The sequence below is a fragment of the Shewanella sp. AC91-MNA-CIBAN-0169 genome (genome assembly GCF_040310165.1).
Classification (GTDB): Bacteria; Pseudomonadota; Gammaproteobacteria; order Enterobacterales; family Shewanellaceae; genus Shewanella.
Genome location: NZ_JBEOPM010000009.1, coordinates 115,343 through 165,011, shown reverse-complemented (window position 1 = coordinate 165,011; position 49,669 = coordinate 115,343). Strand labels below are relative to the sequence as shown.

Annotated in this window: 41 protein-coding genes (1 of these 41 only partly in view); 31 read left to right on the top strand and 10 right to left on the bottom strand. The window is 41.2% G+C overall.

The genetic code is table 11. The annotated features are described in order from the left end of the window. The first annotated feature begins 975 nt into the window (after positions 1–975). Positions 976–3,120: a putative bifunctional diguanylate cyclase/phosphodiesterase gene (locus AAEY98_RS10205; protein ID WP_351016743.1), complete on the top strand. Its 2,145-nt coding sequence runs from the start codon at positions 976–978 to the stop codon at positions 3,118–3,120. Between the two features lie 199 nt (positions 3,121–3,319). Here the strand turns inward: AAEY98_RS10205 and yidZ are convergent, their stop codons facing one another. Together yidZ and AAEY98_RS10195 are read right to left on the bottom strand one after the other, a co-directional pair. Further along, complete coding sequence (gene yidZ, locus AAEY98_RS10200) at positions 3,320–4,294, bottom strand: HTH-type transcriptional regulator YidZ (RefSeq protein WP_351016740.1); 975 nt, start codon at positions 4,292–4,294, stop codon at positions 3,320–3,322. Continuing rightward, positions 4,269–5,531, bottom strand: coding sequence for an MFS transporter (locus AAEY98_RS10195; protein WP_351016738.1), 1,263 nt, complete (start codon positions 5,529–5,531; stop codon positions 4,269–4,271). The genes yidZ and AAEY98_RS10195 overlap by 26 nt, the downstream gene beginning before the upstream one ends. A gap of 518 nt (positions 5,532–6,049) precedes the next feature. Between AAEY98_RS10195 and AAEY98_RS10190 the strand changes: the two genes are divergently transcribed. After that, the gene (locus tag AAEY98_RS10190; protein WP_351001179.1) at positions 6,050–7,681 is read left to right on the top strand and encodes a methyl-accepting chemotaxis protein; all 1,632 of its coding nucleotides are present in this window, start codon (positions 6,050–6,052) and stop codon (positions 7,679–7,681) included. Between the two features lie 180 nt (positions 7,682–7,861). Here the strand turns inward: AAEY98_RS10190 and AAEY98_RS10185 are convergent, their stop codons facing one another. Beyond that, positions 7,862–9,328, bottom strand: coding sequence for a DASS family sodium-coupled anion symporter (locus AAEY98_RS10185; RefSeq protein WP_335691319.1), 1,467 nt, complete (start codon positions 9,326–9,328; stop codon positions 7,862–7,864). 400 nt (positions 9,329–9,728) lie between these two features. Between AAEY98_RS10185 and AAEY98_RS10180 the strand changes: the two genes are divergently transcribed. Then, on the top strand, positions 9,729–10,067 hold the full coding sequence (locus AAEY98_RS10180; RefSeq protein ID WP_351016734.1) for a hypothetical protein: 339 nt from the start codon (positions 9,729–9,731) through the stop codon (positions 10,065–10,067). Between the two features lie 186 nt (positions 10,068–10,253). On the opposite strand, the gene AAEY98_RS10175 is transcribed toward AAEY98_RS10180, so the two are convergent. After that, on the bottom strand, positions 10,254–11,165 hold the full coding sequence (locus tag AAEY98_RS10175) for a LysR substrate-binding domain-containing protein (protein WP_351016732.1): 912 nt from the start codon (positions 11,163–11,165) through the stop codon (positions 10,254–10,256). A 106-nt stretch (positions 11,166–11,271) separates the two neighbouring features. On the opposite strand from AAEY98_RS10175, the gene AAEY98_RS10170 reads away from it, so the two are divergent. From AAEY98_RS10170 to AAEY98_RS10140, 7 genes are all read left to right on the top strand, one after another. Continuing rightward, positions 11,272–11,709: a CidA/LrgA family protein gene (locus AAEY98_RS10170; RefSeq protein ID WP_162023516.1), complete on the top strand. Its 438-nt coding sequence runs from the start codon at positions 11,272–11,274 to the stop codon at positions 11,707–11,709. A gap of 24 nt (positions 11,710–11,733) precedes the next feature. Then, entirely contained in the window at positions 11,734–12,423 is a 690-nt protein-coding gene (locus AAEY98_RS10165) for an LrgB family protein (RefSeq protein WP_101086616.1), read from the top strand. A 725-nt stretch (positions 12,424–13,148) separates the two neighbouring features. After that, entirely contained in the window at positions 13,149–14,444 is a 1,296-nt protein-coding gene (locus AAEY98_RS10160; RefSeq protein ID WP_351016729.1) for a carbohydrate porin, read from the top strand. 497 nt (positions 14,445–14,941) lie between these two features. After that, positions 14,942–17,533 carry a phosphoenolpyruvate--protein phosphotransferase gene (gene ptsP / locus AAEY98_RS10155; RefSeq protein ID WP_351016726.1) on the top strand — a complete coding sequence of 864 codons (2,592 nt, stop codon included), beginning with the start codon at positions 14,942–14,944 and terminating at the stop codon, positions 17,531–17,533. A 37-nt stretch (positions 17,534–17,570) separates the two neighbouring features. Continuing rightward, the gene (gene ptsG, locus AAEY98_RS10150) at positions 17,571–19,322 is read left to right on the top strand and encodes a PTS glucose transporter subunit IIBC (protein WP_162023514.1); all 1,752 of its coding nucleotides are present in this window, start codon (positions 17,571–17,573) and stop codon (positions 19,320–19,322) included. Between the two features lie 569 nt (positions 19,323–19,891). Beyond that, the gene (locus AAEY98_RS10145) at positions 19,892–20,938 is read left to right on the top strand and encodes an oxidoreductase (protein WP_162023513.1); all 1,047 of its coding nucleotides are present in this window, start codon (positions 19,892–19,894) and stop codon (positions 20,936–20,938) included. Positions 20,939–21,801: 863 nt separating this feature from the next. Next, complete coding sequence (locus tag AAEY98_RS10140) at positions 21,802–22,509, top strand: hypothetical protein (RefSeq protein ID WP_101086620.1); 708 nt, start codon at positions 21,802–21,804, stop codon at positions 22,507–22,509. Between the two features lie 83 nt (positions 22,510–22,592). On the opposite strand, the gene AAEY98_RS10135 is transcribed toward AAEY98_RS10140, so the two are convergent. Both AAEY98_RS10135 and AAEY98_RS10130 read right to left on the bottom strand, forming a co-directional pair. Then, a complete protein-coding gene (locus AAEY98_RS10135) occupies positions 22,593–22,979 on the bottom strand; it encodes a DUF3301 domain-containing protein (protein ID WP_101086621.1) in 387 nt (128 codons plus the stop codon). Further along, on the bottom strand, positions 22,976–23,989 hold the full coding sequence (locus tag AAEY98_RS10130; protein WP_351016723.1) for a DUF3549 family protein: 1,014 nt from the start codon (positions 23,987–23,989) through the stop codon (positions 22,976–22,978). The genes AAEY98_RS10135 and AAEY98_RS10130 overlap by 4 nt, the downstream gene beginning before the upstream one ends. A gap of 48 nt (positions 23,990–24,037) precedes the next feature. Here AAEY98_RS10130 and AAEY98_RS10125 point away from each other — a divergent pair, with 48 nt between their 5' ends. Both AAEY98_RS10125 and truC read left to right on the top strand, forming a co-directional pair. Next, positions 24,038–24,400, top strand: a complete 363-nt coding sequence (locus tag AAEY98_RS10125) for a YqcC family protein (protein WP_101086623.1) — start codon at positions 24,038–24,040, stop codon at positions 24,398–24,400. 160 nt (positions 24,401–24,560) lie between these two features. After that, on the top strand, positions 24,561–25,367 hold the full coding sequence (truC, locus tag AAEY98_RS10120) for a tRNA pseudouridine(65) synthase TruC (RefSeq protein ID WP_182744735.1): 807 nt from the start codon (positions 24,561–24,563) through the stop codon (positions 25,365–25,367). Here truC and AAEY98_RS10115 read toward each other — a convergent pair. Beyond that, complete coding sequence (locus AAEY98_RS10115; RefSeq protein ID WP_351016720.1) at positions 25,364–25,525, bottom strand: hypothetical protein; 162 nt, start codon at positions 25,523–25,525, stop codon at positions 25,364–25,366. The genes truC and AAEY98_RS10115 overlap by 4 nt on opposite strands. 168 nt (positions 25,526–25,693) lie before the next feature. Here AAEY98_RS10115 and AAEY98_RS10110 point away from each other — a divergent pair, with 168 nt between their 5' ends. The 4 genes from AAEY98_RS10110 (at position 25,694) to AAEY98_RS10095 (ending at position 30,728) form a co-directional block, all read left to right on the top strand. Next, complete coding sequence (locus AAEY98_RS10110) at positions 25,694–26,158, top strand: flavodoxin (protein ID WP_351016717.1); 465 nt, start codon at positions 25,694–25,696, stop codon at positions 26,156–26,158. Continuing rightward, positions 26,110–27,588 (top strand): PTS transporter subunit EIIC, encoded by a 1,479-nt coding sequence (locus AAEY98_RS10105; RefSeq protein WP_351016714.1) that lies wholly within the window; start codon positions 26,110–26,112, stop codon positions 27,586–27,588. Before AAEY98_RS10110 ends, AAEY98_RS10105 begins: the two co-directional genes overlap by 49 nt. Before the next feature lie 179 nt (positions 27,589–27,767). Continuing rightward, a complete protein-coding gene (gene purU, locus AAEY98_RS10100) occupies positions 27,768–28,640 on the top strand; it encodes a formyltetrahydrofolate deformylase (protein ID WP_174839644.1) in 873 nt (290 codons plus the stop codon). Between the two features lie 174 nt (positions 28,641–28,814). Then, a complete protein-coding gene (locus AAEY98_RS10095; RefSeq protein WP_351016711.1) occupies positions 28,815–30,728 on the top strand; it encodes an HD domain-containing phosphohydrolase in 1,914 nt (637 codons plus the stop codon). Between the two features lie 125 nt (positions 30,729–30,853). On the opposite strand, the gene dapD is transcribed toward AAEY98_RS10095, so the two are convergent. From dapD to map, 3 genes are read right to left on the bottom strand one after another with little or no spacing between them, the layout of a single operon-like run. Continuing rightward, positions 30,854–31,678 carry a 2,3,4,5-tetrahydropyridine-2,6-dicarboxylate N-succinyltransferase gene (gene dapD / locus AAEY98_RS10090; RefSeq protein ID WP_101086629.1) on the bottom strand — a complete coding sequence of 275 codons (825 nt, stop codon included), beginning with the start codon at positions 31,676–31,678 and terminating at the stop codon, positions 30,854–30,856. 49 nt (positions 31,679–31,727) lie between these two features. Next, positions 31,728–34,301 (bottom strand): bifunctional uridylyltransferase/uridylyl-removing protein GlnD, encoded by a 2,574-nt coding sequence (gene glnD / locus AAEY98_RS10085; protein WP_351016708.1) that lies wholly within the window; start codon positions 34,299–34,301, stop codon positions 31,728–31,730. Positions 34,302–34,325: 24 nt separating this feature from the next. Then, on the bottom strand, positions 34,326–35,123 hold the full coding sequence (gene map, locus AAEY98_RS10080) for a type I methionyl aminopeptidase (RefSeq protein ID WP_101086631.1): 798 nt from the start codon (positions 35,121–35,123) through the stop codon (positions 34,326–34,328). A 352-nt stretch (positions 35,124–35,475) separates the two neighbouring features. On the opposite strand from map, the gene rpsB reads away from it, so the two are divergent. From rpsB to rnhB, 15 genes are all read left to right on the top strand, one after another. Next, positions 35,476–36,204 (top strand): 30S ribosomal protein S2, encoded by a 729-nt coding sequence (gene rpsB, locus AAEY98_RS10075; protein ID WP_011636744.1) that lies wholly within the window; start codon positions 35,476–35,478, stop codon positions 36,202–36,204. Positions 36,205–36,321: 117 nt separating this feature from the next. Then, positions 36,322–37,173 carry a translation elongation factor Ts gene (gene tsf, locus AAEY98_RS10070; RefSeq protein ID WP_162023508.1) on the top strand — a complete coding sequence of 284 codons (852 nt, stop codon included), beginning with the start codon at positions 36,322–36,324 and terminating at the stop codon, positions 37,171–37,173. A gap of 68 nt (positions 37,174–37,241) precedes the next feature. After that, on the top strand, positions 37,242–37,979 hold the full coding sequence (pyrH, locus tag AAEY98_RS10065; protein WP_011636746.1) for a UMP kinase: 738 nt from the start codon (positions 37,242–37,244) through the stop codon (positions 37,977–37,979). 134 nt (positions 37,980–38,113) lie between these two features. After that, positions 38,114–38,656, top strand: coding sequence for a ribosome recycling factor (gene frr, locus AAEY98_RS10060; protein WP_101087203.1), 543 nt, complete (start codon positions 38,114–38,116; stop codon positions 38,654–38,656). Between the two features lie 81 nt (positions 38,657–38,737). Beyond that, a complete protein-coding gene (gene uppS, locus AAEY98_RS10055; protein WP_011636748.1) occupies positions 38,738–39,562 on the top strand; it encodes a polyprenyl diphosphate synthase in 825 nt (274 codons plus the stop codon). 19 nt (positions 39,563–39,581) lie between these two features. Further along, positions 39,582–40,439, top strand: a complete 858-nt coding sequence (locus AAEY98_RS10050) for a phosphatidate cytidylyltransferase (protein WP_351016705.1) — start codon at positions 39,582–39,584, stop codon at positions 40,437–40,439. A gap of 5 nt (positions 40,440–40,444) precedes the next feature. Beyond that, on the top strand, positions 40,445–41,635 hold the full coding sequence (gene ispC / locus AAEY98_RS10045; protein WP_192115299.1) for a 1-deoxy-D-xylulose-5-phosphate reductoisomerase: 1,191 nt from the start codon (positions 40,445–40,447) through the stop codon (positions 41,633–41,635). A gap of 12 nt (positions 41,636–41,647) precedes the next feature. Further along, on the top strand, positions 41,648–43,018 hold the full coding sequence (gene rseP, locus AAEY98_RS10040) for a sigma E protease regulator RseP (protein WP_351016702.1): 1,371 nt from the start codon (positions 41,648–41,650) through the stop codon (positions 43,016–43,018). A 31-nt stretch (positions 43,019–43,049) separates the two neighbouring features. Continuing rightward, the gene (gene bamA, locus AAEY98_RS10035) at positions 43,050–45,533 is read left to right on the top strand and encodes an outer membrane protein assembly factor BamA (RefSeq protein ID WP_351016699.1); all 2,484 of its coding nucleotides are present in this window, start codon (positions 43,050–43,052) and stop codon (positions 45,531–45,533) included. 65 nt (positions 45,534–45,598) lie between these two features. Beyond that, positions 45,599–46,096 carry an OmpH/Skp family outer membrane protein gene (locus AAEY98_RS10030; protein WP_011636753.1) on the top strand — a complete coding sequence of 166 codons (498 nt, stop codon included), beginning with the start codon at positions 45,599–45,601 and terminating at the stop codon, positions 46,094–46,096. Between the two features lie 5 nt (positions 46,097–46,101). Beyond that, positions 46,102–47,127 (top strand): UDP-3-O-(3-hydroxymyristoyl)glucosamine N-acyltransferase, encoded by a 1,026-nt coding sequence (gene lpxD, locus AAEY98_RS10025; protein ID WP_162023506.1) that lies wholly within the window; start codon positions 46,102–46,104, stop codon positions 47,125–47,127. A 31-nt stretch (positions 47,128–47,158) separates the two neighbouring features. Then, positions 47,159–47,620 carry a 3-hydroxyacyl-ACP dehydratase FabZ gene (gene fabZ, locus AAEY98_RS10020; RefSeq protein WP_011636755.1) on the top strand — a complete coding sequence of 154 codons (462 nt, stop codon included), beginning with the start codon at positions 47,159–47,161 and terminating at the stop codon, positions 47,618–47,620. Further along, positions 47,617–48,387 carry an acyl-ACP--UDP-N-acetylglucosamine O-acyltransferase gene (gene lpxA, locus AAEY98_RS10015; RefSeq protein WP_101086637.1) on the top strand — a complete coding sequence of 257 codons (771 nt, stop codon included), beginning with the start codon at positions 47,617–47,619 and terminating at the stop codon, positions 48,385–48,387. The genes fabZ and lpxA overlap by 4 nt, the downstream gene beginning before the upstream one ends. A gap of 9 nt (positions 48,388–48,396) precedes the next feature. Then, positions 48,397–49,545 carry a lipid-A-disaccharide synthase gene (gene lpxB / locus AAEY98_RS10010; RefSeq protein ID WP_101086638.1) on the top strand — a complete coding sequence of 383 codons (1,149 nt, stop codon included), beginning with the start codon at positions 48,397–48,399 and terminating at the stop codon, positions 49,543–49,545. 20 nt (positions 49,546–49,565) lie between these two features. Continuing rightward, on the top strand, positions 49,566–49,669 hold the 5' portion of the coding sequence (gene rnhB / locus AAEY98_RS10005; RefSeq protein ID WP_162023505.1) for a ribonuclease HII. 535 nt of this gene lie beyond the right edge of the window; only the first 104 of its 639 coding nucleotides appear in the window; the start codon lies at positions 49,566–49,568; the stop codon falls past the right edge of the window.

Here is a 49,669-nt window from a genome sequence, read left to right as displayed (position 1 = left end):
GGGTTCCTCTTTATTAAAAGCAAGCTATCCCTCTTCTAGATTCAAGACCAAATGCCAAACCGACAAATATAAGGCCTTTTTATTTGGGCGTAAGATAGGGCTCTGAACCCCGGGTTCCTCTTTATTAAAAGCAAGCTATCCCTCTTCTAGATTCAAGACCAAATGCCAAACCGACAAATATAAGGCCTATGTATTGGGGCGCAAGATAGGATTTTGAGCCCCCAAGGCTCCTCTTTATTAAAAGCAAGCTATCCCTCCTCAAGATTTAAGACCAAATGCCAAACCGACAAATATAAGGCTTATTTATTGGGGCGCAAGATAGGATTTTGAGCCCAAAGGCTCCTCTTTATGAAAAGCAAGCTATCCATCCTCATTAACAATTTTGAGCTTTACCTGCATTAAGTGAATATTGTGAGCATTGATACCGGAAACGACGACAAGGCACCACAAATTGTCAGCGCAGGCTGTGCGCTTAAGTATCCCCTCCAAAAAACACAACACATCCTCATATTTGATTGCTATCAAGTTTCTCAGCTGTGTTGAATTCCGTAGGCGACCGATAAGTCACTAATTCAAAACTAGTTTTTTTATGTGTCGATTGAGGTTGATGAATTGAGTACATCGAGCAGAGCTGTCGCCAAAGCAATGGAAATGAGCTATGTTACTTGTTCAGATGATGGGTGGCACAGTTTTTTCTACCGTTTAGGTCTTGGATATAGTGTAAAAAATTGAAGCTCTAATCTCATTTTGTTTTTCGTTTTATTAATATTTTTTTCGCTCATTAACTAAGTGATTTGCTTTGATACTTAATCAAGCTTACCTTATATTAAAGAATATCTGTTCGTTAAAACTGTTTTAGTATTGAAGTTAAAAAACAGTAATAAGTAGACTTTTGTGATTGATTAAAAGGCAAAAAGTTCTTATTTACAAAAGCTGATTAATCCATAACTTTTTATCCCAAACAGTATAAAGGCCATGCACAAGAATACGATAAGCCAAGAGGTTAATGAGTTAGTTTTAGATGCGACTAATGTTGGCGTCTGGGATTGGCGTGTTGAAAATGATGGTCTTGTTTGTAATGAACGTTGGGCTGAGATTATAGGGTATACCTTATCGGAGTTAATGCCTGTTGATTACCAAACTTGGCTAGATGTATTGCACCCAGATGATTTGCCTAGGGCAATTAAAAATTATGACTATCATTGTCAAGGCCAAAGCGAACTTTGTGAGTTAGAAGTTCGTATGAAACACAAAAGCGGTCATTATGTTTGGGTATTGTCTACAGGCAAAGCTATTGCATGGGATGTTGAAGGCAAGCCGACACGAATGATTGGCATGCACCAAGAAATAACCTTTCGTAAGCGGCAGGAAGAACTACTTGCAACCACAACCGAGTTATTGAGAGAATCTCAAGAGATAGGCAAGCTAGGTGGCTGGCAACTCAACTTGCATAACGGTGACTTGATTTGGACAGATGAAACTTACAGAATTTATGAAACAACTCCGCAAGAATATATTCCTACCGTTGAAATGGGGGTAAGTTATTTATTACCCGATTCCAAAAAATTATTCCAAGAAGCGCTTGATGCTGCGATTCAACTTGGCGAAGAGTACGACTTAGAGCTTGAAACTTATACCACCAAAGGACGAAAGATTGACGTTAGAACGACTTGTCATATCACGTATGTCGATGGTGTTGCTGAAAAATTAAGTGGTATATTTCAAGATATTACCGACGAGAAAAATAATCAACGCAAACTTGAAAAAAGTAATCAGGTATTAAAAGAAGTAAATGAGAAGTTAAAGTTTGCAGCCAACTATGATCCACTAACACATTTGCCAAACAGAAATTTGTTAGCTGATCGAATGCAGCAAGCGCTTATCAAAGCGCAGCGTAATAGCAAACAAATAGCTATAGCCTTCCTAGACTTGGATGGCTTTAAAGAGGTAAATGATGCTTACGGTCATGATATAGGAGATGAGTTTCTTTGCCTTGTTGCAAATAGGTTTAAAACTGCAATACGAGAGGATGATACTCTTGCCAGGTTTGGTGGCGATGAGTTTGTTTTGATTCTTGATGATTTAGACTGTCATCATCAAGCAACAGAAATATTACAGCGAATACTTTCTTCAATTACAGAAATATTTATTATTGAAAATAAGCGCCTTTCTATAACTGTGAGTATTGGCGTGACATTTTTCCCACAGGATAATAGTTACCCAGACATACTTATTCGTCATGCTGATCAGGCTATGTATCGGGCTAAAGAGCAGGGAAAGAATTGCATTCATGAATTTGACTTTGAAAATGATGTAGCGATAAAACTCCAGTATCGAGAGTTAGAATACATAAGCAATGGATTTAATAACAATGAGTTTTTGTTATTCTACCAACCCAAAATTAATATGGAAACTAATGATATTATAGGTTTAGAGGCCCTTATTCGTTGGCAACATCCGACAGAAGGTCTTTTGTCACCCTTTCGCTTTTTGCCCTACATTGAAGAAGAGCCTCTAGCAATTGAGTTAGGTAAATGGGTAATTGACCAGGCAATAAAGCAGCATAATGAATGGCGACGCTTAGGAATAGTTATACCTATCAGTGTCAATGTCAGTCCATTACAACTTCAGCATGAAGATTTCATTAAACAATTAAATGAAATCTTATTTCTCAACACGAGTTTTCAAGCGGGTCAGCTTGAATTTGAAATTTTAGAATCCAGTATTATTAAAGATACTCAGCACATCGCTGAGGTTATTAGTCAATGTAAACAGTTAGGGATACGTTTTTCGTTAGATGATTTTGGTACGGGGTATTCATCTTTAAGCTATTTGAGAAAGTTAAAGACTGATGTTATAAAAATAGATCAATCTTTTGTCATTGACATGTTAGATGATATGGATGATCAAGCCATTGTAAAAAGTGTCATTGAATTATCGAAGACCTTCGGTCGTTCTGTGATAGCAGAGGGGGTTGAAACCCAAGAGCATGGTCGGCAATTACTTAAAATGGGATGTCAATTAGCACAAGGTTTCGGTATAGCAAGGCCAATGCCAGCAAGCTCAATCCCTGAGTGGATTAATTTATGGAATACGTCTCCTCCTTGGATTTGTAAATGAGGGTTATGAGTTAGTCTTTAGTGTGTGTAGATCTTTGTGTGAAAGCATATGAAAGCTATTTTTCAACAACTGTAACCGTTATCAGCGCTTATAAAGCAGTAGGTTATCGATCTCATGTGTTCACCTAAAGTCATGTACGAGATAATAATATCACCTCTATTTAGGTGGCCAAAATAACTATGTCACTTGTATCTCTACACTAACGCAAGTAGGTATTATTAAGGTCTCGATATAAGGCTTTTATCGCATATCTTAACCATTTTATTTTTGGATTTTGATTGTTTCGTTTATGCCAAATCATGGTGAAGGGAATCATCAATTTATCTTGTAATGCTTTATCTACCGGAATAGGTAAACACACTAAATCTGTGTGTATATTACGACAGTAGTGCTGACAATATTGTGGTGCAGTGGTAATCATGTTGTGACCAGACTGAGCTGTCATAAACAAAGATTGTTCGAACGTGGCCATGGTTAATTCAATATTACGGCTTAAGCCCATTTCTATTAATACTTCATCTAATGCCCAGGTTTCAGACTTTTCCCATGTGATGTTAATTTGTGGATATTTTACAAAAGTATCAATATTCCAATCTTCTTTTAAGGCTGGGTGATCTTTATGTAAATACACTAAGGGGAGGTCGGTAAATAATACTTCGTAATTGATAAAGTAAGGTAAAAGTTTAATCGATTCTTTTGATCTTGGGTGGCTCTCTCGGCCAGTAAAACCAATGTCAACTTCTCCTCGAATAATAGCTTCAATTGAATCATAGTCCCAGTTATGAACTTTGACTTTAGCGTCTGGATACTGCTGAAATATTTGCTGTGTAAGCTGATTAAACATCGTCAGCAGCAATGGCGATTCCATCGCAAGATTAAAGCGCACACCGTTAGGGATCTCATCGCCGCGTTTGGCGAGTATTTGACTGCTGACTTGTAACCAGTCAGCAAGCTCTTGTTCCATACTGATGGCGAGTGACGTTGGGCTAAATCCATGAGGTGTTTTTATAAACAAAGGGTCGTCAAACCATTCTCGTAACTTGCTGAGAGATTTGCTCACCGTTGACGGCGTCACGTTCAGTTTTTTTGCTGTTTTAGTGACGCTTAATTCTTGTAGTAACAATTGCAGAGTGATCAGCAAGTTTAGATCAAGGCGTGCTAATGATTTCTTCATTGGAAATACTCGGCAGTGGTGAGGGAATGAATACTATTAAAACAGCGCTGATAACGCCACCCATTAACAATATTAATATCAGCATATTCAATGCACTTATACCAAGCAAGCCTAATAGCCAAATATACAAAGCTGAACTGCAAATTTGAGCCACTCCGAGCATAGAACTGGCGACACCCGCTCGATAACGATAGGGGCTAAGCGCTTGGCTCATTACCACACCAAACCCAATTGAAAATCCTGCACAGATAAGACTAAGACCAAATAGACTGATAAATTGGCTATCGGCACTGAGTTGAGTCTGCCCGAGGATGATTGCGGCAGACACAAATAATAATTGAGATACCAGCATCAAGCTACGTTGCTTGATATATGTCAACGCCAATGGCATAGCAAATGAGGTGAGCATACTAACAAGTGCCGTTAATGCCATCGCAATTGAATACTCGCCGCGACTAAAGCCCATGATATTCATGATCAACATTGGCGATACATTTACAAACGTAAGAATTGCTGTAACGGCAATGGCACTAATGAGTAGTCGGCTTAAAAAGAATCGTTGGTAAAAGGATTCTGCCGCAGTTGTGGATTGGGTTGTTGATTGAGTTGTTGATTGAGTGAAGGGGTGGGCTATCGATGGATCAGTTGTTTCGACTGTTGTTACATTAGCTCGTGATGATTGGCGTGTAGTATTGGTTTCTTTTAAAACAAATACTGACATTAAACACACCACTCCACCCATGGCTGCCATAGTAATAAACAGACTTGGCCATGGAAGGCTAAGCATGATCAAATGACCAATCACCGGGGCGATAACGGGCATGATGCAGGTAATTCCATTGACCATAGATAATACTTTTGCTCTGCGTTTATCGTCCAGCTTGTCACGTAAAATAGCAAACGCGACCACGTAACAACTGCCAGCGCCAATACCTTGAATAAAGCGGACGATTAAAAAAGATTGGCTGTTTTCTACTGTACTGCCCATGAACGAAGCTAATGTAAAAATAATAGCGCCAGTAATTGCTATGGGTCGTCTGCCGATAACGTCTGATAATTTACCGGCAAATACCATCGTTGTGGCCATACCCGCTAAATACACAGAAAAAGCGATATGGAGTTGTGACTCACTTGCACCTAAGTCTTTGGCGATTTGTGGTAAACCAACTAAATAAAGGTCAATTGCAGTGGGATAAAGCAGAACCAGCGCGAAGCTACACAGTATAAATCTAGTCATAAAACCCTCACTTAATGTTGCAAGGATAATAGATTGAAAGGTTTGTAGGTACGAGTTGCCATTTTGACAACAGGTATTTCTATTTACGACATCTCATTGATTAATTTGAATCTACTCACGTTGATTACATCAGCAGAAATGTCTTGATAAAAATGAGCTGCAGAGCATCGCTAAGCGTATTGAGTTCGCAGACTTCAGAGCTTTATTCAATCGAGCTCGCGGTTTTTATACGCTCACTCTTTAGATTAGGCCGTAAAAAAGGTTTGCTGAAATTATTGAAACGATGCTCCGGTCTTTATTCATCATGGAGTCAGAAAACTGTTGAGCATCAACTATACTATTACCATTAATGATTGAAGTTGATTTTTAGTTATCACCTTAAAAATCAAAGTGTCAATTGTCGAAAGCCGTTGTCTTTAGCGCTTGTTATTCATGTTTTTAATTTTACTGACTCAATTTTACGCTTCAAATTTTACCGAAAAGTACCAATACACTTAATTACACAAAAGGTCTTAACAATGAGAATAATAAGCCGTCTTTACTTTGGCTTTGCAAGTTTACTGGTCATTATGGTTGGTATAACCTTGTTTGGTTTACTCAAAATAAGTATCGCAGACAATAATTTAACCAAATTGTCAGAGCAGACAGCAGTTGAACAGCGCCAAGCGATTAATTTCAGAGGCAGTGTGCATGATCGAGCCATTTCAATTCGAGATGCCGTATTAGTCAATAATGCTTCACTGTCACAACAGCATCAAAATGATATTAATCGTCTTAAACAGTTTTATCTCACAGCTGCAAAAACACTTAATACTATGTATGCCAACGTGCAGCACAGCAATAAAGAGTTAAGCTTACTGCAAGCGATTAAAGACATTGAAGTGACCACGCTAGCGGCTACTGAAACCTTGTTGCAGATGGTTAATTCGAGCCGTAATGATGCTGCGACAGAGCACCTATTAGTGGTAGTTTCACCTTTATATAGCGAATGGCTAAAAAGAATTAATAAGTTAATTGATTATCAAGAAGCGCAGATTCAACAACAAGTTTCAGCAGCGCGTGAGCAAACAACCAGTTTTCAGTCGGTGATGCTCGTTGTAACCGCCATTGCACTATTTATTGGGTGTATGGTGGCGTTAACTTCTGTTAAGCGCTTAAAAAATATTATTGGCGGCGAGCCGGAATATGCAGCCAGTGTGATCCAACAAATCGCTTCAGGTGATCTCACGGTAAAATTAACCGTTAATTCTTCTCAGAGTATATTAAGTGCAGTGCAGGATTTAACCGTTAACCTGACCGACATAACCCAAAATTCCATGTTGGCCGCAAATAAGTTACTTGCGGCGTCTAAAGATTTATACCAAACGGCAAAGCAAAACGAACACCTCATTAATAATCAAAAATTAGCGACCGATAATGGTGCTGCAGCGATCACCCAGATGTCGAGTACCGTTTCAGAAGTCGCAAACCATACCAGCGAAGCTGCGCTACTATCACAAACGGCCACAAATGAGTTTAATGCAGGTCAGATTGAAGTGACTAAAACACAGACTGATATTGATGCGTTAGCCGTTAAAGTAAGTGAAGCGGCACAGATCATTGATTTACTGTCACAAGACAGTAAAGAAATTGGATCTGTGTTAGATGTGATTCAAGGTATTGCTGAACAAACTAATTTGTTGGCCTTAAATGCGGCCATTGAAGCTGCACGTGCAGGTGAACAAGGCCGAGGTTTTGCCGTTGTTGCTGATGAAGTGCGTAATCTTGCTCAGCGTACACAAGAATCAACAAGACAAATCCAAGCTGTAATTGAAAGCATGCGCGCCAGTTCTGTTAAAGCTGTGACTGTTATGAACGAAGGTCAAGAGCAGGCCAATAGTAGTGTTCAACAAGCTAAAAACGCTGGAGAATCATTACAGGCTATCAATATATCGGTAATTAAAATAAGCGATATGAATATCCAAATTGCCACAGCAGCAGAGCAGCAGTCTGTGGTTGCTGCGGATATAAATCAAAACTTTATTCAAATTACTCATTCAGCATTATTGGCTCAGCAAGAAGCCGGTAAAATTACCGCGGCCAGTTATCAACTTGAAGAGCTTGCTAAAAGCTTAGAGTTAAATGTAAAGCAGTTTAAGACCGAAATATAGTTATTCGTTCTGTGAAAGGGTTACAGATTAACGCTGACAAATCACTCATGTTATTTGTCAGCGTTAATTTAATCAATGTTGAGCTTAATTAACTTTAGGCTTAATCAATTTTAGGTTTAATCAACTTTTGGCTTTATCAATATGGCTTAAGCACAGGCTGATTTTATTTCTATCTCAACCTTACCAATAACCAAGTACTTTCCACCACAGTCCGCCGACAACACCCCAAATGGTTAAATTGACAACACTCATAATAAAGCCCATTACCCACCAGTCTTCCATTGATACGTAACCGGAGCCAAAGATAATCGGTGAGGTGCCAGTGGCATAATGCGTGAGCGACATCATTAAAGATGATGCGCCTGCAAGGAGTAAACCTAGGTATAAAGGTGGGGCACCTAATGCGATGCCAGCGGCGAAGAATGCTGCAAACATGGCGGTAATGTGCGCAGTGGTGCTGGCAAAAAAGTAGTGTGCATAAAAGTAAACCACCACCAATATGATCACTGAAATCATCCAGCTGACACCAATTTGGGCGATATTGGTTTCAACCACACCAGAAAACCAATCGACTAATCCCAGCTTATTTAAGAACGTTGCCATCATGACTAATGCTGAAAACCACACCACGGTATCCCAAGCGGCTTTTTCTTTAAGCACATCTTCCCAACTCAGTACCCCGCTAATTAACAAAATGGATAAGCCTAAAAATGCGACTGCAGTGGTATCAACCGCAAAATCCGCCCCTAATATCATGGCAGGTACTCCTGCCCATAAGATCAGTAATAGCGAGAACACACTCACCATGATTTTTTCAGCAAAAGTCATAGGGCCCATCTCAGCCAACTTTGACTTAGCATAAGCTGTTGCGTCTGGCGTGCGCTTTATTTCTGGGGGATAAACCGCATAGATAACCAGTGGCATTAGCGCAATACAAAGCAAACCTGGCAATAATGCTGCCAGTGCCCATGTGCCCCAAGTAATACTGATATCTGCACCTGTGGCATCAGCAATCAATTTGACTATTAATGGGTTAGGTGCAGTCGCGGTAATGAACATTGCCGAGGTAATGGGGTTGGTATGATAATTCACTAAGGCAAGATAATGGCCTATTTTGCGTGATGTTCCTTCTTCTGGAGACGAGCCCAAACTCGCTGCAATTGACTTCATTATAGGGTGAATAATTCCGCCGCCTCGTGCCGTATTACTGGGTGTGACAGGTGCAATGACCAGCTCTGATAACGCTAACGCATAGCCAATACCAATGGTTTTTCGCCCAAACAAAGCAATAAAGTAATAGCCAATACGGTTCCCTAAACCTGTTTTAGCTAATCCGCGTGAGATGATAATCGCAATACCAATTAACCAAATCAGTGAGTTTGAAAATCCACTTAAGGCATCCTTAATGGCATCAGCTGGCTTGTCATTGGTTACGCCTGTTAATGCAACGAGTGTAATGGCTAATATGGCAATAGCCCCAATAGGCATCGCTTTACCAATAATTGCGACAATAGTACCAATAAACAAAGCCAATAAATGCCAGGCATTGGCCGACACACCTTCCGGTGAGGGGACGATGAACCAAAGAAATATAATTATCGCAATTGAAATCAGACCTGGAACAATTCGGATGTCGGTAGTTTTCATTGCAGTATCCTTAGGTTTGAGAATACACCTTTAGCAATGACAATAAATGTCGTTATCATTTGGTCAATTGTTAAAGCGGATCGGAGCAGTAACTCGATACTAAGTCTTTGTGATATTTAAATTTGTGAAGTTATTCTCATTGTTGATATGTGTCATATTTAGTTTTCTATTCAATTGTTTATTGACTCGCTGGCTGTGTTGATTGACGTGACTAATTGGCTAGAAAAACAATATATGATTACACCGATAATGCTATTTTTATCGAATTTGGCGATTGGAGGGCTTTTTAACCTCATTTACATTGGTATATACAAAACTGCTGGTTATTCATAATTTCTGCGTAGTTGCTACACATTTCATTGTTAAGCTTTATCTTATATTTACGCCTATGAGATATGACATGAATTCTTCACCTTTAAGTTTGCTTACTCTTGCCATCACCTTAGCATTAACCTTGGGGTTAACTGGCTGTGGCGGTTCTGAAGACAGCACCGATGTAACAGATGCAACCAGTTCAACCGATACTTCAACTGATACTGACACTGATACGGGAACAGAAGATTTAGGCAGTGGCATTTTACATACTGCGTACTATGAGTTTGATGATAACAACGTCAATGTGTTGCTCAGTGGCACGAACGTTGTTATTGAAACCAATGGTATGCCTAACCATACATTGCCTTATTGGTCTGCTAGTAATGAGCTGCATGTTGAACCTACTGTTACTTCTTACGCATAAATGCCCCCTGGCTACATTGATGACTTTGTGGGGACCTATACGTTAACGGTAGATAACAGCCCATCTAAAGCAACATCAACCTCTGCTACCGGCTTAGGTGCAATTGTATCTAAATTATTTTGACTCTTCGGTTGATAAAATCTTGGCTAGTTGCTTTCGATAAACATTATGCGTAACGCTGCTGCTTTACTCGTTTTTAGGTTTATTTTCTAGCTGACTTAAATGCTGCTTAATAAGCTTTATCATTGCTTGAGCCGCAAATGATAGATGTTTCTGTTTACGCCAAAACAATGATAACTCCCAGCGTAAATCTTCACTGGCTAAGGGGACATTCACAACCGCTTCGACCCGGTATCGTTCAGCAATAATTTTTGGCAGTATCATTACTCCAGAGCCTGCCGCGACTAGTGCAATGCCAAAATCAGCATGACTGACTCGAGTGATATTTTGGGGTTTAAATCCCGCTTTGGCACAAGCTTCAAGCACTAGCTCATATAAGGCGTATTCTGGCTCAAACATCACTTGGGCCAATTGATCAAGCTCACTTAACTGTAACGTTTCTTTACTCGCAAGTTTATGGCCTGCGGGTAATACAACCACCATTGACTCATTGCGAATACGAATACCACAAAACTCATCATCGAAATCAATAATCCCTGTCGCAAGTTCTATTTCATCTTTGTGTAAGGCTGCCGTTTGCTCTATACCGCCGCGCACCAATAATTGCAGATCAATACTCGGATATTGTTGTCTAAATTGAGCTATCACAGGGGCAAATAACTCTGCACTGCCTAATGGAGCTAGCCCTAATTTTAGTGAACCACCACTTAAATTACGTAAACAATCCAGTTCAGCCATCATCAGTTGACGGGCTTCCATTAACTTTGAGGCATGGCGATAAACTACTTTCCCTGCTTCAGTTAGCCTGATTTGCGAGCCACGCTTTCCGCGTTCTAGCAATATCATATCAAGCTCTTCTTCCAGTAAGCGTATTGCTTTTGAGAGGGCAGGTTGAGTCACAAATGCTGTGTGACATGCTTTAGCGAAACCGCCAGCATTAACAACCTCTATGAAATAGTGCAGTGTTTTAAGATCCATTAACATAACCAAAAGTGATGTAGTCAATCATTAATATTCATTTTTTTTATCAATTAAGCAAGGGTAAACTCCGCATATCAACTAAATAACCATTGTGTGAAATCAAATGTTATCTCTACTGAATACTCATCGTACCTATTTAAAGTGTAAAACAACCTTAGTCATCCAAGTGGGTGGTCTATGTTTTTTTGCATGGTTATGCCAGTGGGCAGCTCTCTGTGTTCATTCGATTATTCCAGGAAGTGTTATTGGGTTAGGTGTTCTATTCATCTTATTGTCTTGCCATTGGGTGCCTGAAAAAATTGTTAACCAAGGTTCAGCATGGTTAATCGGTGACTTGCTATTATTTTTCATTCCTCCTGTTGTCGCTATTACCAAATATCAGTCAATACTCGAAAGCTATGGTGCAGAGTTGATTGTATGTATGTTATTGGCGAGTACGAGTGTGTTATTGGGTACTGCGTTTATTGTCGATAAGCTATTTAAATTTGAACGTCAGCAACGTTTAAACAGCATTACATCTCAGCGCTTACGTGCTGTTTAAAATTGAATATAATGGGGTGTAACAATGAATAGTTCGTTATTAGGTGTATTGTGTTTATTACTCACGTTAGTCGGTTATTATTTTAGTAAGCGCTTGTATTTACGCCAGCAACGCATTTGGTTCGCCCCCATTATTTTAGCCCCTACTATTATTTTGTTGACTGTAGTGATATTTCAAATTCCATTGGTCGATTATTTTCAATTTACCCATTGGCTACCCGCGTTATTAGCGCCTGCGACTATTGCCTTTGCAGTGCCAATTTATAGAGAAAGGGCTCTGATTAAACGTTATCCGTTAACCATAAGTGTTGGCGTATTAGTGGGGTTATGTTTAGGCGTTGGGTCATCATGGTTGATTCTCCATTTCACTCATATGCCGGCAGAACTATCTAAAAGCCTCATTGTAAGATCGGTTTCAACTCCCTTTGCTATTGAAGCAACAAGCGCATTTGGTGGCGTCCCTGAATTAACCGCAATGTTAGTGTTAGTGACAGGTATTATGGGTATGCTCATTTGCGATCCTCTTTTTAAAGCTGCCAACATAAAAAGCAGCTTGGCACGAGGAATATCATTAGGCGCATCAGCCCATGGTGCAGGAGCCGCTAAAGCGAATCAAATTGGCCGAGAAGAAGGCGTCGTCGCAAGTTTAACCATGATTTTTACTGGCATAGCCATGGTGATAACCGCGCCTTTATTTGCGTTACTGTTTAATTAATCTCATATCTGTTTCGACAAATCGTTACGCGATAAAAACTTTCGCTACGATGGAAATATAGAGTTCTTGCTCACTCGTCACCGCGCTAGAATGCAATTTTATGTACATTATGGCGCAATGTTGATGTTATTAGCATCTTTAAAATCGAATCAAATCGATAGATAAACCTACTCGGATTGATGCTTTCATCACCTATGTTGGTGAGTTAACTGCCCAGGTTAATCAGTCAATCAATATCGTCCGCAATAAGAGCAATAAAACCCACATATTTGGCATGATGATATGGCCTCAGATGTAAGGTTGCGCTTTATTCTTTGTAAGTGGTACTCATAACCGCAAACTCTCCATCACTCCATCTCACATCGGCTTGTATAGCCTCACTGGCACCTGTAACTCCTTCCAAGTGAGTTTTTCTGCCAACGTATCCGTTGGCAATCCTGTTCATCTATGCGCTCCCACTAGAATCTATATTGCGTTAGAAACATTGTTTGTTATGCAAACTAAAAGCCAACTAAATTCAAGAGTGTCTGAAAGAACCGTGGCAATTTTCAGCATGAGATCACGCGCTCATAATCAACACATTCAGATTGGTATGTAAATTAATTACTGTATTCTCGTTTTGTAATTACTATTTTTTTAAACAAAATAACGATTTTGCTACATCAAATAGTGCATTTATTTTTGACGATGCATTGCGCTTTCCAATTGACTAAAAGAAGTATTCAATGAAAAGTATAAATTCTCTCATAACAGCCTCAGTACTGTTACTTATTTGCAGTAGTTCAGTACAAGCCGAAAATTTCTCCGCGGATAACTATTTGTTCGGTGATATTGGTGGTATCCGAAGCCAGATGCATAATGCCGGTATCGACGTTAGCTTAGGTTATACCTTCGAAACCGGAGGCAACTTAACAGGTGGCCAACATCATGCCACTAGTTATGCAGATCAAACCGTTCTTGGTGTTAACTTCGACCTCGAAAAATTATTAGACTTGTCCGATGCCAACTTCCATTTGTCACTGACCAATAGAGGTGGGCAGAGCCAGAATATTAATGATAAAGCTGAAATCGGCCAGTTAATGCAATCTATAGAAGTGTTTGGCCGCGGCAGAGTGACCCGTATTTCTGAGTTTTATTATGAGCAAAAACTACTTAGTGGCGACCTCAATATTAAGTTAGGCCGTATGAATGTTGGCGCTGAATTTGGTGCTTTCCAATGTGAATTTGCCTATCTTGGATTCTGTGGATCCCAATTCGGTAATGTTAATTCCACGGTTTACAACTGGCCTATAAGCCAATGGGCGGGTGTCGTCAAGTATCAGCTAGCGCCAGAATGGTATTTAAAGACCGGGGTTTACCAAATGAACCCAAGCTGGCTTAAAAATAGTCAAAATCTTAATTTAGGCAGTCCTCATGGCACTTTGGGAGTGACGATTCCTGTAGAACTTGCTTGGATGCCCAACCTCAATGACTTACCAGGTACTTATAAACTGGGTTATTGGCATGATACCGTTGGAGGTGAAGATCTTTACTACAATCAAGATGGTAATCCCTTGATTATTGATGGTGGCAAAGCACGTCAACATGACAGTAAAGATGGTGCTTATTTTGTCGCAGAGCAACAGGTTACTGCTGTAGATGGTGATTCTGTCCGCGGTCTTAGTGTGTTCCTTATGGGGACGTTGAACGATCAAGATATCACTACTGTGGATAAATCATTGGCATTAGGGGTGAATTATCAAGGTCCATTTGCTGCTCGTCCGACAGATAAATGGGGCTTAGCCGCTAAATACCTACATGTGAACGATAGCATAGCTGATAGCGCTCAGCTTTATAATGACAATCACGCACTTTATATGCCTATCCAGGAAACAGAGACGGTCATTGCTAGCTATTACAAATTTCAAGTGACTAAGTATTCTGCTATTCGTCCTGAAATTCAGTACATACATAATCCAGGTGCTATCAGTGAGAATAATGATGCTTGGGTTGTCACTCTCAAAGGTGATATTGCATTTTAACTAAAGCTGAAATACAACATGCACTCTAAAACAGCTTAAATTAACGCTAATATAAGTAACCGTTATTGTAGATGTTTTAGATTCGATTATAGATGAATAAACGCAAGGCTAAATACAGAGGTAACGTTTTCAATCTGCGCTGGGGGTTGTTAACGTTTTGGGATGTTGGTAACAATTAAGTAATTTTGTTACCGATGTCATATCTCGGAGATCTGGTTGGGACATCACATCTTACCTTTGGTAAATTAGTGCCAGATCACTAAGGTATTCACTGCGATTATCCGTGATATTTACCTAAAGAATATCGTCGTCCCTACACATTAAGGAGTGGCAATCGTTGGTCTCCTTAAAAACGTTCATTTAGTTGTGCTAATAGTCAGATTGATAAGGGAGTAGTGAGTAATCATGTAAGCAGCAGCTTTTCATTTTTACTATTTTCACTGCAAAAAATAAAAAACATTAATATTATGCAGTTAAGTGTTTAATTCGGAGTTCCAATGAATAAAAAAACTTCAACCACAATTCAGTTGCTGGCCCCTTTTACGGGGGTGTGCTGTCCACTGAGTCAGGTTCCTGATGCCGCATTTTCCCAAAAGATGGTGGGTGATGGATTAGCGATAGACCCTACAGAAAACATTCTTCACGCCCCATGTGACGCCACCGTTACTCAAATACATCCTTCTAAGCATGCCGTGACTTTATTAACGGCGACTGGCATCGAAATTCTGCTTCATATAGGTGTCGATACCGTTAAATTGAAAGGCGAAGGATTTACGGCATTAGTGAAAGTGGGTGATGCTGTAAAAGCTAAAACGCCACTGATTGAGCTGGATTTAGATAAAGTGGGTTGCGGTGTAAAAAGTTTGCGTACCGTCATACTGCTCACGGATATGACCAGAATTATTACATTAACACCAACGACTGAACAATTTGTCAACGCGGGCGATCTGTTATTTAGTGCAGAGGTATCAGCGGCAGTTCGTGCTGTAACAAAGTCAGATGACATGGTCAGTTCTGCGCCAATAGTGGTTATTAATCCAACCGGTATTCATGCTCGGCCTGCTGCTGCCATTGTCACTGCGATTAAAGCATTTGACTGTGACGTGATGATTGATAAAGCAGGCAAGCAAGCAAATGCTCGAAGTGTGGTTGGTCTTATGGGGTTAGACATCGCTTTTGGTGAGCAGATTGTTATTCTCGCTAAAGGTAAAGATCAGCAAGCGGCAATAGCAGCATTATCTGAGGCGATAAGCACTGGTTTAGGTGAAGAGGGCGCCGATGCTTCACTTGTGACTAAGAACGTTAAAAGCGACTTCGATCCTTTTTCCGAACCATCACTACTACTACAAACGAGCCAAGATCCACGTCAGCTGATTGGTGTGGAGGCATCTCCCGGTCAAGTTAAAGGGCGTTTATACGTGATTAAAGCTGAAGTGCCTAAGTTTGACACTTTTGCCGACGATGCACAGGTTGAACAGCAAACTTTAGACGATGCAATGAAGGTGGCTAATCAAACCTTAGTCGAACTGGTTGAAGAGCTGCATAACAAGGATATGGGGCAAAAAGCCGATATTTTTGTGGCCCACCAAGAGCTAATGTCAGATCCTGATTTGTACGATGACTGTATTATTGAATTACAGCAAGGTAAGTCGGCCCCTTATGCTTGGAGTAAGAGTATTTGTCGCCAAGCGGACAAACTTGCTGGAATGGAAAACCCATTACTCGCAGGACGTGCCACAGACCTTATCGACGTTGGTAATCGGGTTTCACGCATTATGGCGGGATTGTCTCAGGATACTATTCCGGCTGAACTCCCTGAAAATACCATTTTAGTCGCCAAAGATTTAACCCCTTCAGATACTGCCAAACTAAACCCCGCATTTGTTAAAGGAATTTGCACCACTTTAGGAGGGGCATCGAGCCACAGTGCTATTTTAGCTAGAGCAATGGGTATTGCTGCTATGGCTGGTGTTGAAGCTAAGATCATGACCTTGCACGGTACTGAGGTGTTACTCGATACAGCAAAAGGTTATCTATTATTGTCGCCAACAGAAGCTGAAATGGCGCAACTTGATGTGATTAAAAATGCCGCTGAGCAGCAGAAAGCCTTGGCTTTAGCGCACAAAGATGAGACAGCCGTTACCTTAGATGGAGTGCGATTTGAAATTGCCGGCAATATCGCTAAAGTCAGTGATGCCCAAAAATTAGTTGAAATGGGAGGCGAAGCGGTTGGTTTATTGCGTTCTGAATTCCTTTATCAAGACCAATCAGTTGCACCTTCAGAGGATGATCAGGAACAAGTCTATCGTGCGGTACTGCAAACGTTAGGACCGCGTCCTCTAGTTGTGCGTACGCTAGATGTAGGAGGAGATAAGCCGTTGGCCTATTTACCTTTGCCGAAAGAAGACAATCCATTCCTCGGTGAGCGTGGTATCCGTGTCGGTTTAGATAAGCCCGCAGTATTACGACAACAAGTTCGTGCGCTATTAAAAGCGGCTGATGCAGGAAACTTACGCATTATGTTCCCGATGGTAGCGTCTTTGTTTGAGCTTAAGTTAGCCAAACAAGTTGTAAAAGAAGAAGCCGAAAAATTGGCTATCGATATTAGTGGGATCCAAATTGGCATCATGATTGAAGTGCCATCGGCTGCCGTGATGGCAGATGTGTTGGCTGAACATGTCGACTTTTTCTCTATTGGTACTAATGATTTGACTCAATATACCTTAGCGATTGATCGTGGACACCCTAAGTTAGCCGCCATTGCTGATGGATTGCATCCTGCAGTATTACGCCTGATCGATATGACGGTTAAGGCCGCGCATGCCAAAGGTAAATGGGCTGGCATTTGTGGTGGATTGGCCGGCGAAAAAGATGCTGTGCCTATTTTGGTCGGCTTAGGTATTGATGAACTGTCTGTGAGTGTGCCTTCAATTCCAGAAGTGAAGCATCAAGTGCGTCATTTAAATCAGCAAGCGTGTCAGCTTATAGCTGCTAAAGCGATGAGCTGTGCAGATGCCAAAGATGTTCGAGCATTAATGCGAGATCCTAATACGTTACTTGCCGTTAAAGGCGATATTGAAAAACGTTGATCACTTGGTAATCTATTAAAATTTCTAAGGTTGTATTATGACATCTAAAACAATAACAGCAGCTAAACCGAAGAAGGCTATGATGAGTGGCGCATTTTCGGTTTTACAAAAAGTGGGCAAATCGGTCATGTTGCCGGTTTCCGTATTACCCGTGGCGGGTATCTTATTAGGCGTTGGGAGCGCAGGTTTTAGTGTGCTCCCCGATATCGTCAATGTGTTAATGGTACAAGCGGGCGAAGCCATTTTTAGCAATATGGGATTGCTATTCGCGATAGGTATCGCGTTAGGATTTGCTAAAAATGATGGTGTGGCTGCTATGGCGGCCTTAGTGGGATATGCCATCATGGTTAAAACCATCGGCGTACTTGAACCTGGTACTGATGTGGGCGTGTTTGGCGGTATGATTGCCGGTGCTATTGCTGCAGCGACCTTTAACCGTTTTTTTAAAATTCAATTACCTTCATATCTTGGATTCTTCTCAGGTAAACGAAGTGTGCCTATTATTACTGGTTTTGGAGCGATCTTTGCGGGAGTTATCTTATCGTTCATTTGGCCTCCGATAGGTAATGCTATTGCTGCATTTTCCCATTGGGCGGCATATCAAAATCCAACATTAGCTTTTGGTATTTATGGTGTGGTTGAGCGTTCGTTAATTCCAGCCGGTTTACACCATGTATGGAACGTACCTTTCTTCTTCGAAGCGGGCAATTGTGTTGACAGTTTAGGTAAACCTGCAACTGGCGTACTGACGTGTTATTTGCAAGCAGACGATGCGAGTCGAGCTGCTGGTAATGGCTTCGGTCAACTTGCGGGAGGCTATTTGTTTAAAATGTTTGGTTTACCTGCTGCTGCAATGGCGATTTGGCATACTGCCCGCCCAGAAAATCGTGTCATGGTCGGTAGTATCATGATTTCGGCAGCGTTAACCGCATTTTTAACCGGAATTACTGAACCCATTGAGTTTGCATTCTTATTTGCCGCACCATTACTTTATGTAGTACATGCGTTAATGGCTGGTCTTGCTTATGTGCTAGTAAATATGTTTGGTGTTGTTCATGGAACCTCTTTCTCACACGGTTTGATCGACTTTCTTGTTCTTTCAGGTCATTCGCAAAAAATCTGGTTGCTGGTGGTGTTAGGTCTCATTTATGCGGCGCTGTATTACGTGGTGTTTAGATTCTTAATTTTGAAGTTCGACTTGAAAACGCCAGGCCGAATGGATGTCGAATTAGAGCTAGTCTCATCAGAAGGGACAGAAAGAGCGCGTAACTTTATCGAAGCCTTCGGCGGACCAGAGAACCTAGTCAATGTGGATTCTTGTATTACCCGCTTACGGATGGATGTGCGCGATACAAGTAAAGTGGATCAAGCTAGATTGAAGCAGTTAGGCGCCAGTGGCGTGTTGATTTCGGGAAGTGCGGTACAAGCTATTGTGGGGACTATCGCCGAAGTGTCACGTACCGAAATTGATGAAATGCTCGCGTCAGGTGGCTATCTTGCTGCGACTCCCACGCCTGTAATAGCAACAGCAACGGTTAACATTTCAGCAAAGGATCGCGAGCAAGCTCAAGCCATCCTGCCACTATTGGGTGACGTGAGTTCATGTCGTGCTATTGCTGATAATCGTTTACGCTTAGAAGTGAAAGATGCCAGTCTATTAGACAGTACCGCCCTTCAAGCCCATGGCATTGAAGCTGTGTTGGTTTTAAATCCGAACTTGGTTCATTTAATTTTTAGTATGAATACAACAGGACTAGCCAGCGTGTTAAATGAGACTTTTGCCGACTGAAGCTGTTAAGGAGAGGTGATGCAGTCAGATGTATGAGTATTAAAATATGATGACAGTATTGACCACATGTTGAATAGCCAACAATTGAATTTGAAAAGGCTTTTTAGGAAAGTGTTCGATTAGCGTAGAGCAGAATAAGCCTCATCAGAAATGATGGGGCTTTTTAATAATTTTATACTCAAGGTTTATATGAGTAATATGTCGATGAACCCACCGAAGCGGGTGAGGGTAAGTTATTGAAAAATTGATTTAAATGGTTTGAAGACTTTGTAAGCTTGTTGGTAAGTTGCCGGGTGTCAGTAATAAAGACAACGTTCTAACATTAAATTATCGATACCTCACACCACTAGACCCCCCCAGTCTGAAGTTTTACAAACTACAATATTTATGCAGTGGTATTGTGACTCCGACAGGTTAAAAATGCATTTACATAAATAAGGCAGATTCATTTTTATAATATTAACACTTCGGTCAGCAAATTGTTATGTAACGGAATTTACAAAATAGAGCAATTTTTATAGGTAGTGACGATGATCAAATTTTTGGTTGCTCATGCTAGGAATTAATTTATGACAAAGATACTCAAAATAGGCATCGTTGGTTACGGCTATGCCGCAAAAACGTTTCATGCACCATTGATTAAGGCTGTATCGGGCCTACAACTCGCCGCAATATCCTCCAGCAATCCGGCAAAGGTGCATATAGACCAACCTGATTTGGCTGTGTTCTCATCCCCCGAAGAGTTATTTTCCTGCGCTGATATAGATTTGGTGGTTATTCCAACTCCCAATGATACGCATTTTCCTCTTGCGGCAGCGGCTCTAGCAGCCGGTAAGCACGTAGTTTTGGATAAGCCATTCACTCTCACTACTAGTGAAGGTAAGGAGCTTATTAAACTCGCTCATCAATATGATCGGCTGCTATCAGTATTTCATAATCGCCGTTGGGATTCCGATTTTTTGACGTTACAGAAGGTGTTGCGCGAAGGTTCACTAGGCCGTGTGACACATTTTGAATCACACTTTGACCGCTATAGGCCTGAAGTTCAAACGCGCTGGCGTGAGTCGGCTGCTCTAGGCGGAGGTTTGTGGTTTGACTTGGGATCGCATTTACTCGATCAGGCACTGCAGTTGTTTGGTACACCAAATACAATGTGGTTAGACCTGGCTCAACAACGTGATGGAGCAGTCGCAGATGACTGGTTTCATGCCGTGCTGGGATATGACGAAATGCGGGTAATTCTTCATGGTAGTGCATTGGTTGCTAACCCTGGCCCACGTATGACAGTGCATGGCACTAGTGGCAGCTTTACTAAGTTTGGTCTTGATACGCAGGAGAATGCGCTTAAGTCAGGTCAGCAGCCTGGAACTCAGGGGTGGGGAAACGATCCACTTTCTTGCAAATTATCGCTGAAACACAAAGACGCGATTATCGAGCAAGACATCATAACGACACCAGGCAATTACCAAGCATATTATGAAGGCATTCGCGATGCGATTTGTCTTCGCAGCCCAAATCCAGTAACGGCAGAGCAGGCCCTTTTGGTCATGAGACTTATTGGACTCGGCATTGCCAGTGCTGAAGAAGGTCGTAAGTTGAAAGTGTTTGATCTCTGAGTATACGCACTAAATTTTTATATTATTTTCGAGCAAGAATACTTGCTCGATTATAAATTAACTTATGTTGTGTAGTGGATATAAAAATCGTTAACTTGTTGTTTACCTTTTCTGCTACACACTTTGTGAGATATATCTCACAAAGTGTGTGAGCCGAATCACCTTATTACGGGTTAATATTTCTCCTGAATATTTAAGTTATTGATTGTAAAGTTTATTTAATTTTGTGTTATCTGTGAGGTATTTTAATCATTTAGAGGTACCTGTTTACGTAGAGGTAAATGAATTATTATTTATCTCGTTCCTAGGACGGGAACATTACAAGGTAGTAAAGAGGTCTTGGAAGACCATGAGTATATGGAAATAACGGACGGTATTGAGTTTCAGGATGAAACGTTAAACTTGCTCAATGGACGCAATAGCGGATTAAGCGAGTTTTATAACATTATCAGGATGATAGTGTGCAATGGATGCAAGATTCTACGCAAATGATTTGCGACAGGATACGTTAAGAATTTCATGGATGATATAAGGACACGCTCAGGATGGAGCAGGCTCGGTAAAAGGATAATCGAGTAAGATGGAAAGTACTTAATTGTACAAGGAACATCAAGGATTGAACAAGGATAGAGCAGGAAGCAAGTGATACGCATGGATGGTGCAGGGAGCACATTTATAGCTGGAAAGCTTAACAAGAGATCAAGAGGCCGCGACAGTTACTGTCGCGGCCTTTCTTTTGGTTTTTTTCAGAGCAATGGAACTTTGTAGTGATATGTTGTCCAATTGTAAAGTGCCTATGTGTAGGGTTTGAGTACCTCATTTAAGTACACAACATCTAACTCACCATTGTATAAGGAGATAGCATGAAAGGGTTTAAAGTTGCACTATTGGTAGGTTTTTCATTCGTTTGCTATAACGCCAATGCAGCCGTGAGCGAAGAACAACAACAATGGGTTGAGCAAGCGTTCAGCGATCTTAATAGTAATAATGACGGTACCAAGGTGCTTTGGCAGTATTCACAGCAAACAGTGATGCCAGACATGACACGTATTGAACAATTCAATGCATCTTTAACTGAAACTGAACGTTGGAGTTTGGTGTCTGAAAATGGTGATACTCCTGGTAAAAAGCGCTTAACTGAATACCGAGAACGTCAACAAGATCTGCATGAAGATAAAGACGAAACTAGCTATGAATTAGCGTTTTCTGATTTAATTGATTTGTCGACATTGGTTTTTGTCGGTGAGGATGACAATAATATGTCATTTACGTTTACACCCAATATTGATGAGCTAGACAATAACGTATTAGCAGGCGTGCTTTATTTGGATAAAACATCCAAGCATTTACGTAAAATTCTCATCAAAAATACTGACGAGTTAAATCCTGCGTTTTCAGTTACGTTAACTAAATTTGAATTAGAGTTAAGTTTTGATGTGTTTGAGGGATTAGTGATGCCAGCTCATACATCAACCACTATAATGGGTACAGCGGCAATTTTTAAGTCACTCGACAGTGTTCAAACTGTTACCTACAGCGATTATAAAATCCTCAACAATCCACAAACTTAATTGCATTTTATGGCAATAAAAAACGCTATTTTTTTGAAAAATAGCGTTTTTTTTGATTCAACATCGACTAATAAATAATGATATTAGTGGCATTTACCAGAATCACAGCTTTTACTGCTGCCACAACTGCCAAATTTACCGCTCGCCATTGGTGCATCCATCCATTCTGGTTCAGGGAAAATTGGCCATTCAATTTTTTTGGCTCGATTACCATGCATTAAAATATGGCCGCGATATTGGTTAATACCATCGGTGCTAAACTCGAACATGAATGTTGCTTTCCAACAAATGCCAGTACTGCCACCAATACTCGGACGGGCTGATTCCATTGCAATAGCCAGTAGTTGTACGTTTTGCTTTTTACAGGCTTGCTCTGTAATCGTTCGGCTTAATTCTGCCATTTGTCGAAGTTGCCAAAAAAAAGCAGCAACGACAACTAAAGCAACAATTAATAAAAAATCAGTCATCATAGGCTGGTAGCTCTAAATAATCCGCCAATTGCGGTTGCTAATTGAACGCTTCTGTCTGGATGCCTTAAGTCGGCTAATAATCCAGAACGTAAGCTGGGTATTGCCACGATATCAGCAAATACTTGATTAAAGAAGTGCTGAGGCTGTTTTGCTAGCGCTTCTAAATAGTGTTTACGAGTGGCATCATCTTTTAACGCTAACCAGTTACGTGCTGCAATTGTTATTAGCGTGTTGTCGTCTAAATGTTGTTGTTCATTGAGCTGGTTAATGGCTGTCGTACTGTATTGAACATCAGATGCTAATGCCGCTAAATACATTACTTTTATATGGTCTTCAGCTTGTTCTAATTGATTAAATAAGTACTCGGCAAGGCGTTTATCAATATTAATGTGTTCTAAGCATTGGCAAAGGGCGGCTTGCACTTCAATAGGTGCATTATCAAGTGCATTTATAATGTCATCAAGATGGTTGAATTGATGTGCGCGAACGCAAATATCGGCTAAACCTTGTAAACCCAGTAGTGGCCATGTGTTTTGCGCTGCTTGGCCAGACAAATACTGTGCCGCAAATTCATATTGGCTCGATGCGGGTTGACCAAGCTGAAGTCTGACCAATGCATTAAATAACGCCAGTTTGTGCTGATTAGGCTTAAAGCTGAAAGGATGATTGGCTAATTGTTCTTGCTGTACATCGGTTAATGCTTGGGTTGGATTACGACCTAGGGCTTCTAAAATCATTTTAATAAACTGAGTTCGAGGCGCAGGTGATAATAAACCTTGCTCATCTAGAGGTAACTTTACAAACCAAATATAAGGTAATTGTTCTTGTTGCCAAAATACGATCGCAAACTGTGCATGGCCTTGAATAGGATAAGGATACGGTGCCAGTAAAGAATCAATTTGCTGAAAAGCTAACATATCGATATGTTGCACTCGGCGACCTAAATCGTATATTTGGAATTGTGTATTTGCGGTCGTCAGAAACTGGCTTAAGGTGGTTATCTCGGTCATGGGGTCGTCACTAAATCAAAGAAGTTGGATGGGTATTCAATGGGCTAAATGATATCATACTCCGACTTAGCCTTTATGTTGTCGTTCATTTTTATGCTTTATTTAGCCAGTCAAAATTATTTAGTTAAATTAGAACAATTGCTTAAGGAATTTCAGCTATGGTCTGATATCTCACCTCCTGCATCTGTTATGGCGAGTACTGCACCTTTTTGCTGTGATGTAATGGCATTCGAGCAATGGTTGCAGTTTATTTTTATTCCAAAGATGACCGAGCTTATTGCGCAACGACAACCTTTACCGACCAATATGGCATTAGCGCCTATGGCCGAGCATGTGTGGCAAGGTATGCACTATGGTGATGTTCTGATTGCTCAATTACAACAATTTGATACTTTGCTCAGTCAGCGTTAAGCGAATGACAAACACCACCACATTCCAACAAAAAAATTAAGCCAATACTGAGTTGGCCAATACAAAATAAGTAAAGTGATAACAAATGATCTTAAAAGATAACGATGCTGAATACTCATTAGATAACGATGACTTATGTGAACCAATAGGCTCAGAATACATGGATGAGACCTCTACTGCAGATACTGAATTAGACAGTGATTTACAACCTCCCCATATCGACATTCTATTTGAAGACGAGCACCTAGTTGCTATCCATAAGCCTGCTGGTTTGTTGGTTCATCGTAGTTATTTAGCCCGTAGAGAGCGTTTTTTTGCGATGCAGATGACTCGTGATTTAGTGGGCTGCCATGTTTTTCCGGTGCACCGCCTAGATAGACCAACATCCGGAGTATTGCTGTTTGCCAAGTCTAGTGAGGTGGCTCGGGCATTATGTGAGCAATTTGCTGATCACAGTATCAAAAAACACTACTTAGCCATAGTCCGTGGCAATATGCATGAGTCTGGCACGCTAGATTATGCCCTAAAACAGGAATTTGATGATTTAGGCGATAAGCATGTTGATCCCAACAAAGCCGCACAAGAAGCCGTGACGGATTATCAACCATTATTGAATACCGAAATACCGTTTAGTTCTGGTCGTTATCCTTCCAGCCGTTACGGTTTGGTAAGATTAAGCCCTCATACAGGCCGCAAGCATCAATTACGTCGTCATATGGCACATTTACGTCATCCAATTGTTGGTGATACAACCCATGGTGATGGTAAACAAAATAAGTTCTTTCGCGAACACTTCGGTATTAACCGTTTGTGGTTGATTGCAAAAAGCCTGCAGTTTGTGCATCCGGTAACCCAGCAATCAATGCATATTGAAACAGAGTTAGAAGCTGAATGGTTGAATGTTTTTAACGCATTTGGCTGGGATGATGATCAATTATCCTCAATGCCAAGTATATTATTAAGTTAATTCATTCGGTCTGCAAGCAAGGCTTTAAGCTTTTCAAATTCGGGGATATGCGGTATGGGTTCGTGCTGCTTTTGTTCGATGTGGAAATAATAGTTACGACGAATGTGGGCGAATTTATGTTGTAGTTTTAGTCTTCGCTTTCTGCTCACTTGTCGCATCGTGTTGATTCCGTTATTGCGCTATTTCATTTGGGGCAACTGATGTTGACCATATCGATTTAAATTACTTTATAAAGACACTTGCGAGAGACTCAAACAATACAGTAAGGTAAGTCACTAAGACTCAAGGTCTTTTATATCGTATTACATTTAAGGGGAAAGTATACCATGAAAAAGGTCAATGTTGTTTTTGGTACCGTTTATGGTAGCGCACAATTTACAGCCGAAACAGTGACTAAAGCGATTGCAAAATTAGGGTTTACAACTAAGCTTTGGCAACCCAATGAATTATCTGGTTTTATACCACCTCAAGATGAACTACTCATAGTAGTGTCATCAACCACAGGGCAAGGTGATATACCCGAGGATATGTCTTCTTGGTTTAATGAACTTAAATCCAGTGCACCGTATTTACCATTATTGCAATACAGCCTAATTGGGTTAGGCGATTCGAGCTATGACACTTTTTGTGGGGCGATAAAACAATTTGATGAGTTGTTAACCGAGTTGGGTGCCAAACCGCTGACTGAACGATTAGAAATTGATGCCTGTGAAACAATGGAACCAGAAATAGAAGCTAAAACATGGATAGCCACTTGGCACAACGCCGTCATATCGGTAAACGTAGCGTAAGTTTTTTTACGCAACAATGGTTTAAATTCGCACAGCGCCTGAGTCAAGCACTGCTCATACCTATTGCTATTTTACCTGCTGCGGGGGTGATGTTAGGGTTGACGGTTAACCCGTTGCCATTTATCCCTGCAGAATTAAATACAGTATTTTCTGCTGTAGGCAATCTGGTTTTTACCATGATGCCTTTGCTGTTTAGTGTTGCTGTAGCGATTGGTTTTTGTCGAGATCAAGGCATTGCAGCATTTTCAGCTGTTTTTGGTTTCGGGGTGTTTTTGTCCACGATGGGTGCCCTAACAGATATTTATGGCCTGGTATCGCGACCGCTCTGGGGCATGCAAACGATTGACACTGGTATCGCTGGCGGAATGTTAGTCGGTGCGATGACATGTTTAGCTGTCAATCTTAGTCAACATGTTAAATTTCCTGCTATTTTTTCATTTTTCGAAGGTCGTCGCAGTGCACCAATAATTACTATACCCCTGTCTATGGCACTGGCTTATTTACTTGTGCATGTTTGGCCACCCTTGTCGCATATTATTGAACTCCTTTCTGATTGGGCTGTATATCAAGACCCCGCTATTGCTTTTGGGGTTTACGGAACGGTTGAACGCTTATTAATTCCACTAGGGTTGCATCATATTTGGAATGCACCATTTTATCTTGAAGTAGGGCAGTACATTAATCAAGGTACAGTCGTTCGGGGTGAGGTGGCGCGTTATTTGGCCGGCGATCCATTGGCGGGAAATCTTGCTGGTGGCTATTTGATTAAAATGTGGGGCTTACCCGCGGCAGCATTAGCGATTTGGCGTTGTGCAGATAAGTCTGAGCGTAACAGAGTTGCGGGGATTATGTTATCAGCGGCGACAGCTAGTTGGTTAACCGGGGTGACAGAGCCGATAGAATTTGCCTTTATGTTTGTCGCGCCAATTTTGTTTATTGTGCATGCATTACTCACGGGCATAGCTTACAGCGTGTGTATTTTACTAGAAGTTCATCACAGCATCGTGTTCTCTCATGGGCTGGTAGATTTCACCTTATTGTTTTCTCGCTCTGCTAATACTCATTGGATTTGGATATTGGGCCCGCTTACCACAGTAATCTATTATGCCATTTTTAGGGCCAGTATTTTAGCGTTCAATTTAAAAACACCTGGCCGAATCGAGCAAAGTGATTTACCTGCAGAGCCTAAAGAGAGCTTGCGGGCTATGATTTCTGCATTGGGCGGACGCGAGAATATTGTTGAGATTAATGCCTGTTTAACCCGCTTACGTATAAGTGTTAATCAAGCCAATTTAATCGATAAAGCTAGACTAATGCGTTTAGGAGCTAAAGGCGTGGTTGTTATGGGCAAAGGTGTACAAGTTGTTTATGGCACTAAGGCTGAAACATTACGTAAATTGCTGCAAAAATATTTAGATTCTCGGCGTTAGTACGGACGGTTGTTTCATTAAGCCATAATAGTTGTTGCTTAACTTGTCATACATATTTGAGAGTTTTGTATCTAAAGCAAGAATATTTCTCTTTTATGAGCATTTATCATTAAAAACATCACCCAAAAATCTTTTTAAATGGCACACTGTAAAACAGTATTTTAAGAGGAGTTGTACGCGTGAGTCATCAAGATAAAACTATTTTTACCCCAGCTAATTTACAACGTAAAGTGCTAATAACCGATTGTGCTGATGCTCAGGGGTTGATAGCTAAAATCACCAACGTATGTTTTGCTCATCAATTAAACATTATTAAAAACACCGAATTTGTTGACCACACTCAAGGCCGCTTTTTTATGCGTGCGGAGCTTGAAGGGGTGTTTGATGATGAACGCCTACTGAATGAATTACGTGAAGTATTGCCAGCTAAAAATCACATGAAATTAGTGGATATGGGTAAAAAACGTATCGTGATCATGGTGACAAAAGAAGCCCATTGTTTAGGCGATATTTTGATGAAGTCTTATTATGGCGGTTTAGATGTTGAGATTGCCGCTGTGGTAGGCAATTATGATGTGTTGCAGCCATTAACTGAAAAGTTTGATATTCCATTTCATTATGTTAGTCATGAAGGTTTAAACCGTCAGGAGCATGAACAAGCCATGCTTAAAGTGATAAAACCCTATGATCCTGACTTTGTTGTACTCGCTAAATATATGCGAGTATTAACACCCGAGTTTGTAACAGCATTTGCAGATAAAATTATTAATATTCATCATTCTTTTTTACCCGCATTCATTGGCGCATCACCTTATAAACAAGCGTGGGATCGTGGTGTTAAAATTATTGGTGCAACAGCACACTTTGTGAACAACCACTTGGACGAAGGGCCGATTATTAAACAAGATGTCATTTCAGTTGATCACAGTTATAGCGCAGAAGAATTAGCCCATAATGGCCGTGACGTTGAAAAAAGCGTATTAAGTAAAGCACTGCAATTGGTATTAAATGAACAAGTTGTGGTGTACGGTAATAAAACGGTCGTGTTTTAAAGTTTGTAGATATACATCATTTGACGTTAAATCAAATGGTGTTATCTTTAAAGATAAATAAAGATGAGTGGTTCCTGTAAGTTACTGTATCAACTTATCTATTAGAAATTTGCTATGCTGTATTCTATTGGAATTGATATTTTTAGTCTGTATAAGTAAGAAACGGGAAACTGGATGTTACAAAAAGCTAATTTTTTCTTAAAACCTTCAGAATTACCTAAAACAGTTGGGCTCTGTTGGGGCATTCTTAATGATAGGCTTGAATTAATTAAGCTAAGTGAACCGCTATACAAATTAGTCAATAAACCCATCTCGGCTATTCTAAAACAACCATTATCGAATGCTTTTTCAATGCTTACTCATGAGCAAATAGATCTTACCAATCATCTTTCTTCACAACTGATCAATTTTGTTGATGATAAAGGGCATGCATTACAAGCGACTGTCACCCCGATAGAAGAAAGCAGTGAGCATTGGTGTGTTACCTTCATAGAAATCGAACTCGATAAAGCTTGGTTATCTGATTTACATCCTGATTATCATCAAGCGATCCAGTCTAGTGATGATTGGCTAAATCAAATCGAAGAAGTGATTAATGCCAGCGGTGATATGGTGTTTGCTACGTCATTAAAACAGGCACTTTCACTGACTCAATCTAATGTGGGTTATCTGCATATGTTTGATGAGAAAAACAATCAAATAGTGCGAACCACATGGAGTGAAAACGTCAGTAAATACTTTACGATTACAAAACAACAAACCTATAAAGCAGATTCTGGTATTTGGGCCGAAACCATCCAAACCCGTAAATCGATGGTGCATAATGAATTAGCCAGTATTTCTGAGAATCGCTCGCAACAACAAGGTTTTTTTGCCTTTAGTAATCATCTTTGTGTGCCGATTCATTATCGCAAAAAACTCGTTGGCATTATCGGCGTTGGCAATCGAGATAAACCTTATACCCAAGTAGATGCCAAATCGTTAAGTATTTTTGCGACTATTTTGTGGCACAGCGTCGAATTACCTCGCACCATGAAAGCGGTATCGAGACAATCTAGCATTATTAAAATGCAAAAAGAAAAGATGACCCTTATTTTGGTGCAGTTGATTGGTGCCATTTCAGAAGCGCTAGAGTTAAAAGATGCTTACACCGCGGGGCATCAAAAGTCGGTTGCGCAGTTAAGCTATCTTATTGGCGAGAAAATGGGCTTAACACATGAAGTATTGGAAGGATTAAAACTGGGATCATTGATCCACGATATCGGTAAGTTGGCCATTCCAAGCCAGATTCTATCTAAACCCTCACGGTTAAGTGATGCTGAGTTTGGCTTGGTTAAACAACACCCTGAGCAAGGCGCTTTAATTGTTGATGAAGTGGAGTTTCCTTGGCCTATTAAGCAAATGATCCTTCAACATCATGAACGCTTAGACGGTTCAGGTTATCCCAAAGGGTTGAAAGCGGATGACATTATACTTGAAGCCAAGATCATTGCTGTAGCCGACGTTGCTGATTCGATTCTTAGCCATCGACCTTATCGGCCATCGCTCGGAATGGAGGTGTTAACCCAAGAGTTATTAAAAGGCAGAGGCATAATATTCGATGAGGTCGTTGTTGATACCTGTATTGATATTTTGGCTGTCGAAGACTTTAAACAAGAAGAATATGTTAGCACTTTGTCATTAGCCCCAGTTGTTTTTTTAGAGGAGTATCATACTCTTGAACATGCTGAGTCTATGATGAAAAAAGCTAAAATGGATGTGGCCGTGGTACTGTCAGAAAAAAATCGTAGCCCAATCGGCGTGGTTGATAATAACGTTTTAGCATTTTGGCACAGCCCATTTTTAAATACAGCAGCAGAACGTGCAGCGGATAGAAGCTTGCTGAATAAACGTGTACATCAAGTGATGGAACATAAAATAAATATGATTAACGATCGTACCATTTTGAACGATGCTCAACGGACGATGGAAAAAAGTAATGTTAATTATTTGATTGTTCAAAATGACAAGCAGTTGGTGATTGGAATGTTAACCTGGCGAATATTAGCCAATGCATTATTGGTGAATGCACAAGCAAGATCTAATTAGTTATACTATTGATTTGATGAGTTAATGTTATTTTTTGGAACTTATATTTTTTATTTAATGGATGATTTAACAGTAACAAAAAAGGCTCCTAGGAGCCTTTTGTAGATTATCGTTGGATAATAAAATTAATCAACGATACGTAATAGTTCATTGATACCCACTTTACCGCGGGTTTTAGCATCAACTTTTTTGACAATAATCGCTGCATACAAGCTGTATGTGCCACAAGCCGATGGTAGGTTACCTGATACGACAACCGATCCAGCAGGAACACGACCGTAATGTACTTCACCGGTTTCACGATCAAAAATTCGCGTGCTTTGGCCAATGTAAACGCCCATTGAAATGACGCTGCCTTCTTCAACCACAACACCTTCAACGATTTCGCTGCGAGCACCAATAAAACAGTTGTCTTCAATAATGGTTGGACCTGCTTGTAATGGCTCTAAAACACCGCCAATACCAACACCGCCAGATAAGTGTACGTTTTTACCAATCTGCGCACACGAACCAACAGTAGCCCATGTATCAACCATAGTACCTTCATCAACATAGGCACCAAGGTTAACGTAAGATGGCATCAATACGGTATTTTTACCGATAAATGAGCCTTTGCGAACCGTTGCGGGTGGCACAACACGAATACCTTCTGCTTTAAAACGAGCTTCGTCATAATCGGCAAATTTTTGTGGGACTTTGTCGAAATACTTGGTGTCGCCACCTTCAATCACGCCGTTATCAAAAATGCGAAAAGACAGTAGTACCGCCTTTTTAAGCCATTGGTGAACATGCCATTCACCGTCAATTTTTTCAGCAACGCGTACTTGGCCTTTATCGAGCATATTGATCACGGTTTCAACATCAGCGCGAACACTCGGTTCTACGGTTGCAGGTGAGATGTCTTGACGTGTTTCGAATGCTGCTTCAATGCGTTGGCGTAAAGCCTCCATTGTTTTCTCCCGGTATTAAATGATTAGTTGCACAAATTTATGGTTTAAATTAGTTAGATGATTTTAGCGCCAGTGTTAGCGCATCAGATAATTGTTGCTGTTGTGGCTCATCTAGGGCCGTTCCACTTTGGTTTTTTAATATGAAAAAGTCTTCTGCACGTTCACCAATAGTGGTAATTTTAGCTGCTAATAATGTCACATTACAACGGTAGAAGGTATCACCTACTTTGGCTAATAAGCCTGGGGTGTCGAGAGTGATTAATTCCATCATACTTGTACCATGGCGAGCACTGGGTAAGAAACTCACATGAGTCGCAACATTAAAAGGTTTCATGATCCGGGCTAGTTTTCTAAACTTCGGCAGTTTTGGATTTTCACTTGCCAAGGCTTTTTCAAGTGCTTTGCGGATACTTTGAATGCGTGATAATTGGATAATCGGTTCGCCATCTTGTTCTAAAATCACAAAGGTGTCGAGTGCATAGTTATCTTTTGATGTCATGATGTTAGCGTCATGCACATTGATATTTTTGTTATCTAAAACGGTCATAACGGTGGCGAACAGTTTTGGTTTATCTTTGCTATAGACAAACAGCTCCGTACCACCACGTGTTGTATGCTTAGACATTAATACTAATGGTTCGTCGTGATGATGTTTTAGAATGGCCTCAGCATGCCAGGCCACTTGGGTTGGCTGATGACGTAAAAAATAGTCAGATTTGAACCGAGACCAGAGTTCATCCATGTCTTTTTCTTTCAGGCCACGACGAATAAGTTCTTTTTTAGCTTTGGCTTGGACCTCTTTAACCCGCGCTTTAGCATCAATAGGTTTTTCTTTACCCCGAGCTAATACTCGTTGAGTTGAAAAATACAAATCACGTAATAACGAGCCTTTCCAGTTATTCCATGTTTTCTCATTGGTGGCACAAATATCTGCGACAGTGAGGCAATACAAATAACTTAAGTGTGCAGCATCGCGTACTTTTTCAGCAAATAGTGCAATCACTTCCGGGTCTGAAATATCTCTGCGCTGAGCGGTGATTGACATCACTAAGTGATTTTCAACTAACCAAGCCACTAAGCGACCGTCATGATCATTCATGCCATGCAATTTACAAAAGTCGATAGCGTCTTTTGAACCTAATTTGCTGTGATCGCCGCCACGGCCTTTAGCGATATCATGAAAAATGGCCCCGAGAACTAACAAACCTTTTTTCGGTAACTGATTAATTAAGATGGCACCGAGTGGAAATTCATCTTTTTGTTCAGCTTGTGAAAAACGATCAATATTGAGCAGTAATCTATGGGTGTGTTCGTCAACGGTATAAGCATGAAATAAATCAAACTGCATTTGGCCTTCAATCTTGCGCCAAGCCGGTAAGTAAGACGACAAAATACCGTGCTGGTGCATTAATGAAAATGCGGTAATACCCCGTGGATGTTTTAAGATCTCCATAAACACTTTACGACATGCGGGGTTTTCTTGTAAGGGTGATGTTAATGCTCTACGAGCATTGCGCAGTAATCGTAACGTTGGCGCGTAAATTTCTTGAATGTTTGAGTTTTTAGCCACCAGTAGAAATAAGCGTAATATTTCTTCGTTTTGGCGGCTAAATAAATCGTCATCTAATACTTCAATGTAACGTCCACGCCGTTGATAAACATCGCTTATCGGCTGAATTTCCAGTGCTTGAGTGTGACCTAATGTCGCGCGCTTAAACAATTGCAACAGCATTTGATTAAGCTCCATCACTCGGCGTACCGTGCGATAATAGCGCTTCATCATTTGTTCGACGGCTAATTGGGTAGCATCCTCGTAACCTAATAAACTGGCGACTTGTCTCTGTAAGTCAAACAACAAGCGGTTTTCGTTGCGATTAGCGGTGGTGTGAAGTGCAAAACGGATTTCCCACAGAAAATTTTGGCATTCAATTAATTCTGCTAATTCGGCTGGCGCAAGAAAATCGTGCTCGACTAAATCTTCTAATTTAGCAGCATCAAAGTGGCGCATTGCAACCCAAGCGATGGTTTGAATATCACGCAATCCGCCGGGGCAGGTTTTGATGTTAGGTTCTAAATCAAAGGCACTGGCTTTACTATGACGAGTCGTTTGTTCATCTTTCTTGGCATTATAAAAGTCATAAGAGGGCCAAAAGTCTTGTTGACGAATAGCATCGTATAACACGTCAAATAGATATTCATTACCAGTGAGCAATCTGGCTTCAATGAGATTTGTGGCAATGGTGATGTCTGATTTACCTTGTTCAATGGTTTGCACAACTGTGCGTACACTGTGGCCTATTTCAAGCCCAGTATCCCAAAGGTAGGTAATGAATTGCCCTAACTGAATTTCAGTTTCGGGCGATAATTGTTCATCGTTAACCAAAAAAAGTAAGTCAATGTCTGAATAGGGATGCAGTTCACCACGACCGTAGCCGCCAACGGCAACTAGGGCAAGCTGGCTATTATGTAAGCCAAAATCCCGCCAAGTTTGTATTAGTAAAGCATCAACAAATTGACTACGGTGTTTAACAATATCAGCAATAGGGTGTTTTGCAGTGTACTGCTCAACTAAGCGCTGGTTTAAGTCAATTAATGCGTTTTTGGCGGCCAGCGCAGTATTCATTGATGTCCTTACTAATTTGAGTCTTTAGTGGTTAATGATACGGGGAAAGTCTTCTTCTTCACGCAAAGTTAACACTTCTACACCGGTTTGGGTCACTAAAAGTGTATGTTCCCATTGTGCTGAGTTTTTACTATCAGAAGTTGTCACTGTCCAATTATCACTTTTATCCAACACAGTAGTATGACGACCTGCATTGATCATTGGTTCTATCGTAAAGCACATACCGGGTCTTAACACGGTTTTATCATTATTTTTATAATGAACAACTTGTGGTTCTTCGTGGAAGCCAGTGCCAATACCATGACCACAATAATCTTGTACGATGGAGTACTTATCAAGCCCTGTTTTACTTGTTTTGATGAATTTTTCGATGGTTGTGCCAATTTCGCCTAATTTTAAACCAGGACGCACTTTACGAATGGCTAAATACAAGCTTTCTTGGGCAATGCGGCTTAAACGTTTGTCTTTTGCTGATACTTCGCCAATTAAAAACATTTTCGAGGTATCACCATGATAACCGTCTTTGATGACAGTAATATCAAGGTTAATCATATCGCCTTCTTTTAACACGTACTCTGAAGGAATACCGTGGCACACGACTTCATTAACCGACGTACAAATAGACTTCGGAAATCCGTGATAATTTAACGGGGCTGAAATAGCACCTTGCTCTTCGGTGTATTTAGCACAGATTTCATCTAATTCATTTGTGGTCACTCCAGCCTTAATGTGTGGAGCTACCATTTCTAATACTTGCGCCGCTAATTTACCCGCTGCACGCATTTTTTCTATCTCGTCTGCATTTTTGATCACAATACTCATGAAAAACTCTCTATCTTTTTGACGGTCAAAATAGGCTTGTTTTATCCAAGGATTTTACGGCAAAAATTTGTATTTACATGCCGTTTATGGTATAAAGCGCGCCGTTATGTGTAAGATCGTTGTTGTACGGTTCGAGTTAATACAATGTCAATCGCTGCTTTTTTTAGCAAGGTATACATTGTGTTCGGCAAATCGTAAAATATGGTGGTCATTATACATGGCAATTAACTTAAATACTAAATCACACACGTATCGACACATTTTTCGGGGTGCTTTCTCATTCTTAACGGAAGTTAGAAAGTCGAAACATGGGATGCGTGGAGGTCTAACCCCTTACATTAAGGTAAATACAATGACTACTGTTTCAATGCGCGACATGCTACAAGCTGGTGTTCACTTCGGTCACCAAACTCGTTACTGGAACCCTAAGATGAAGCCTTTCATCTTCGGCGCTCGTAATGGTGTACACATCATCAACCTTGAGCATACAGTACCAATGTTCAACGAAGCTTTAGCTTTCATTAGCAACATCGCTTCTAAGAAAGGTAAAGTATTATTCGTAGGTACTAAGCGCGCTGCTGGCGAAGCTATCAAAGCATCTGCACTTTCTTGTGATCAGTATTATGTTGATCATCGTTGGTTAGGCGGCATGTTAACTAACTGGAAAACTGTTCGTCAGTCAATCAAGCGTCTTAAAGAGCTAGAAAGCCAGTCTGTAGACGGTACTTTCGACAAGTTAACTAAGAAAGAAGCGTTAATGCGTTCACGCGAATTAGACAAGTTAGAAAAGTCTTTAGGCGGAATCAAGAACATGGGCGGTTTACCTGACGTATTATTCGTTATCGGTGCTGACCATGAGCATATCGCTATTAAAGAAGCAAACAACCTAGGTATTCCAGTTGTTGCAGTTGTTGATACCAACTCTGCACCAGACGGTGTTAACTACATCGTTCCTGGTAACGACGACGCGATGCGTGCTATCCGTTTGTACACTTCTTCTGTTGCTGCAGCTGCTAACGCTGGCCGTGGTCAAGATTTAGCTGTTCAAGCTGAGCAAGACGGTTTCGTAGAAGCTGTTTAATAAGGCGTGATGATTAACATCCCCCTTATTTGCCAATAAGATAATTGGTGAACAGGGGCCTTTTGGCCCCTGTTTTATAAATGCAATATTAGACGAATTAAATTAGAGGATTTAACAATGGCAATTACTGCTGCCCAAGTTAAAGAACTTCGTGACCGCACTGGCGCTGGCATGATGGACTGTAAGAATGCACTGACTGAAACTGACGGTGACATCGAACTAGCGATTGATAACATGCGTAAAAGCGGCGCCGCGAAGGCTGCTAAAAAAGCAGGTAACATCGCTGCTGACGGTACAATTCTAATCAAGAATGGCGAAGGTTTCGCTGCACTTTTAGAAGTTAACTGTCAAACTGATTTCGTTGCAAAAGACTCAAACTTCCTAGCATTTGCTAACGCAGTGCTTGATGTTGCTGCTGCATCTAAAGTGTCTATCGAAGACTTAAAAGCACAGTTTGAAGAAACTCGTGTTGCGCTTGTAACTAAAATCGGTGAAAACATCAACGTTCGTCGCGTTGAGTATATCGATGGTGCAAACCTTGCGTCTTACCGTCACGGTGATCGTATTGGTGTTGTGGTTGCGGGTGAAGCTGATGAAGAAACACTAAAGCATATCGCAATGCACGTAGCTGCTTCTAAGCCAGATTTCGTAAACCCTGAAGATGTGCCTGCTGAACTTGTAGAAAGAGAGCAAACGCTTCAAATCGAAATCGCGATGAATGAAGGCAAGCCTGCTGAAATCGCTGAGAAGATGGTTGTTGGTCGTATGAAGAAGTTCACTGGTGAGATCTCTCTTACTGGTCAAGCTTTCATCATGGAACCAAAGAAAACTGTTGGCGAAGTGCTTAAATCGAAAGGCGCTACAGTAACCAGCTTTATTCGTTTAGAAGTTGGTGAAGGTATCGAGAAGAAAGCAGAAGATTTCGCTGCTGAAGTAGCTGCGCAAATCGCTGCTACTAAAAAAGCGTAATCGCTTTAATCTAAATACCCTAAGACCGCAGCAACCGCTGCGGTTTTGTTATGATCAGGATGAAAATTATGAGCACCAATCCAAAACCAGCGTTTAGACGTATTCTGCTTAAATTAAGCGGTGAAGCATTAATGGGTGAAGAAGGCTTCGGCATTGACCCTAAAGTACTTGATCGTATGGCACAAGAAGTGAAAGAGCTTGTTGAACTTGGTATTCAAGTTGGCGTGGTTATTGGTGGTGGTAATCTATTTCGTGGTGAAGGCTTAGCAAAAGCTGGTATGAACCGCGTGGTGGGCGATCACATGGGTATGTTAGCAACCGTAATGAATGGCTTAGCCATGCGTGATGCCTTGCACCGTGCATATGTTAATGCCCGCCTTATGTCTGCTATCCCACTTAAAGGTGTGTGCGATGATTACACTTGGACAGAAGCAATTAGCCTATTAAAGTCTGGTCGTGTGGTTATTTTTGCTGCGGGTACGGGCAATCCTTTTTGTACAACCGACTCAGCAGCATGTTTACGTGGTATTGAGATTGAAGCTGAAGTGGTACTCAAAGGCACAAAAGTAGATGGTGTATACTCAGCAGACCCAATGAAAAACCCTGAAGCGGTTAAATATGACACGCTTAGTTTTGCCGAAGTCCTTGAATCAGAATTAAAAGTAATGGATCTCGCTGCATTTACTATGGCACGTGATCATAATATGCCGATTCTTGTATTCAATATGAACAAGCCAGGTGCACTTCGCCGCGTTATTATGGGTGAGAAAGAAGGTACGATTATTAGCAGTAAACAACCTGCTTAATCACAGACACAGAAAATATTTATATTATATAATTTAACTGTTTGAGCGGTTTTATTGCATGTGTCATTCTTAGGCTAATGCTCAAACACACATGAATTTGTGACAAAAAGGAAATTATTGTGATTGATACTATTATGTTAGATGCGCAAGAGCGCATGGGTAAATGCGTAGATGCAACTAAAAACCAAATGGCGAAAGTTCGTACTGGTCGTGCACACCCAAGTTTATTAGATTCTATTCAAGTGTCTTGCTACGGTTCTATGTCACCGCTTAATCAAGTGGCTAATGTCGGAGTTGAAGACTCTCGTACACTAACAGTGAACGTATTTGATAGATCGATAGTTCAAGCGGTAGAAAAGGCGATTATGAGTTCAGATTTAGGCTTAAACCCTATGTCTGCAGGTGCAACTTTGCGTATTCCGTTGCCTTCGTTAACTGAAGAACGTCGTAAAGACTTTATCAAAGTGGTACGTAACGAAGCGGAAAATGGTCGTATTGCCATTCGTAACGTTCGTCGCGACGCAATCAGTGAAGTCAAGAAGCTTGAAAAAGCAAAAGCATGTACTGAAGATGATGTTCGCCGTAGTGAAGATGAAGTGCAGAAGCACACTGATTCATCAATCAAAAACATTGATCAAATACTAGCAGCGAAAGAAAAAGAGTTGATGGAAGTATAATCTGTCAATTTAGACGCTAGAGTTAACACGCCGTGTAAGGGTATACTACACGGCGTTTGTTTTTATAAAGGATTGTCGTAGATGTCGTCTACAGTTGAGTTTGAATCAGACCCTAAAGCCGATTCGGAGCAAATGACTTCGCAATTGTTGCCGGGACAATTATCTGATGTAGTAAAACAATCTCTGCCCAAACATGTTGCGATTATTATGGATGGTAATGGCCGTTGGGCACAACTGCAGGGTAAAGCCCGGGTTTTCGGTCATAAAGCCGGTGTTAAAGCTGTGCGCCGTGCGGTAAGTACTGCAAGTCAACTTGGTATTGAATCATTAACCCTATTTGCATTTTCGAGCGAAAATTGGCGCCGACCAGATAAAGAAGTCAGTTTGTTGATGGAATTGTTTTTTACGGTGTTACAACGTGAATTGAAATTGCTCGATAAAAACCAAGTTAAGCTCAATATTATTGGTGATACCAGCAGGTTTTCTAATCGTTTACAGAAACAAATTGCCGGTGCTCAAGAGAAAACAGCAAGCAATACTGGTCTGATATTAAATGTGGCGGCGAACTATGGCGGACGTTGGGATATCTTACAGGCTGCACAAAAATTAGCCGAAAAAGTAGAAAGTGGCGAAATCACCAGCAGTCAGATGACCGAAGAAGCATTAAATGAACATTTGTGCATGCAAAACCAGAGCGAAGTTGATTTAATGATCCGTACTGGCGGTGACTACCGCATTAGTAATTTTGTTTTATGGCAGGCCGCTTATGCCGAGTTGGTGTTTACTGACACCCTATGGCCTGACTTTGATGAGCTAGCATTCCGTGATGCTATTGCCATTTTTGCCAGTCGGCAGCGCCGTTTTGGTTTGACGGGTAGTCAAATTGAAGAGATACGCGCAATATAAATATTAAGAGGATTAGTTTTTGCTAAAACAACGAATAATAACAGCATTGTGGTTAATCCCAATTGTACTCGGGGCAATATTTTTACTTCCAGCAAACTGGTTTGCTTGGGTGTTAGTGCCAGTGTTTTTAATTGCAGCAAAAGAGTGGGGCAGTTTCATTGACCCAAGCTGTAATGTCACCCAGTGGTCTTTTACTGCTACCCTGGGTCTGTTAATGATAGCGCTTAACTTATCAGTACCCTTAGATGTGTTGTGGTTTAAAGGCCAATTACACCCTATTTATTTGGCCATCATCACTATTGGTGTATTTTGGTGGATAGTCAGTAGCGCATTGGTGTTCAGTTTTCCTAAAAGTGCCAAAATATGGAAAGACAGCCCTATGCTGAAATCCATGTTTGGTCAGTTAACACTCATCCCGTGTTTTGCTTCTTTAATCGCTCTCAAATCGTTAAGCAGTAACGTTCATCCCTATTATGGTGGTGCATTAGTGTTTATCGTTATGTTAGTGGTTTGGGCGACTGACACCGGTGCTTATTTTGCTGGACGTAAGTTAGGCAAGCATAAATTGATGCCGAGTGTGAGTCCTGCTAAAACGCTTGAGGGTTTAGCCGGTGGTTTAATTACTACTATGGTCGTAGTTGCGGGCATTATGTATGTTGCGCCAGAACAAGAGTTAGTCTTACTCATTGTGGTGACACTCGTTACTGCTCTGGCCTCTGCTTTTGGTGACTTGTCTGAAAGTATGTTCAAACGTGCTGCAAATATTAAAGACTCTGGCACTATTTTACCTGGTCATGGTGGTATTTTAGACCGTATCGACAGTCTAACGGCTGCATTGCCAGTGTTTACCTTTATCTACATAGCCATGTGGATGTGATGCCAATGCAAAATATGGTGATTTTAGGGGCTACTGGCTCAATTGGCGCTAGCACCTTAAGTGTGATGGTAAATAACCCTGCCGATTTTCATGTCTATGGATTAGTGGCCAATGCCAGTGTTCAAAAAATGCTGGCTTTGTGTATCACTCATCAGCCTGAGTATGCTCATATGGTGGATGAGAGCGCCGCCATGGAGCTTAAATCGTTATTGCCTAGTGGATGTATCACTCAAGTGACGACAGGTGCTGAGGCGTTAAATGCGTTAGTGACCGACAGTCGCACTGATACCGTTATGGCCGCTATTGTTGGTGCAGCGGGTTTAGTACCGACATTTGACGCTGTTAAAGCAGGTAAGCGGGTGTTGTTAGCCAACAAAGAAGCTCTGGTTATGTCGGGTGAGTTATTTATGCACACTGCTAGACAGTCGGGTGCGACAGTGCTACCTGTCGACAGCGAGCACAATGCCATATTTCAATGTTTACCAACCAATGTCCAAGCGCAACTCGGTTATTGTGACTTAAGTGCCAATGGCATATCACATATTTTATTAACCGGTTCAGGTGGACCGTTTTTAAACACTGATTTAGCCACTCTGAGTGCGATGACACCTGTTCAAGCTTGCAATCACCCTAATTGGTCCATGGGGCCTAAAATCTCTGTCGATTCAGCCACCATGATGAATAAAGGCTTAGAGTTTATCGAAGCTCGCTGGTTGTTTAATACGCAAGCTGAACAGCTCAAAGTAGTGATACATCCTCAAAGCGTGATTCACTCAATGGTGCAATACCGCGATGGTTCTGTTATTGCACAAATGGGCAACCCCGATATGCGTACACCGATTGCTCATTGTATGAGCTATCCGCAAAGAATTGGCGCTGGCGTTGAACCTTTAGATTTTTTCAAAGTCGGACAGTTAAGCTTTTGTGAACCTGACTTTGACCGTTTTCCATGTTTACGCTTAGCGATGCAAGCCTGTGAGCAAGGTCAGGAAGCGACCACAGTGTTGAATGCGGCCAATGAAATTGCTGTCGATTCATTTTTAAAAGGTCACATTCGTTTTACTGATATTGCTAACGTTAATTATCGCTGTTTAGACTCGGTGCAACAAACACGTTTAGACAGTATTGAAGATATAATACAGCTTGATGAGCAAGCACGTGCCACGGCAGTGTCCGTTATCAGCACACTAAATTAATTCAGGGAAATAATGATAGATTTTTTTTGGAGCTTAGGTTCTTTTATCGTCGCGTTGGGTATTTTAATTACCGCTCATGAGTATGGCCACTTTTGGGTTGCCCGTCGTTGTGGTGTTAAAGTCGAGCGTTTCTCTATCGGATTTGGCAAAGCGATTTGGCGTAAAGTGGGTAAAGATGGCACTGAATATGTCGTCGCTATGCTCCCACTAGGTGGCTATGTCAAAATGCTTGATGAGCGCGTTGAAGACGTGCCGGAGCATTTACTTGGCCAGGCCTTTAACCGTAAAACGGTATGGCAACGTATTGCGATTGTATCAGCCGGCCCGATAGCTAACTTTATTTTTGCAATTGTAGCGTTATATGTCATGTACCTTATTGGTACTCCGTCGATTAAGCCGGTAATAGACAGTACTAAGTTAAATAGCCCTGCCAGTGTTATTCAGTTGGTTGAACCACAACAAATTATAGCGGTATCAGGACAGCCAGTACGTACTTGGGAAGAAGTTAATTTAGCCTTAGTGGGTCATATTGGTGATGACAGTATTGAGTTATCCCTAGCACCATTACCAGCGTTGTCGGGCATGGATATGCCCGTTCGCACCGTCAAACTCGATACGCGAAATTGGGTTTTCGATCCAGAAAAAGAGTCGCCGATTACCGCACTCGGTTTAGGGATATTTCGCCCAGGGATAGATCCAACGATTGCGGCAGTGAGTAAAGACAGTGCGGCAGAGCAAGCGGGCATTAAGATTGGCGATAAACTCGTCAACATCAATGGCACTCAATACAGCGATTGGAATGCGTTTGTTGATGTGGTACAAAGCTCTGCTAACAAAAATATTAATATGACATTGATACGTCAAGGCGAACAAATCAATGTTGATGTTGTGCCAAAAGCACAACAAAATTCTGATGGTAAAACTATCGGAATTGTCGGAATTAGCCCAACCCAAGCACAGTGGCCTGATAATATGCGCTTTGAGCTTGAGTATGGCATAGTAGATTCTGTTATCGCTGCAGCTGATAAAACATGGCAACTCGTTGTCGTCAGCTTTAAGATGATTGGAAAATTATTTACCGGCGATGTGTCGGTGAAAAACCTTAGTGGTCCTATTTCGATTGCACAAGGCGCAGGCGCCAGTGCAAGTTACGGTTTAGTGTACTTTCTAGGGTTTATCGCGCTCATCAGCGTTAACTTAGGTATTATTAATTTAATGCCTCTGCCAGTGCTCGATGGGGGACACTTGCTGTATTACTTTATAGAAGTGATTACTGGTAAGCCTGTACCCGAAAAGGTACAGGAAATAGGATTCAGGTTTGGCGCAGCTTTGCTGCTAATGTTGATGGGCGTAGCCTTATTCAACGATTTTGCCCGACTCTGAGCAAGGACAGACTAATAATTAGAAGTGCTCTATGAGATTTAATAAAATTTTTGCCTCGATGTTATTCGTCGGCGCGTCTTTTTCAGGGAATGGTTGGGCAGAGTCTTTCCAACCTTTTGAAGTGACCGACATCCAAGTAGAAGGTTTGCAACGAGTTGCTCTCGGTGCAGCACTATTGAGTTTACCTGTGAAAGTAGGTGACACGGTAGATGAAGTTAAATTACAGCAAGCGATTAAGAGCCTTTACGGTTCAACCAATTTTGAAAATATCAGTGTCAGTCATGAAGACGGTATACTCTATGTAACGGTTAAAGAACGTCCAACTATCAGTATTATCTCGTTTGACGGTAATAAAGATATCAAAGACGAGCAGTTACAAGAAAGCCTTGACGGTTCTGGTGTTAAAGCTGGCGAATCACTTGATAGAACCATGTTGTCTGGTATTGAAAAAGGCCTGCAAGATTTCTATTACGGTGTGGGTAAATACGGTGCCAAAGTTGAAGCGCAAATCATCAACTTGCCGCGTAACCGTGTTGAGCTTAAATTTAAATTTACCGAAGGTTTAGCGGCTGAAATCCGTCAAATCAACGTAGTAGGTAATACTGTGTTCTCAGACTCTGAGCTCATCAGTATGCTTGAGCTTAAAGACTATGTGGCATGGTGGGATTTATTTGGTGAACGTCGCTACCAAAAGCAAAAGCTACAAGCTGACTTAGAAACTATTAAAACTTATTACCATAATCAAGGCTATATTCGCTTTGAAGTGACTTCAACGCAAGTGGCGATGACACCAGACCGTAAAGGTTTGTACATCACTATTAACGTGAGTGAAGGTGAAAAGTACAAGGTGAAAGAAGTTAACTTAATTGGTGACCTAATGGGTCGCGAAGAGTTAATGAGATCTATTTTGCCAATTAAAGCGGGCAATATGTACAACGGCGCGGATGTGACATTCACCGAAGAAATGTACAGCAAATACCTTGGCCGCTTTGGTTATGCTTATCCTGAAGTTAAAACCTATCCTGAAATTGATGATGAAACCAAAGAAGTGGTACTCAATATCAATGTTAAGCCGGGTAAGCGCGTGTATGTTCGCTCAATTAACTTCACTGGTAACACGGTTACCAAAGATGAGGTAATGCGCCGCGAATTACGCCAAATGGAAGGTGCGTGGTTAAATTCTGCTCAAATTGAACAGTCTAAACTACGTCTTAACCGTTTAGGTTATTTCGAAACTGTTGATGCAGAAACCATTCAAGTACCGGGCAGTGACGATTTAGTTGATGTCGCAGTGACTGTGAAAGAGCAACCGTCAGGTTCGTTCAACGCAGGTGTCGGTTATGGTACTGAATCAGGTGTGAGTTTGCAGTTTGGCGTTGAGCAAAATAACTTCCTTGGTACTGGTAACCAAGCTGGTTTTAGCGTCAACACTAACAAATATTCTAAAAGTGCCAACTTGTCTTATACCGACCCATACTTTACTAAGGATGGTGTCAGTTTAGGTGGTAGCGTTTACTGGAACGAGTTTGATGCCAACGAGGCTAACCTTGAGCGCTATAAGAATAAATCTTATGGTGTAGCGTTAAACTCTGGATTCCCGATTAACGAATCTAACCGTTTGAACGGTGGTATTGGTTATCGTCATAATACTATTTCAGAAATCTCTGCTTATGAACAAGCGTTGCGTTTCTATAATGTGTATCGTGAAACGGATGATCCTAATTCAGACTTAAGTTTTGATAACTTTGAATTGAATGCCGGTTGGTACCGCAGCACACTTAACCGTGGTACGTTCCCGACAGATGGTTCGTCGCAACGTTTAAGCGGTAAAATGACCGTGCCAGGTTCTGACTTACAGTACTTTAAAACGGATTTCGATACTAACTTCTACTTCCCTCTGACACCTCAGCATGGGTTTGTATTATTGGCTCGCGCCCGTTTAGGTTATTCAAACGGTTATGGTCAGTTTAACGACAACGATCAAATCTTACCGTTCTGGGAAAACTATTATTCTGGTGGTAGCAGTTCGTTACGTGGCTTTAAGTCTAACTCAGTAGGCCCACGTTCGTTCTATTTATACCGTGGTAGTGAGCAATGTGCGCCTGATGTTTCTGGTGATGGTTGTAGTTTACCTGGTGACCCAAATACCATTCAGGTGAGTTCTGGCCGTTCAATTGGTGGTAACGCCATTGCAACAGCAAGCTTTGAAATGATTGTTCCGACACCATTCCTTGATGAAGCTTACACTAACTCAGTGCGAACCAGTTTCTTCGTTGATGCGGGTAACGTATGGGATACTGAGTTTGATTATGACTCATATCGGACTTTACCAGCGGATCAGTTCTCTAAGTTAGAAGACTATAGCGATCCAGAACGCTTACGTGCCTCATGGGGTATGAGCGTGCAGTGGTTATCGCCAATGGGACCTATGGTATTCAGTTTAGCTTGGCCACTGAAAGAATATGAAGATGACGAGACAGAGATTTTCTCATTCAATATTGGCAAAACGTTCTAAAACAAATACACTCGGCAGGTTTTGCTGATAACAACAAGTTTAACAAGGAGTCTACTTTGAAAAAGATGGTAAATCGCGCATTAATTACATTGGCATTGTTTGCTACCCCTATGCTAGCCCAAGCGGAAAAACTCGCTGTGGTTGATATGGGTGAAGTGTTCGAGCAGTTGCCACAGCGCGAACAAATTTCTAAATCATTAAAAGCTGAGTTTGGTGACCGTGTTGCTGAAGTCCAAAAAATGCAAGAAGAAATGCGTTCTTTGGTTGAGAAACAACAACGTGACGGCGCCTTAATGAGCGATTCACAAAAGACTGAATTAGTACGTAAAATGGAATCATTAAAGTCTGAATTCCAGTTGAAAGGCAAAGCATTAGATGAAGACATGCGTCGTCGTCAAGGTGAAGAGCAAAACAAACTATTAGTTCAAGTTCAAAAAGCGATTAATACCATCGCTGGTAAAGAAAAATACGACATGGTGCTACAACGTGGCGCAGTTATTTTTGTTAAGCCAGAAGCTGACATCAGCAGCAAAGTGGTAGAAGCCTTAAGCAAAGGCAAATAATAAGTATGCAAAAAGTGACTTTAAAAGAGCTTAGCCAACTATTAGGGGCAACGATTAAAGGCGACGCCACGCTGGAAATAACCAGTGTCGCTACCCTTGAAAGTGCAACTAAAGGCCAACTCTCTTTTTTAGCCAATAGTAAGTACCGTGCTCAGCTTGAGGCAACTCAAGCTAGTGCGGTATTGCTGAGCGAAAAAGAAGCAAGTGGTTATCATGGTAACGCCCTGATTGTTAGTGATCCTTACGTAGGGTTTGCTCGAGTAGCGCAATTACTTGATACCACCCCAAAAGAAACGCCTGGTATTCATCCTTCGGCTCAAATAGATGCATCAGCCATTTTAGGTGACGGTGTGGCTATTGGTGCAAATGCAGTGATAGGTGCCAATGTTATTTTGGGTGAAAATGTTCAGATTGGTCCAGGTTGTGTGGTGGGTGAAACCAGTATTATTGGTTCAAACACGCGTCTTTGGGCGAACGTGAGCGTTTATCATAATGTCCATATTGGCCATCATTGCATCGTCCATTCAGGGACTGTTATTGGCTCTGATGGTTTTGGTTATGCCAATGAGCGCGGTAACTGGATTAAAATTCCACAAACCGGCGGCGTTCGGATTGGCAATCATGTCGAAATTGGCGCATGTACTTCCATTGACCGTGGTGCGTTGTCGCATACCGAGATCCACGATGGCGTGATTATCGACAACCAAGTTCAAATTGCTCATAATGTCATTATCGGCCAAAATACTGCAATGGCTGGCGGCTCTATTATTGCCGGCAGTTCTACCATTGGTAAATATTGTATCCTCGGTGGCGGTAGTGCTGTTGCTGGACACCTGAGTGTCGCTGATGGTGTACACATATCAGGCGGAACAAACGTGACCAGCATTATCCGTGAAAAAGGTGTGTATTCGTCTGCTACCATCGCAATGGAAAATAAATTATGGCGTCGAAACACTGTTCGTTTCCGTCAATTAGATGAATTATTTAGCCGAGTGAAAACCCTCGAGAAAAGTGCTAAGGGCACAGAATAATTGTAATTCTGCCTTATTTAAGGAATGTAGTGTGTCAAACCAATTAAACACCATGGATATTAAAGAGATACTTAAATATCTACCTCATAGATATCCATTTTTGTTGATCGATCGTGTATTGGACTTTACTGTAGGTGAGCACTTACATGCGATTAAAAATGTCACCATTAATGAGCCTTTTTTTCAGGGACATTTTCCGATACAGCCTGTTATGCCTGGCGTGCTCATTTTAGAAGCCATGGCACAAGCAACGGGTTTACTTGCATTTAAAACCATGAGTACAGAGCCGTCTCCAGAGGTACTGTATTATTTTGCTGGTATTGATAAAGCGCGTTTCAAACGTGTTGTTGAGCCAGGCGACCAAATACATTTTCACGTTAAAATGATTAAAGAGCGTCGCGGTATTGGTGTGTTTGTTGGTGAAGCCTTGGTTGATGGTGAACTGGTTTGTTCTGCTGAAATCATGTGTGCACGTAGAGAGATTAAGAAGTGATAGATAAATTAGCGTTTGTTCACCCAACAGCCAAAATTGGTAATAACGTCACTATTGGTCCTTGGACCTACATTGGTGAAAACGTTGAAATCGGCGACGACACATGGATAAGTTCTCATGTTGTGGTTAAAGGTCCAACGGTTATCGGTAAAGGTAATCGTATTTTTCAATTCTCTTCAGTTGGTGAAGAGTGTCAAGATAAAAAGTACGCAGGCGAACAAACTCGCTTAATTATCGGCGACAATAACATCATTCGTGAGTCGGTTACCATTCACCGTGGTACGACCCAAGATAAAGGTGAAACTCGCATCGGTTCTAACTGTCTGTTTATGGCGTATGTTCATATTGCCCACGACTGTTTTGTCGGTGATAACGTTATTATGGCCAATAATGCTTCAATTGCGGGTCATGTACATGTTGGCGATTGGGTTATTTTGGGCGGCATGACTGGTGTGCATCAGTTTGTACACATTGGCGCGCATGCCTTTACCGCGGGTGCTTCACTTATTTTGCAAGATGTTCCCCCATTTGTGATGGCTGCTGGTTCTCCTGCAGTACCGCGTGGATTAAACTTAGAAGGCTTAAAACGCCGTGGTTTTACCAAAGAAAACCAACGAGCAATCTTGAGTGCGTATAAAGCGGTTTTCCGTAAGAGTTTAACCATTGAAGAAGCTAACGCTGAATTAATCGAGGCCGCTGAAAAAGACATCAATGTGAAAGCATTTATGGAATTTATCAACCACTCTGCTCGTGGCATTATTCGATAGACGGAAACGATGACCAACTCTCCTTCAAAAGTATTCGCCATTGTCGCCGGAGAAATCTCCGGCGATATTTTAGGTGCCGGTTTAGTTAATTCACTCAAAAAACGCTACCCTGATGCACGCTTTATTGGCATTGGTGGCCCTCGAATGCAAGCTCTAGGGTTTGAGAGTTTATTCCCAATGGAAGAACTGTCGATCATGGGCTTAGTCGAAGTGTTATCACATTTACCTAGACTGCTTCATATTCGTTCAAGTCTCGTGAAACAAATTACTGAATTAGCGCCAGACTGTTTTATTGGTATTGATGCGCCCGATTTTAATATTGGCGTAGAGCTTAAATTAAAAGCCAAAGGGATTAAAACAGTCCATTATGTCAGCCCGTCAGTATGGGCTTGGCGTCCAAAACGTATATTTAAAATTGCTAAAGCCACTAATATGGTGTTGTCGTTATTGCCGTTTGAGAAAGCGTTTTACGACCAACATCAAGTACCTTGTACCTTTGTGGGGCACACACTTGCGGACGATATTCCGATGCACAGTGATAAGCTGGCTGCTCGGCAGTTATTAGGATTAGATCCTAATGCTGAATACTTGGCAGTATTGCCAGGGTCCAGAGGCGGAGAGCTAAAGCAATTAGCTGAACCATTTATAAAAGCTGCTCAGTTAGTTAAGCAAACCTTTCCAGACATCAAATTTGTCACCCCAGTGGTTAATGATGCTCGTCGACAACAGTTTCTTGCTGCACTGGAGGAGTTTGCTCCCGATCTAGAAGTCACTATTGTTGAAGGTCAATCTCGCGAAGTCATGGCTGCTGCAGATTGTATTTTATTAGCATCTGGCACCGCGACATTAGAGGCCATGCTGGTTAAACGTCCTATGGTTGTGTCGTATCGGGTTAGCCCAATTACATACGCCATCGCGATTAAAATGATGAAAATCAAAAATTATTCGTTGCCTAATTTACTCGCAAACGACACCATCGTGCCAGAACTGATGCAAGCTAATTGCCAACCACAGTTAATTGCCGATGCGATAATCAACCAGCTTAATCAAGATTTTGCACCGCTAAATACCCGCTTTGAAGAATTACATCAATTGCTAAAGTGTAATGCCAGCGAGCGAGCTGCAGATGCTGTAGTAGCATTATTACCAGCGCCGTAACCTGACTAGGATAAGCTAATATGTCGACATTATCGGTTGTGATAAAAGATATTACCCCTGAACAAGTAGCCATTATTTCACAAGGGCTTGTTGCTGGTGTTGACGAAGTCGGACGTGGTCCATT

Bases quoted from the DNA above. Each gene is read 5' to 3' on its own strand.
- AAEY98_RS10205 (WP_351016743.1), top strand. From the start codon at position 976: ATGCACAAGAATACGATAAGCCAAGAGGTTAATGAGTTAGTTTTAGAT.
- yidZ (WP_351016740.1), bottom strand. From the start codon at position 4,294: ATGAAGAAATCATTAGCACGCCTTGATCTAAACTTGCTGATCACTCTG.
- AAEY98_RS10195 (WP_351016738.1), bottom strand. From the start codon at position 5,531: ATGACTAGATTTATACTGTGTAGCTTCGCGCTGGTTCTGCTTTATCCC.
- AAEY98_RS10190 (WP_351001179.1), top strand. From the start codon at position 6,050: ATGAGAATAATAAGCCGTCTTTACTTTGGCTTTGCAAGTTTACTGGTC.
- AAEY98_RS10185 (WP_335691319.1), bottom strand. From the start codon at position 9,328: ATGAAAACTACCGACATCCGAATTGTTCCAGGTCTGATTTCAATTGCG.
- AAEY98_RS10180 (WP_351016734.1), top strand. From the start codon at position 9,729: ATGAATTCTTCACCTTTAAGTTTGCTTACTCTTGCCATCACCTTAGCA.
- AAEY98_RS10175 (WP_351016732.1), bottom strand. From the start codon at position 11,165: ATGGATCTTAAAACACTGCACTATTTCATAGAGGTTGTTAATGCTGGC.
- AAEY98_RS10170 (WP_162023516.1), top strand. From the start codon at position 11,272: ATGTTATCTCTACTGAATACTCATCGTACCTATTTAAAGTGTAAAACA.
- AAEY98_RS10165 (WP_101086616.1), top strand. From the start codon at position 11,734: ATGAATAGTTCGTTATTAGGTGTATTGTGTTTATTACTCACGTTAGTC.
- AAEY98_RS10160 (WP_351016729.1), top strand. From the start codon at position 13,149: ATGAAAAGTATAAATTCTCTCATAACAGCCTCAGTACTGTTACTTATT.
- ptsP (WP_351016726.1), top strand. From the start codon at position 14,942: ATGAATAAAAAAACTTCAACCACAATTCAGTTGCTGGCCCCTTTTACG.
- ptsG (WP_162023514.1), top strand. From the start codon at position 17,571: ATGACATCTAAAACAATAACAGCAGCTAAACCGAAGAAGGCTATGATG.
- AAEY98_RS10145 (WP_162023513.1), top strand. From the start codon at position 19,892: ATGACAAAGATACTCAAAATAGGCATCGTTGGTTACGGCTATGCCGCA.
- AAEY98_RS10140 (WP_101086620.1), top strand. From the start codon at position 21,802: ATGAAAGGGTTTAAAGTTGCACTATTGGTAGGTTTTTCATTCGTTTGC.
- AAEY98_RS10135 (WP_101086621.1), bottom strand. From the start codon at position 22,979: ATGATGACTGATTTTTTATTAATTGTTGCTTTAGTTGTCGTTGCTGCT.
- AAEY98_RS10130 (WP_351016723.1), bottom strand. From the start codon at position 23,989: ATGACCGAGATAACCACCTTAAGCCAGTTTCTGACGACCGCAAATACA.
- AAEY98_RS10125 (WP_101086623.1), top strand. From the start codon at position 24,038: ATGATATCATACTCCGACTTAGCCTTTATGTTGTCGTTCATTTTTATG.
- truC (WP_182744735.1), top strand. From the start codon at position 24,561: ATGGATGAGACCTCTACTGCAGATACTGAATTAGACAGTGATTTACAA.
- AAEY98_RS10115 (WP_351016720.1), bottom strand. From the start codon at position 25,525: ATGCGACAAGTGAGCAGAAAGCGAAGACTAAAACTACAACATAAATTC.
- AAEY98_RS10110 (WP_351016717.1), top strand. From the start codon at position 25,694: ATGAAAAAGGTCAATGTTGTTTTTGGTACCGTTTATGGTAGCGCACAA.
- AAEY98_RS10105 (WP_351016714.1), top strand. From the start codon at position 26,110: ATGGATAGCCACTTGGCACAACGCCGTCATATCGGTAAACGTAGCGTA.
- AAEY98_RS10095 (WP_351016711.1), top strand. From the start codon at position 28,815: ATGTTACAAAAAGCTAATTTTTTCTTAAAACCTTCAGAATTACCTAAA.
- dapD (WP_101086629.1), bottom strand. From the start codon at position 31,678: ATGGAGGCTTTACGCCAACGCATTGAAGCAGCATTCGAAACACGTCAA.
- glnD (WP_351016708.1), bottom strand. From the start codon at position 34,301: ATGAATACTGCGCTGGCCGCCAAAAACGCATTAATTGACTTAAACCAG.
- map (WP_101086631.1), bottom strand. From the start codon at position 35,123: ATGAGTATTGTGATCAAAAATGCAGACGAGATAGAAAAAATGCGTGCA.
- rpsB (WP_011636744.1), top strand. From the start codon at position 35,476: ATGACTACTGTTTCAATGCGCGACATGCTACAAGCTGGTGTTCACTTC.
- tsf (WP_162023508.1), top strand. From the start codon at position 36,322: ATGGCAATTACTGCTGCCCAAGTTAAAGAACTTCGTGACCGCACTGGC.
- pyrH (WP_011636746.1), top strand. From the start codon at position 37,242: ATGAGCACCAATCCAAAACCAGCGTTTAGACGTATTCTGCTTAAATTA.
- frr (WP_101087203.1), top strand. From the start codon at position 38,114: ATGTTAGATGCGCAAGAGCGCATGGGTAAATGCGTAGATGCAACTAAA.
- uppS (WP_011636748.1), top strand. From the start codon at position 38,738: ATGTCGTCTACAGTTGAGTTTGAATCAGACCCTAAAGCCGATTCGGAG.
- ispC (WP_192115299.1), top strand. From the start codon at position 40,445: ATGCAAAATATGGTGATTTTAGGGGCTACTGGCTCAATTGGCGCTAGC.
- rseP (WP_351016702.1), top strand. From the start codon at position 41,648: ATGATAGATTTTTTTTGGAGCTTAGGTTCTTTTATCGTCGCGTTGGGT.
- bamA (WP_351016699.1), top strand. From the start codon at position 43,050: ATGAGATTTAATAAAATTTTTGCCTCGATGTTATTCGTCGGCGCGTCT.
- AAEY98_RS10030 (WP_011636753.1), top strand. From the start codon at position 45,599: ATGGTAAATCGCGCATTAATTACATTGGCATTGTTTGCTACCCCTATG.
- lpxD (WP_162023506.1), top strand. From the start codon at position 46,102: ATGCAAAAAGTGACTTTAAAAGAGCTTAGCCAACTATTAGGGGCAACG.
- lpxB (WP_101086638.1), top strand. From the start codon at position 48,397: ATGACCAACTCTCCTTCAAAAGTATTCGCCATTGTCGCCGGAGAAATC.